Genomic DNA, 55,357 nt, shown 5'->3' on the forward strand with positions numbered 1-55,357 from the left:
CCGCGCGCCGCACGACCATCGACGCGCTCCGCCGGCTTGCCGAGCCATTCGCCCACCTGCGCGTCGAGCGCGCGGGCCGGATCGAGCACGGCGTCCACGGCGCCCATCTTCACGAGGTTGTCGAGCCCCGGCGCGAACACCGGCGTCGAGCGCGCCATCTCCTTCAGCACGTCGATCGGCAGCTTCGTCACGCGCGACATCGACGGCAGGTCCATCACTTCCGGTTCCGCACCCGGCACCGCGAGCAGCGTGCGCGTCGCGAGCGCGGTCGCGATGAATGCGCCCGCGGCCGTATGGCCGTACAGCAGGCCGATCGTCCGGTGCCCGGCGAACTCCGCGTGCATCAGGCATTTCGCGAGATGCGCCAGGCATTCGTTCAGCCCGAGCAGCTCGTCACGCTTGCTCATCCGCTGGCTGTCGCTGTCGACCAGCACGAGAATCGGCGTGTCGCCGCCGCGCTCGATCGTGTCGAGCACGTGCGATGCGAGCGTCACGGCTTCGTCGATGCCGAACTGCAAACGGTCGGCGACGCCGATCACGTCGACGCGCGTGCCGGCCAGTTCCGCGTGGCCCGTGAGCAGGCTGCCGGTTCGCCCAATCGAATGGCCTTTAGGGAACAGCGAGGTCAGTACTTCATCGAGCGTCATGCTTCGGCTCCTGTAACTGGTCGGCGAGCTTCGCGAATTCGTCGTCGGGCATGCCCGGAATCGCTTCCGCCTTGTCCGCGCCGAGCGCGCGCCACACGTCGAGCGCATCCTTGCATTCGCCGAACCGTTCGATGCGCGCTTCGAGACGCGCCTGCTCCGCGCGCAGCATCGCCGCATCGAACGTCGGCGCACGGCCGAGCAGTTCGAGCGCAGCCGCGCGAAACGCGTCGGGCGTGTCCGCGACGTAGCGATCCGCGCCGCCGATCAGGCGGCGGTGCTTGCCGCCCATCGTGCGCCAGATCAGCGCACGGTCCTTCGCATCGAATTCCTCGACGCCGCGATTGGTCTCGATCACTTCAGGCCCCGACACGCTGATGCGCCCTTGCTCGGACACCGCGAGCGCCGAACAGCACGCAGCGAGCAGGCCGCCGCCGCCGTAGCAGCCCGCGCGCCCGCCGATCAGCCCGATCACCGGCACGCCGGCCGCGCGCGCTTCGACAAGCGCGCGCATGATCTCGGCGATCGCCAGCTCGCCCGCGTTCGCTTCCTGCAACCGCACGCCGCCCGTATCGAACAGGATCAGCACGGGCATGCCGAGTTCGCGCGCCGCGCGCAGCAGCCCCGTGAGCTTCGCGCCGTGCACTTCGCCGAACGCGCCGCCCATGAAGCGGCCTTCCTGCGCGGCGACGAACACGGGCCGGCCGTCGAGCCGGCCGCGGCCGACCACCATCCCGTCGTCGAACTGCTGCGGCAGGCCGAACAGCGGCAGGTGCGGGCTCGTCACGCGTTCGCCCGGCCCGAGAAATTCGGTGAAGCTGCCCGCATCGAGCAGCCCGTCGACGCGCTGGCGCGCCGACGCTTCGTACCAGCTCGCGCCGTTCGCGACGAACGCCGGTGCATCGTGAATCACGTCGGTCATCATGCGTCCCCCTCGATCGCGCGCACAGCCTGCGCGAGCCGCAGCGACACCATGTCGGGCCGCGCGCCGCCGTCGTTGATCGACAGCTTCAGGCCGCCCGGTGTGCGCCGTTCGACGAAGTCCGACACGACGGCCTGCCATACCGCGCCGAAGCCGACCGCCGCGGTGCGGATGTCGATCTCGCATTCGTTGCCCGGCAGCACGCGCTCGACGAGCACTTCGAGATTGCCCGACGCGACCACGCCGACGAGCGCCGTGGCCAGTTCGCCCTTCGCGCGTTCGCGCGCGGTGAAGCGGTAGTTCAACTGTTCCATGCCCTCTTCCTCACCAGTTGCGGAACCGGGCCGGCGGCGCATACAGGCCGCCCGACCAGTGCACGAGATCCTTGATCGAGCGCGCGGCGAGCCAGCGGCGGTCGGCGTCGAGCGGATCGATGCCGAGATCCTCCGGACGGCGAATCACGCCGCGCTCGCGCAGGCGCTCGACCATCTTCCTGTCGCGGCCGCGGCCGACTTCCGTATAGCCGGCCACGCCGCGAATCGCATGCTCGCGCTCGTCCTTGTCGCGGCACATCAGCAGGTTCGCGATCCCTTCCTCGGTGACGATGTGCGTGACGTCGTCGCCGTAGACCATGATCGGCGCGAGATCGAGCTGCAGCTTGTCGGCGAGCTTCAGCGCGTCGAGCTTCTCGACGAACATCGGCACGTTCTTGTCGCCAAACGTCTCGCCGATCTGCACGACCAGCTTGCGGCCGCGCCGCAGCGCCGCCGGCGTGTCGGGGTCGGCTTGCGCGCCGGCCTTCAGCCACGGCTCGCTCGGATGGCGCCGGCCGCGCGCGTCGCTGCCCATGTTCGGCGCGCCGCCGAAGCCGGCGATCCGCTCGGCCGTGACCGTCGACGAATGACCGGACAGATCGATCTGCAGCGTCGAGCCGATGAACATGTCGCATGCATAGAGGCCGGCGGTCTGGCAGAACGCGCGGTTCGAGCGCAGCGACCCGTCGGGGCCGGTGAACCACACGTCGGAGCGTGCGCGGATGTAGTCGTCCATCCCGACTTCCGAGCCGAAGCAGTGGATCTGCTCGACCCAGCCCGATTCGATCGCGGGAATCAGCGTCGGATGCGGATTGAGCGCCCAGTGCGTGCAGACCTTGCCTTTCAGCCCCAGCTTCGCGCCGTAGGTCGGCAGCAGCAGCTCGATCGCGGCCGTGTTGAAGCCGATCCCGTGGTTCAGGCGCTTGATGCCGTACGGTTCGTAGATGCCCTTGATCGCGAGCATCGCGGTCAGGATCTGCGTCTCGGTGATCGCGGCCGGGTCGCGCGTGAACAGCGGCTCGACGTAGAACGGCCTGCCGGCCTCGACGACGAAATGCACGCGGTCGCCGGGAATGTCGACGCGCGGCACCTTGTCGACGATGCGGTCGACCTGCGCGATCACGATGCCGTCCTTGAACGCGGTGGCTTCGACGACGGTCGGCGTGTCCTCGGTGTTCGGGCCGGTGTACAGGTTGCCGTCGGCGTCGGCGCTGACCGCCGCGATCAGCGCAACCTGCGGCGTGAGGTCGATGAAGTAGCGCGCGAACAGCTCGAGATACGTGTGCACCGCGCCGAGCGCGATCTTGCCGCCGAACAGCAGCTTCGCGATCCGCTGCGACTGCGGGCCGGAATACGCGAAATCGAGCCGCTTCGCGATCCCGCGCTCGAACACGTCGAGATGCTCGGGCAGCACGACGCCCGACTGCACCATGTGCAAATCGTGCACCTTCGCGCTGTCGACGTCGGCAAGCGCGGTTGCGAGCAGGTCGGCCTGTTTCTGGTTGTCGCCTTCGAGGCAAACGCGGTCGCCGGGCCGCAGCACCGCTTCGAGCAGCGCGACGGTGTCGCGCGCATCGACCCGCTTGCCCTGCGCGTACGCCGCGCCGGCCGCGAGGCGTGCATCGCGCGCCTGCCGCGCGTGATTCCATCCCGTCATGAACAGTTCTCCCGCTTCGATGGTTCAGCGGCATTCTAAGCCTGGCGCCGCCGCCGATTGATGATGTTGACGAATGCGACTCAGAGGACGCCGCGATGGATGCGGTCCGCTACGGGCCGCGCCTGCCGGCTGCACGCGCGGGCCGCCCGAACCGGACGCGGACGGCTACGCGCCGACCAGCGCGCGCGTCGTGAAGAACAGCACCGACGGCCCGAGCAGGCAGCCGACGCCGGTATGGAACGTCGCGACCAGCGCGCCGTACGGCACGAGCCGGCGATCGGTCGCGGCAAGCCCGGCGCTCACGCCGCTCACGGTGCCGGCCAGGCCGCCGAAGATCATCGCGGAGCGCGGCGTCTTCAGGCCCATGAAGTTGGCTGCAACCGGCGTGCCCACCATCACGATGATCGCCTTGACGAGCCCCGTCGCGATGCTGAGCGCGATCACGTCGGAACTCGCGCCGATCGCCGCGCCCGTAACGGGCCCGACGATGTAGGTGACGGCGCCCGCGCCGATGGTCGTCATGCTGACCGCGTCGGTGTAGCCGAACGCGCGCGCGATGCACGCACCGACGATGAACGGCAGCACGGTGCCGAGCAGCAGCGACACGACGCCGACGAGGCCGGCCTTGCGCGCCTCGGTCGGCTGCACTTCGAACGCGGTCGCGACGATCGCGAAATCGCGCAGCATCGCGCCGCCCATCAGGCCGACGCCCGCGAACAGCGGCACGTCGGCCAACCCCTTCTCGCCGCCGGTGAATGCGCCGCCGACGTACGCCAGCGCGAGACCGATCACGATCGCGATCGCGGAGCCGTGCACGCGGCCGAACGTGAGCTTGCGCGACACGATCGACGACAGCCACATGATCAGGCCGACCAGCGCGAACGACGCGACGAGCCCGTTGTGGGCGACGGTTTTTTCGAGCATCTGCAGCATTGCGGCCTCCGTCACTGTTCTTCGAATTGCGGCACGCCCGCGAAGGCCGTATCGTCGCGCCCCGTGCGCACGAGTACCGCGATGCAGCATGCGCAGATCGCGACCGCGCCGACGGCGGCCAGCAGCGCGACGGGGCCACCCTTCAGCGCGGCGACGACGTTCTGGTTCGCGGCCATCGCGACGACGACCGGGATGTACATCGCGCCCCAGAAGCCGACGCCGGCCTCGGTTTCCTTCGGCAGCCAGCCGCGCCGGTGCAGCCACAAACGCAGGCAGATCAGCAGCAGCATCGCGATGCCGACGCCGCCGACATTGGTCTTCACGCCGATCGCGGTGCCCAGCAGGTCGCCGAGGAATAGTCCGGCCAGATGGCAGAACGCCAGCAGCGCGGTTCCGTAGATGATCATGAGTCGTCTCCAGTCTCTTCGTGACGGGCGCCTGACACCTGCGGGAGACGGGGCCCGCCGCGCCGATCCCGAGCGCGGACACTCTGTCTCCTGCGGCGGTGCGCCGCGGCCCGGCGGCTCGTCGTGCGAGCGCGTTCTCGGGCGGTCGATGGGATGATGCGGTTTCGAGCCGGACGCCGGATGCCTTAGACTGACCGATGCAGCCGGCGGCGCGACACGCGCTACGCGTCCGCTGCGCCCCGTCTGCACGAGCCGCATCGGGGCGTATCCGATACTAGCCCCGCAAAATCCGGCCATTTATGAAGTTGTCGAAACCGATTCAGTGGATTTAGCAATGCGTCCATTACCGCCCGAGCTGCTGCGCAGCTTCGTCGCCGTCGCCCAGTCCGGCAGTTTCACTGCCGCGTCCGAGCGCGTGAGCCTGTCGCAGTCGACCGTCAGCCAGCACATCCGCCGTCTCGAAGAACTGCTCGACCGGCCGCTGTTCGAGCGCGACACGCGCAACGTGCGCTTGTCGCAGCACGGCGACGCGCTGTTCCGCTACGCAGTGCGCATCCTCGAGCTGATGGACGAGGCCGTCACGTCGGTGTGCGGGCCGCCGCTGTCAGGCAAGGTGCGGCTCGCGATGTCGGAGGATTTCGCGTCCGCGCACCTGACGGCCGCGCTCGCGAGCTTCGTGCAGCGCAATCCGGAAGTCGAGCTCGCGATCTCGACCGGGTTGTCGGGCGACCTGTTCGACGCGCTCGACGAAGGCCGTCACGATCTCGTGTTCGCGAAGCGGGTCGCGGGCAGCCGGCGCGGCCGCGTGATCCGCAGCGAACCGCTTTACTGGTGCACCGGCCCCGATTCACGCATTACCGGCCACGAGGCCGTGCTGCCGCTCGCGATGCATCCCGAGCCGAGCGTGTCGCGCCGTCGCGTGCTGGAATCGCTCGAGGCGGTCGGCCGCCCTTACCGGATCGCGGTCGTGAGCAGCAGCATCGCAGTGCTGCGCGCGGCCGCGAGCGCGGGGCTCGGCGTCAGCGCATTCGCCGGCTACGTGATTCCGGCCGGGCTCGCGCGGCTCGACGCGGGGCTGCCCGAGCTCGGCGAACTCGAATACGTGATCGATCGTCCGGCGGCCGCATCACGCTCGACGCTCGCGCTCGAAGCCACGCTGATCGCCGCGGCGGCCGAGCTGTAGCGGCACCGGTCGCGCTCGCCAACGCAGCAACCTCGGCGACGCCCCGCTGCGGCGTCACGCGCAACTGACCATCTTGCCCGGAACGCGTCAGCGTCTGCGCAGTGCCCGCTCGCGAGAATGGGGCCCATCGGAATGCACGGCAGCGTGCCGTGCGTCCGCTGTCCCGTCCCCATGATCGGAGCACACCATGAACGCCATGCGATTCGCCGTCGCGACCGCCGCAGCCGCGCTGTTATCCCCCGCCTTTGCACAAACCGGCGCGCCCGCCCCCGAGCAGGGCCTCACGCGTGCGGAAGTCGTCGCCCAGTTGAAGCAGGCCTATCTCGACGGCGAGCTGCCGACGAACGACGGCAACTATCCGCCGGACGCCGCGGCGCGCGCGCGCAATCGTGAACTGGTGCAGGCCGCACGACCCGCATGGCTCGCACAGACACCGCAGGCGCCGCAAACGAGCGCTCAGCAATAGTCGCCCGCGCAGCGCGGCGACAGGCTCAGGGCAGGAAGCTGCGACGCCGCGCGTCGATCAGCTCGACGAGCAGCCGGTCGCGCTCGGCGGCGAGCTCCTGCATCGAGCGCTCGCCCTGGATCGCGCGCAGTTCGTCGTTCAGCTTGCGATCGACGTCAGGGTCGAACGACGGCGTGCCGAGATCGTCCCACCACGTCGTGATCGGCCCCGACAGATGTTCGAGGAAGTGCGCGATCCCGCCCGCGCCGCCGCCGAGGTGATAGGTCAGGCACTGCCCCATCAGCCCCCAGCGCAAGCCCGGACCCCATGCGACCGCCTTGTCCGCATCCGCGACGCTCACCACGCCTTCGCCGACGAGGTGATACACCTCGCGGAACAACGCCGCCGCGAGCCGGTTCGCGACGTGGCCCGTCATTTCCTTGTTGAGCACGATCGTCTGCTTGCCGAGCGCGTCGTAAAACGCCTTCACGCGCGCGATCACGCCGGCATCGGTCGCGTCGCCGCCCACCAGCTCGACGAGCGGAATCAGGTGCGGCGGGTTGAACGGATGCGCGATCAGGCAGCGCTCCGGATGCTTGTCGCACGCGGTCTGGATCTCGGACATCTTCAGGCCCGACGAGCTCGATGCGATCGGTACGTGAGCCGGCAGCACGTCGTCCATCCGGCGATAGAGCGCGCGCTTCAGGTCGAGCCGCTCGGGGCCGTTTTCCTGCACGAAATCGGCACCGTCGAGTGCGCGCGAGAGATCGGCGTCGAACGACAGCCGTGCGCAGAGTTCGGCGGCCCGTTCGCCGAGAAACGCGGCGAGCGCGTCGCGCAGCCGTGTGTCGGCCTGCGGCGCGGGATCGGTCGCGACGACGTCGAAGCCCTTCGACAGATAGAAAGCCGCCCAGCTCGCGCCGATCACGCCGGCCCCGACGATCGCGATGCGTTGAATGTCCATGTCCTTCCCGTCTCCGTGGTCTGTGGATAGCGCGACGATTGTCGCATCGATTCGCATCGTCACGCGTTGACGCAAATTGCAATTTCCCTCTTGAAAACCGCTGCGGCGGCCTCTAATTACCGGTTACCCGGCAGTGCCCGTCACGCGGGCTGCCCCCGTTTCGACTCGGCGGCAAGCCGCCCGTCGCACTCACCATCGGCGACGCGTCGTCGCGTCTTTCGCGTTTCATGTTCCGGAGGAATTTCATGAGCGGCATTCATAACGGCCACGACCTGTTCGACGAATTCGCCCGCGTGCAGCGGCAAATGGCGAGCCTGTTCGGCGAGCTGCCGACCGGCATCCGCGCGGTGCGTCCCGGCGCGTTTCCCGCGCTGAACGTCGGCACCACCGACGACGCGATCGAGATCGTCGCATTCGCGCCCGGCATGAGCGCGGCCGACTTCGACGTATCGATCGACAAAGACCTGCTGACGATCAGCGGCGAGCGCAAGCCCGCGCCGCGCGACGCCGGCGACGAAGTGCGCACCTATGCGCAGGAACGCTTTCATGGCACGTTCCGCCGCGTGGTCGAGCTGCCGCAGAATGCCGATGCCGACAACGTCAGCGCCCGCTACGAAAACGGCTGCCTGCTGATTCGCGTCGGCCGGCGCGAGGCATCGAAGCCGCGCGCGATAACCGTCCAGTAAAACTCAGGAGAACGACATGAATACGAGCCAGACCCTGACCGAACGCCAGACCGGTGCCGCGCCTGCTGTTGCCGCTGCCGACGCCGCACGCCGCCCCGCGATTACGCCGGCCGTCGATATCGTCGAGGACAAGCAGCGCGTCACGCTGCGCGCCGACCTGCCCGGCGTGCCGCGCGAAAACCTCGACGTGAAGGTGCACGACAACACGCTGACGATCGAAGCCGACACACGCATCGACACGCCGGCCGAGCAGCGCATCCGGCATGCCGAAGTGCGCGCGCCGCGCTATGCGCGCACCTTCGTGCTGAGCCCCGATCTCGACACGTCGAGGATCGACGCCAACCTGCGCGACGGCGTGCTCACGCTGACGATTCCGCGTCGCGAGGAAACGCGCCCGCGCCGCATCGACGTGACGTCCGGCAACGCGTAAACGCCGACATACATCGTCGCGCGACGCGTATGTAAAAGCCCCGCCAGGCACGCTGCCTGACGGGGCTTTTTGCAACATGCGTGCAACGTGCGGCGCGGTGCATGCGCACCGCAGCGATCAATCGAAGTCGAACAGGTCGAACATCGATTTCTTGCGGCGCTGGCCGTCGTGCCGATAACGATCGTCGTGCGAACGGCCGTCGCGGCCCCAGCCATCTTCGCGCGTGCGCGGTGGCTGCGGATCGTGCCGCATCGCCGCATCGCCGGTTTCGCGCGCAATCAGCTTGTCGAGTTCGCCGCGATCGAGCCACACGCCGCGGCACGTCGGACAGTAGTCGATTTCGATCGACTGGCGCTCGGCCATCAGCAGGTCGGGCGTCTTGCAGACCGGACATTTCATCGCGCTTCTCCCAGGGTTGCAAATTCCGCGTCGCGGGCAAGCCGGCCGAGGCCGGCCTCCCGCTCGCCGGCTCAGTGACTCAGCGACCTTCGACTCGCGCAGCGCGCTTCGCCTTCGCGCGCCGCGCCAGCATGTTCATGCCCTCGACGAACGCCGAGAACGCCATCGCCGCGTAGATATAGCCCTTCGGCACGTGCGAGCCGAAACCTTCCGCGATCAGCGTCATGCCGATCACGACGAGGAACGACAGCGCAAGCATCACGACGGTCGGGTTGCGGTCGATGAAGCGTGCGAGCGGCTGGGCGGCGAACAGCATCACGGCCACCGCGACGATCACCGCGACGAACATGATCGGGATGTGCTCGGTCATGCCGATCGCGGTCACGATGCTGTCGATCGAGAACACGATATCGAGCATCACGATCTGGCCGATCGCCGCCCACATCGTCAGGCTGGCCGCGCCGCCGGACGCGCCATCCGCGTCGCCGTCGCGCGACACGTGGTGATGGATCTCGGTCGTCGCCTTCCAGACGAGGAACAGGCCACCCGACAGCAGGATCAGGTCGCGCCACGAGAATGCATGATCGAACAGCGTGAACACGGGCGTGGTGAGGCTCGCGATCCATGCGACGCTGCCGAGCAGCGCGAGACGCATCACGAGCGCGAGCGCGATGCCGACGCGCTGCGTGCGGGCGCGCTGCGCTTCGGGCAGCTTGTTGCTGAGGATCGAGATGAAGATCAGGTTGTCGATGCCGAGCACGACTTCCATCACGACGAGCGTCAGGAGCGCCGCCCAGACGGCGGGATCGGCAGCAAGCGTCAGCAGGTAGTCCATGAAAAGGGCCGAGACGAAAGTGGAAAGCCCGATGATAGACAACCCACGACCTCGAGAAAATCAGAGAAAATGTGATCTTTGGTTCGGTTTTTACGAAATAACGATCCGATGCTGAATTTTCGACATCTGTACTATTTCTGGGTCGTCGTGAAGGAAGGCGGCTTCGCGCGTGCCGCCGAGCGGCTCGACATGGCCGTGCAGACGATCAGCGCGCAGGTGCGCGAGCTCGAGAAGTCGCTCGGCCACCAGCTGCTGCGCCCGGCCGGGCGCGGCGTCGCGATGACCGACGCCGGGCAGGCCGCGTATGCGCGCGCGGAAGTCATCTTCGAGATGGGGCGGCTGATTCCCGACGAAGTCCGCGCGGCGGCGAGCCAGCCGACCGTGCGGCTCGCAGTCGGTCTCGCGGACGGGATCTCGAAGCTGGCGGCCCATGCGATCCTCGCGCCGGTGCTCGATACGCCCACGCTGCGGCTGCTGTGCCACGAAGGCGAACACGATGCGCTGCTCGCGGAGCTGGCGCTGCACCATCTCGATCTCGTGCTGGCCGGCCAGGGTGCGCCGTCGGGGTCGAACCTGCGCGTGACGAGCGAGCGGCTCGTCGCATCGCCGGTCGACTGGTACGGGCCGGCGGCGCTCGTCACGCCGGCCGCCCGACAGCGCTTTCCGCAGTGCCTCGCCGAATTGCCGGTGCTGCTGCCCACCGCCCATTCGGCGCTGCGCGCGCGTCTGGACCTGTGGCTGGAGCGCGAACGGATCGTCCCGCGCGTGGCCGGGGAATTCGAGGACAGCGCGCTGATGGCCGTGTTCGCCGCGCGCGGCCTCGGCGTATTTCCGCTCAGCGAACTCGGCGCGAACGATGCATCGCTGCTGCGCGGGCTGCGCCGGCTCGGCCGCGCGGGCGACGTGACCGAGGAAATCCACGCGATCCGCTCGCGGCGCGGCGAACATCATCCGCTGGCATCGCAACTGCTCGCCGCCGCGCGGCCCGTGGCGGCCGGCTGAAGCGAACGCGACATCAAACGAAACTATAATGACGCCCCGGCCATACGAGATTGCCCGCGGAAATCGCCCGCGCGCCGCGCAGGCACCGCCGTTACGCGGCTTGCGCGCACTGCGCCCGCAGCCGCCGCACGGCATCTCGCCGAGCCTTTTGAAAGACGCCATGCACAACCGATTTCGCCTGTTTTCCGTTTCGTGCGCGCTCGCGGCCGCGGCCGTGCTGGCGGCGTGCTCGTCGCCGCCCAAGCCGATCTACCAGCAGGAACAGTTCGACGCGACCAGCAGCCCGTACTCGCACACGTTCCACTCGAAATCCGATGCAACCTGCGAAGCCGCGCGGCGCGCGCTGCTGAGCCAGGGCTATGTCGTGTCGTCGTCGCGCAACGACGCGGTCGACGGCAGCAAGAATTTCCAGCCCAGCAACGACATGCACGTCGTGATCGAGTTTCACGTCGTGTGCGCGGACGCGAACACGGATGGCTCGTCGAGCATCGCGTACGTGAACGCGGTGCAGGATCGCTACACGCTGAAGAAGTCGAATACGTCGGCGAGCGTCGGGCTCAGCGTGTTCGGCTCGCTATCGCTGCCGATCGGGTCGAGCGACGATGCGCTCGTGAAGACCGCGAGCGAGACGATTCCGGCCGGCGTGTTCTATGAGCGCTTCTTCAATCTCGTCGAGCACTTCCTGAAGGTCGATCCGGCCCGCCGCGATCGCGCGGCCGTGAGGGCGGCCGAGAAGGAACCGGTCACGCCCCTGCCCGAGCCCGCGCCGACGCCGCAGGGCGAGCCGATGAAGATGACGACGCCGGTCGTGCCGACGCCGCCCGCCGCGCCGGTGCCGCTTTCGGTGCCGAGCGTCGCGCCGGCGACGGGGACATCGGTGGTGCCGGCCGCGCCCGGCGTCACTCCGGCCGTGGTCGCACCGGGAACAATGCGGGCTGGTGTACCGGGGGCGGTTTCGGTGCCTGCTTCGGCTTCGGCCCCCGCTTCGGCTTCGATCCCCGCTTCGGCTTCGATCCCCGCTTCGGCCTCGATCCCCGCTTCGGCTTCGATCCCCGCTTCGGCTTCGGTTCCCGCTTCGGCTTCGATCCCCGCTTCGGCCTCGATCCCCGCTTCGGCTTCGATCCCCGCTTCGGCTTCGGTTCCCGCTTCGGCTTCGGCGCCTGCTGCGGCCTCGGTTCACGCTTCGGCCCCGACGCCCGCTTCGGCTTCGGCCCCCGCTTCCAGCCCGGTATCGACGCCTGCCGCTGCAACGCCGGCATCGGCCGCATCTGCGCCGGTGCCCGCGTCCACGACATCCGCCCCCGCGTCCTCGAACACCACGCCTGCCGCCGCCGATCCGGTCGCATCATCGGCACCGACCGGTGCAAGCGCACCAGTTGCCAACTAACGCGCGTTCCGTCTCCCCGCGCCGTGCCTCTCGAGGCGCGGCGCGATCCCCCTTCTCCGCCCCCGCCAACGACATGTCCGGCCGCACGCCGGCCGCCCGTCACGCACCTTCGATTCGAAGCGACTGACGACCGAGGTCAACGCACCACGACGGCCCCGCGCGCCCTACGTGCAAGACCAGCCGGAATCTCCTACCGCCCTGCCTTTCCGCTTTACCTCAACGTCGCATTCAGCGTGTGCAGTGACTCGACCGTCGCCGTCACGCCGCCGCAGACGATCACCGCGATATTCGACGCCGACTCGAGCACCGGCACCGACGCGTCGAGCGCGGCCAGCGCAGCACCGCATGCGGGTTCGACGACGATCCGGTGCTCGTCCAGCAACCGCAGCGACGCAGCCACCGCTTGCGCATCCGACACGACGACCGGATGAATCGCGTGCCGTGTCGCCCATTCGACCGCCGCGTCGCATGGCCGCTTCGCGCCGAGCGACGTCGCAATGCTCGTGATCGCCGGCAATTCGACCGGATGCCCCTGCTCGACCGAACGCGCATAGCAGTCGGCACCTTCCGTCTCGACCGCGACGACCGGCACGTCGCGCCAGCCGTTGCGCGCGAGCCCTTCGAGCACGCCGCACAACAACCCGCCGCCGCCGACCGCCAGCACGACCGCATCGGGCTTCGGGCCGCTCGCCGCCATCTCGTCGATCATCGTCGCGTGCCCCTGCCACAGCACGGGGTCGTCGAACGGATGCACGAAAGCGTCGTGCGGGCCGACGGCCGCCAGCGCGAACGCGTTCGCCTCGGCCCAGCTCGCGCCGTGCACGACGACCTCCGCGCCCTCGACGCGAATCAATTCGCGCGCGCGGGCCGACGCGCTTTCCGGCACGACGACGAGCACCGGCACACCGAGCTCGCGGCCACAGTACGCGACCGCGATGCCCGCATTACCGCCCGACGACGACACGAACCGCCGTGCGCCAGTCGCATGCCGCGCTTCGCAGACGGCACCGATCCCGCGCAACTTGAACGAACCGGACGGCTGCAGCGCATCGAGCTTGAACAGAACGTTCATGCCGAGCCGACGCGAGGCGATTTGCGAACGGATATACGGAGTCTGGATATGAAGCGGCATGGTGCGGGACACGATGAGAATGGGTGACGGAAGGAGCGCGCCGACGGCGAGCCGGTGCGGCAACGGAAACCATCGTACGGCACGCACGCCATGCTTTCCAATACCATCGAATGGCATTTGCTATGCTCTGCAGGCATACCGCATCAATCGGAATCGGAGCCCGCACCGCATGCGCCAGATCGAACTGCGTCACCTGCGTTATTTCGTGGCGGTCGCGCAAGCCGGCAGCGTGATGGCCGGCGCCCGCGCGGCCGGAATCGTCCAGCCGGCGCTGTCGCGTCAGATCCGCGAACTCGAGGAAGCGATCGGCACGCCGCTGCTGATCCGCCGCGCAACCGGCGTCACGCTCACGGCGGCCGGCGCGAGCTTCCTGCAGGACGCAACCGCCCTGCTCGCGACGTTGCAGGACAGCCGCGAGCGCGCGTTGCGCAGCGCGGCCGGCCAGTTCGGCGAGCTGCGGCTCGGCGCGCTGCCGAACTGCCTGCCGCTGCCGATCGTCGCGGATGTGCTGAAGGCGTTTCGCGACGCATGTCCGGACGTGAAACTGTCGATCGCGCCGATGCTGTCAGCCGAGCAGGCGGCGGCGCTGACGCGCGGCCAGCTCGACGGCGGCATCATGGCGTGGCGTCGCGACGAAGCGCCGCACCTGTCAGGCGTGCGGCTGCTGAGCGACCGCTTCGTGCTCGCGATGCCCGCGCGGCCCGGCGGCCCCTTTCATGCGCCGCGCGCGCTGGCCGACGTCGCGCATGCGCCGTTCGTATGGTTCGACGCACAACGCTCCGCCGCGCACCACCGGTTCCTGATGGCGCAATGCGAGCGGGCCGGCTTCACGCCGCGCATCGCACAGGTCGGCAGCGACATTCCGACGCTGATCGGCCTCGTTGCGGCCGGCATGGGCTGCGCGTTCGTGCCGGAAAGCGCGGCGCCGACGTGTCCGCACACGGTCCGGCTCGTCGCGCTCGACGAACTCGCGAGCCGCTTCGACATCGAGTTCGTGTTCGACGGCGCACCGGCGTCGGCGTCACCGGTCGTCGCGCGGTTCGTCGAAGCCGTGCGCGAAGCGACCGGTTACGCGGACTGAGCGGCGAAACCGCAGGAGCGGCAGCCGGACCATCCGCGGCGGATCCACCCGCCGCATTCGCCATCGCGGCGCCCTAAACTACGGCGCAAATTCGCGAAAATCCTTTCATATCGATGACAAATCATGTCGACGCGTCAGTATTTTTAAATTGACACCAAAAACGGCCGTTTAATGACATTTCGAATTGTTATGGACCGAAATATACTTCGCGCGCATCCAACCCTCGTGCCAAAGAGAGGATGCTTTTCCACCCCGGTCACGGTCCCCCTGTGACCGGGGTTTTTTTGCTCCTGAGCCACGCCGGCAACGGGTTCGCGACGACGATGCAGCACGTCCGCGCGCGAAATGACGGTCGTGCGCGCGTGTCGGCCGATCGCTTCGTCGCGGCCGCTGAGCGCCGCCCGCATCGCTTCGGAACGCAGTCGTAGACCCGGCCGGCCGTGCACGTCGAACCCGGGCGTTCCGCTGCACCCGGCAGCCTCGTTGCTCCGGCGACGGACTCCATTCGCACGGCACGGGCCCACTCGCGCGCCCAGCCGTCGATCGCGTGCGAATCGCCGGAAGCCCCGTCCTGCGGGCCGGGTGTGCACACCGGCCGAGTCTGCATTGTTGACATGAAATCAAGATAATTTCGCCTGCATGCGGCTTTTTCCGCAAAAGTAGTGCAGGCACACTTCAGCCTGTCCACAACGGCGCGATGCCGTTGCCCAACGCTTACAGGAGCACTTCGCGTGAACACCACGACTTCTTCTCCTTCCCGCCCGGGCGGCAGCGCCACGCTGCCGCTGCTGGCGCTCGCCGCCGGTGCGTTCGGCATCGGCACGACCGAGTTCTCGCCGATGGGCCTGCTGCCCGTGATCGCCGACGGTGTGTACGTGTCGATTCCGAAGGCCGGCATGCTGATCAGCGCATATGCGATCGGCGTGATGGTCGGCGCGCCGCTGATGACGCTGCTGCTCGCGCGCTGGTCACGCCGCTCGGCGCTGATCGCGCTGATGTCGATCTTCACGATCGGCAACCTGCTGTCGGCCATCGCACCGGACTACACGACGCTGCTGCTCGCCCGACTCGTCACGAGTCTGAACCACGGCGCGTTCTTCGGGCTCGGCTCGGTGGTCGCGGCAAGCATCGTGCCGCGCGAGAAGCAGGCCAGCGCCGTCGCGACGATGTTCATGGGCCTCACGATCGCGAACGTCGGCGGCGTGCCGGCCGCGACGTGGCTCGGCCAGATCATCGGCTGGCGCATGTCGTTCGCGGCAACCGCGGGCCTCGGCATCGTCGCGATCGCCGGCCTGTTCGCCGCGCTGCCGAAGGGCGAAGCCGGCAAGATGCCGAACCTGCGTGCCGAGCTGTCGGTGCTGACGCGCCCCGTCGTGCTCGGCGCGCTCGCCACGACGGTGCTGGGCGCCGGCGCGATGTTCACGCTGTATACATACGTCGCCCCGACCCTCGAACACCTGACGGGCGCCACGCCCGGCTTCGTGACCGCGATGCTCGTGCTGATCGGTGTCGGCTTCTCGATCGGCAATATCGCCGGCGGCCGTCTGGCCGACCGCTCGCTCGACGGCACGCTGGCCGGGTTTCTGGTGCTGCTGATCGCGACGATGGCCGCGTTTCCGCTGCTCGCCAGCACGCATGCCGGTGCCGCGATCACGCTGCTGGTCTGGGGTATCGCGACGTTCGCGGTGGTCCCGCCGCTGCAAATGCGCGTGATGCGTGCCGCACACGAAGCACCGGGCCTTGCATCGGCCGTGAACATCGGTGCGTTCAACCTCGGCAACGCGCTCGGCGCGGCGGCCGGCGGTGCGGCAATCTCGGCCGGCTTCGGCTACGCGGCGGTGCCGGCCGTCGGCGGGCTGATCGCCGCGGCAGGGCTCGCTGTCGTCGCGCTGCAGGTCGCTCAGCGCCGCCGCGCACCGGCCGCCGCGAATTCCTGAACGCGACCTTGCCGGCCCGGCGAATCGCGCGGGCACACCGGACTCGAAACATGCATTTCGATGGCCGCGCAATGCGGCCATTTTTTCGTCATTGAAAAACGCCATCGTTTCCACGACGTGGCCGCGCGCACTGTCGATCGGCCTTTCGTCTCCCGGCGCGGATGCGGCCACCTGTTCGAACTGCATCGCGGCCGCACGGCGAACGCGGCCTGGCACGCATTCTCGACAGAGTGATGTAACCGCGCGAACACGCGAACGCGGAAGAAGCAGGCGCCGACCTGCAACGCCCGGCGCCCGATGCGGCACCGGTCAGAACCGATGCACGATGCCGAGCTGCACACCACGCGCATTCGCGCCCGGATAGGCAAGCGGCAGCCCCGGATTCGCCGCGCCGGCAAGCGTGTACCCTGCCTGGTTCCGGTTGCGCAGGTACGACAGCGCGCCATAAAAGCTCGTGCGCTTCGACAGGTCGTATTCGTACATCAGCCCGAACTGGTCCGCATTGTCGCCCTGCGACGTCTGGTCGTGCAGGTATGCATAGCCGAGCGCAACGTAGTTCGCCGGGTTGAGCTGATACTTGACCGACAACCCGTACACGCGCGAATCGATCCCGAGGTCGTCCCACTTCACCGCCGAGAAACCGCCGTACACGGTCGCCTTGCCGATCTCGTACGAGGCACCGGCCATGATCGTGCGATCGGTCGTGGTCGCCGTCGCGCTCTTCAGCCACTGCCCCGCGACGAACGCCGCGAACGGCCCGTGCTCGTAGGTCACGTCGAACTGCTGGCTGGAGCCCGCGGAGCGCACGCCGCCCGCGTCGCCGAAGCCGAAGTACAGCCCGGCCTGGAACCCGGCGATTTCGGGGCTCTGGTACGACAGCGTATTGCTCGTGCGGAACGAGAACACGGTCAGGTTGTCCATGCCGGACGCCTGCGTGACGCCGCCGAACGCATCCTGTCCGCCCTGGTCGTTGAACAGCGGCGAATTCTGGCGGCCCGCGCGCACCTTGCCCCACTGCCCCGCGATGCCGACCCACGCCTGCCGGTTGAACATGCTGCCCGAGCTCGCGAGCGAACCGTCGTTCGGGTTGAAGCCGTTCTCGAGCGCGAACTCGATCTTTTGCCCGCCGCCGATGTCCTCGCCGCCCTTCACGCCGAACCGGCTGCCCCACTGGCCGCCGGAGCCGATCGCCGCCGTGTAGCCGTTGCCGGTGTTCACGTACTGCGCGAATTCGTCGATCACGCCGTACAGTGTGACGCCGTCCTGCGCGCAGGCCGCGCCCGAACCGGCGACGCATGCCGTCGCAACTGCGATGCGAAGGCCGGCGTGCACCGGCCGCGCGCGGGAATGATTTCCTCGTGCGTTCATTTTCTTAGTCCTACTATCCAATTGAAGGAGAATGGAACGATGCCGGGCGCGATGGTCTTGCCATGCCGACATCGCGAGTAATCAAGGAGATACGGCGCGGCCCTTCGCGCAAAGCCCGAGCGAAGGGCCGCTCAGGCCGGCTGCACGCCGGCCCGGCGGGCGACGCGATGCGTCAGTGCTGAACTTCGCCCCGTTCGAGCGGCAGGATCAGGCGCTCGGGGATGCTGCGGCGCGATGCGCGCGCGCCGATGTAATACAGCACGGCCGGCACGATCAGGCCGAGAATCCACGAGATGTCCGTACCGCCGAGCGCATCGACGAGCGGGCCCGTATAGATGTGCGTCGACATGAACGGCAGTTGCACCAGGATGCCGACCACGTAGATCGTGATCGCCATCACGTTCCAGCGGCCATAGCGGCCGTCCGGATCGGACAGCGCCGGCACGTCGTAGCGCGAGCGCGTGAAGCAGTAGTAATCGACCAGGTTGATCGCGCTCCACGGCGTGAAGAACGCGAGCAGGAACAGGATGAACGCGGTGAATTCCTTCAGGAACGAATGGCGGCCGGCGAGCGCGATCAGCGTCGACACGCAGATCATCCCGACGATGTACACGAGACGGCTGCGCGACGACACCGCGCCCTTGCCGCGAAAACCGCTGACGATCGTCGCCATCGACATGAAGCTGCCGTACGCGTTGAGCGCAGTCACCGTCACCTTGCCGAATGCGATGCTGAAGTACAGCAGCGCGGCCACGGCGCCCGTCGAGCCGAGGCCGACGATATACGACACTTCGTGGTGCGCGAACTGGCTGCCGGCGAGCGCGGCCGCGAACACACCGAACACCATCGCGGCCTGCGCGCCGATCACCGAGCCGAGGCCGACCGCGCAAAATGTGGCGACCGACGACGTCGAGCGCGGCAGGTAGCGCGAATAGTCGGCGACGTACGGGCCGAACGCGATCTGCCACGATGCGGACAGCGACATCGACAGCAGGAAGCTCGCAAGCGAGAAGTGCTTGTTCGCGAGCAGCGCGCCGACGTCGTGATTCGCGAACAGCTGCGCGAACATGTAGACGAACGCGACGATGCCGATCACGCTCGCGATCCGGCCGACGAAGTGAATCGCACGGTAGCCGAACACGGTCAGCACGACGATCACGGCGGCGAACAGCAGGATGCCGAGCGCGTCGTCGACGTGCAGCAGCTGCGCGACGGCCTGCCCTGCGAGCACCGAGCCGCTGGCGGAAAAGCCGATGTACATCAGGCACACGAGCACGATCGGGATCATCGCGCCGTACACGCCGAACTGCACGCGGCTCGAGATCATCTGCGGCAGCCCGAGCTGCGGACCTTGCGCACCGTGCAGCGCCATCACGGCGCCGCCGACGAACTGGCCGAGCAGCAGCGCGACCAGCGACCAGAACACGTCACCGCCGAGCACGACCGCCAGTGCGCCCGTGACGATGGCCGTGATCTGCATATTCGCCGACAGCCACAGCGTGAACTGGCTCAGCAGGCCGCCGTGGCGTTCGGTGTCGGGGATGAAATCGATCGAGCGGACCTCGATCAGGCCGCCGGCTTTTCCACTGGAATTCGTTGACACGGGTAAATCTCCAAGATACTGAGGATCACAAATGGTTTGGACGAGACTGGAACGTGCCGAGCCGCCCTTTCGGCTCTTCGCATGCGGTGCGCCGTGGATCGCCGGCATGCGCCACGCACGCTCGGTCTGCACGCTGGCGCGCAACCGGCACGACGTGTGCCGACATTGCCAGCGGATGATCTTGTATATACAACTTGCGTGATATCGGTGATTACCCGATATCGATGAATTTTCAAAAGCGTCCGAATAATCAGGACTTGTCCGACCTTCGCAGCCGTAAGCAGAGCGTTTTAAAAATGAAAGGTCAGGCGCCGGAAAGTGGTTTCGGACTTGAAGCGCGCGATGGACGCGGCGTAGCGGGAGGAGACCGGAATGAAGCGGCCTTGCGAATGCGCGGCGCGTGCAGCCGGTGCGTCATGGGATCGAATCGCGTGTGCACTGCGCGATCCACAGCGTCAGGATTGCATCGCCGGCATCGTCCGGTTGCCCCGGCGGCGTCCAGCCGGGATCTCGGCCGCATCGTCGGGAACGGCATGGCGATGGACCGGATCGTTCATCGTTCGATGCAAGTGCTCGCCGTCACCGCGCGCCGCGGCGGCGCGACGCATGCAGACAGATCAGTTCCAGCGCGATCGTCGCGCCTGCCAGCGACGTGATTTCCGCGTGATCGTACGGCGGCGACACTTCGACCACGTCCATCCCGACCAGATCGATGCCGTTCAGATGGCGCAGGATCTCGAGCGCCTGATGGCTCGACAGCCCGCCCGAAACCGGCGTACCGGTGCCCGGCGCGAACGCCGGATCGAGACAGTCGATGTCGAACGTCAGGTAGACGGGATGATCGCCCACGCGCTCGCGAATGCGCGCGGCGACCGCCGCCGGCGTCGTCGCATGCACGCTGCGCGCATCCTGGATGTCGAATCCCATGGGATCGTCGTTGGTCGTGCGAATGCCGATCTGCGCCGAGCGCTCGGGCGCGACCCATCCTTCGCGCGCCGCGTGATAGAACATCGTGCCGTGATCGATGCGCTTGACGTCGCGATCCGGCCACGTGTCGGTGTGCGCATCGAAGTGCACGAGCGATAGCGGGCCGTGCACCTTCGCATGTGCCTTCAGCAGCGGATACGTGATGAAGTGATCGCCGCCGAGCGTCAGCATCGCGCAGCCGCGCGACAGGATCGCATCCGCGTGCCGCTCGATCGCGTCCGGCACCGACTCGGGCTGTCCCAGATCGAACGCGCAGTCGCCATAGTCGACCGCGGCCAGCACGTCGAACGGATCGAAGTCCCACGGCCACGGACGCTCCCACGCAATCCCGGTCGATGCGATCCGCAGCCCGCGCGGACCGAAGCGCGTGCCGGGCCGGTGCGACGCGGCCGAATCGAACGGCACGCCGGTGATCGCGAGATCGACACCGTCGAGATCGCGGCTGAAGCGCCGGCGCATGAAGCTGGTCGCCCCGGCGAAGCTGGGTTCGGCCTGCGTGCCGTAGAGGCTGTCGCGCGTGAACGCGAGATCGTTCCGGTTCATCGTCGGATTCCTGTCTGGTGGAGATGTCGGCCGCACGAGCGGCGACCCGATGCCGATTCTGCCGCGATCGCTTTCAACGAAAAATATGAACTAACATAAGCTGACTTCATAAAATGCGATGTATCGCCATGCTGACCCGCTTGAGAGACATGGATGTGCAGTTGCTGCGGCTCTTCGTCACGATCGTCGAGAGCGGCGGCTTCAGTGCGGCGCAAGGCACGCTCGGGATGGCGCCGTCCACCATCAGCACGCAGATGGCCAAGCTCGAGACGCGCGTCGGCTTCCGACTGTGCGAGCGCGGCAAGAGCGGCTTCCGGCTGACGCCGAAGGGTGAACGCGTGCTGCAATCGACGCGGCGCCTGCTGCAGGCGATGGACGTATTCACGCGCGATACGCAGCACGTGTCGGGCACGTTGCTCGGCGAGCTGCGCATCGGGCTGTCCGAACGGCTCGCACCGGACATCGTCGAATCGGTCGCAACGGCCGTCGGCCGCTTTCGCGAACGTGCGCCGGACGTGCTCATCGAGATGCTCGCGGTGGCGCCCGACGAACTGGAGCGCAAGCTGCTGAAGGGCGAGTTGCAGCTGGCGGTCGGCTACTTCTCCGGGCACCAGGCCGGCCTGCACTACGCGCCGCTGTTCGTCGAACCGCAATCGCTTTATTGCGGCGCCCGGCATCCGCTCGCCGCGAAAAGAACCGTATCGATGAACGATGTCGCGCAGGCAAGCAACGTCGCCCGGCTCTACAAGACGAACACGGCCGGTGCGGCGCTGCGCAACGCGCAGCCGACCGCGTTCTCCGAAAACGTCGATGCCGACGTGATCTTCATCCTGTCCGGCGCGCACGTCGGCTTCCTGCCGGACCATGTCGCGGCGCCGTGGGTCGCGGCCGGCAAGATGCGCAAGCTGCTCGCGAGCAGGCTGAGCCACACGGTCGAATTCCAGCTCGCGACGCCGAGGAACAGCGACGGCGGCGAAGCACTGGATGCATTCGCCGAAGCGCTTGCCGAACAGTTCGGGCTGCTCGACGGTTTCGCGCACGGATAGCCGGCGCGGCAACGTCAGCCGTGCGATGCCGGCCGCGGGACTCAGACGAGCCGGTCGGACGCGATGACGTGTACGCCCGGCCGCGCATCGAGCGCGGCGTCGAGCAATGCGCGGGCGATCCGCGATGCGGGATTCACGCGCCATTTCATCGGCAGCACGGGCCCGGCGATGCTCAACGCAAGGACGAACAACCGTTCGCCCAACCTGAATTCGTCGCGGCTGCCGCCGATCAGGCCGGGCCGCACGCAGGTGAGCGATGCGAATCCGACGTCCGCGAGCGCACGCTCGACTTCGCCCTTCACGCGGTTGTAGAAGATGCGCGACGCCGGGTCCGCGCCGAGCGCGGAATTCAGCACGTAGGTCGGCGTGCCGTGCCGGTGTGCGAGACGCGCCACCGCGAGCGGGTAGTCGTGATCGACACGCCGGAACGCAGCCTGCGAACCCGCGGTGCGCATCGTGGTGCCGAGCGTGCAGATCACCGCGTCGGCCTGCCACCAGTCGGCCGCCTCGGGCAGATCCTCGAAATCGACTTCCAGCGCCTGCATCTTTGGATGCGGCGACAACGGCCGGCGTGCGGCGACGACGACATGGTCCACCCGTTCATCGGCGAGCGCGACTTCGAGGACGTGGCGCCCGACGAGGCCGGTCGCGCCGACGAGCAACAGTTTCATGTCAGGTTTTCCGTATGAGGCTTGCGCGAGTTCGCCGTGAGCGACAACCGCGCGCCCGGCAGTCCGCTGCCGCGTTGCGATGACCCCGCCCGTTTGCGGGCGACGAATCAGACTGGATATCGACACGATGAACGGTTCGCGCGGGAGGGTCAACACCGGCCTGCGGCATCCGCTATGCGTCGGTTCCCGCCTGCCGCGACACGCCCGGCGCAATGCCCGCCCAGCGCGTGTACGCCCGCGCGTTCGGCGAAAAGGCGCTGCAGCGGCGCGGACAGTTCCGGCGCCGCGTCAAACGCGATCGATACATTCTATCGGGATGTGACGGCACGGCCCGCCGACGCGCGGGCGCTTTCGTGAACGGCAAACCTGCATCGATGCATCGGTCGCAGCGTTCGCGTCATCCTTCGCGGAGCCGACTTTCCCTGGTGAGGTTCGGCCAGCTAATCGGGTACATCGCCTGAAGGACGTCGAGCGCCGTATATGCGCGCCGATCCTCCGGTTGCCGGGTCAGGAAGCCAGCTTGCCCGGCATCGCCATCGATCATTTGCAATCCGAAGATCCCGCTGTCGAAACGCCCCGAGCCACGCCCCTTTCCGGCACCAACAAGAAAGCCCCGCCGCAGCGGGGCTTCGTACTGCCATGCCTGCCGGTGCGAAATCGCGTCACACGTGCAAAGCATGCCCGAGCGCACGCAGCGCAGCCTCCTGCATCGCTTCGCCGAGCGTCGGATGCGCGTGGATCGTGCCGCCGATGTCTTCGAGCCGCGCTCCCATCTCGATCGACTGCGAGAACGCCGCAGCCAGCTCCGACACGCCGCGCCCGACCGCCTGCCAGCCGACGATCAGGTGATCGTCGCGCCGCGCGACGACGCGCACGAAACCTTCGGTCGCCTGCAGCGTCATCGCGCGCCCGTTCGCCGCGAACGGGAACGATGCGCTGATGCAGTCGACGCCTGCCACCTTCGCGTCGTCGGGCGACCAGCCGGACGTGACAACCTCAGGATCGGTGAAGCACACGGCCGGGATCGACGCGGGCACGAACCTGCGGCGGCGCCCCGCGATCAGTTCGGCCACCATCTCGCCCTGCGCCATCGCACGATGCGCGAGCATCGGCTCGCCCGCGACGTCGCCGATCGCCCATACGTTGCGCATCGACGTCCTGCATTCGTCGTCGATACGCAGCGCGCGGCCGTTGCGATCGAGCGGCAACGATTCGAGCCCGAAGCCGTCGACGCGCGGGCGGCGCCCGACCGCGACCAGCACGCGATCGGCCGGCAGCGTCTTCTCCGTGCCGTCGGGCGCCTGCACGCGGACCGCGCCGTCGTTCGCGAGACCCAGCACCTTGTGGCCCAGCCATAGTCCGACGCCGAGCCGCGCGAGCGAATCGGCGACCGGCTTCGCGAGTTCCGCGTCATACGCGGGCAACACGCGCTCCGCGGCTTCGACGATGCTCACCTCGACGCCGAGCTTGCGATAGACGATCCCGAGTTCGAGCCCGATGTAGCCCGCGCCGACGACGACCAGCCGCCTCGGCAGCGACGCGGGCGACAGCGCTTCGGTCGACGACACGACATGTCCGCCAAACGGCATCGACGGCAGCGCAACCGGTTCCGAGCCCGTCGCGAGCAACAGGTGCTCGCAGGCGACCCGCATCGTATCGCCGCCGGTGACTACGTCGACCGTCTTGCCGTCGATCACGCGCGCGTGGCCGTGCAGCACGCGCACGCCGTGTTTCTTCAGCAACGCGCCGACGCCGCGGGTGAGCCGCTCGACGATGCCGTCTTTCCATGCAACGCTTTTCGCGATGTCGATCTCCGGTGTGCGCACGCGAATCCCGAGCGCTCCTTCACCGGCCTGCCCGCACGCCTGCTCGAACGCGTCGGCGACGTGGATCAGCGCCTTCGACGGAATGCAGCCGATGTTCAGACACGTGCCGCCGAGCCGTTCCCGCTCGACGAGCACCGTCGGAATGCCGAGCTGCCCCGCGCGAATCGCGGCGACGTAACCGCCCGGACCGCCGCCGATCACGAGCAACGTGGTGTGTTCGTTCTTCATCGCGCTCACTCCACGAACAGCAGCGCCGGGCGCTCGAGCAACCCGCGCACGGCCTGGATGAATTCGGCCGCATCCGCGCCGTCGACAACGCGATGGTCGAACGACGACGACAGGTTCATCATCTTGCGCGCGACGATCGCGCCGTCGCGGATCATCGGCCGCTCGACCATCCGGTTCACGCCGACGATGCCGACTTCGGGATGGTTGATGACCGGTGTCGAGACGATGCCGCCGAGTGCGCCGAGGCTCGAGATCGTGATCGTCGACCCGCCGAGCTCGTCGCGCTGCGCGCGGTTCGTGCGGACCGCGTCGGCCAGCCGCGCGATTTCGGCCGAGATCGACCACACGTCGCGTGCTTCCGCATGACGCAGCACCGGCACCGTAAGGCCGCCGTCCGTCTGGGTCGCGACGCCCATGTGCACCGCGCCATAACGCGTGACGACGCCGGCTTCGTCGTCGTAGCGCGCGTTGATCTGCGGGAAATCGCGCAACGCGACCACCATCGCGCGGATCAGCAGCGGTAGCGGCGTGAGCCGGCCGCGCGTGTCGCCGTAGCGGCGGTTCAACTCCGTGCGCAGCGATTCGAGCTCGGTGACGTCGATCTCCTCGACGTAGCTGAAGTGCGGGATGCGGCGCTTCGCTTCCTGCATCTTGCGCGCGATCGCGCGCCGCAGGCCGATCACCGGCACGTCGGTTTCGTCATTGCGTTCGTCGTAGCCGTGCGCCTGCGACGCACGCACCGTACCGCCGCCCGTGCGCGCATACGCATCGAGATCCGCATGCAGGATCCGCCCGGCTTCGCCGGTGCCGCGCACGTAGCGCAGCTCGATGCCCATGTCCCACGCGCGCTGGCGTACCGCCGGCGAAGCGAGCGGCCGCTCGCCAGGCGCGAGTGCGGCACGCGGCGACGCGGCGTGTTCGGCGCGACGCGGCTCGGCCGACGTGCGGTTCGCGGCGTGATGCGTTGCGTCCGATGACGCCGGTGCGCCGGAGGCCGCAGATGCCGCCGATGCTTCGGATGACTTGGCGTGCGCATCGGCCGCTTCGGTCACGGCCGGACGCGGCGTCGCATCCGTGCCGGCGTCGCGCCCCTTCGCGCCCGGCTTCAGGTTGCCGTCGCCTTCGACCTCGAGACGAATCAGCTCGCTGCCGACCGCCATCATCTCGCCGATCCGGCCGCCGAGTTCCAGCACCTTGCCCGCGACCGGCGACGGAATTTCCACCGCCGCCTTGTCGGTCATCACGTCGGCGAGCGGCTGGTCTTCCGCGATCGTCTGTCCCGGTTGTACATGCCAGGCCACCAGCTCGACCTCGGCAATCCCTTCGCCGATATCCGGCATCTTGATGACATGAATCCCCATCTCAGGCCTCCATCACGCGTCGCAACGCTTCGCCAACCCGGGCCGGGCCGGGGAAATACGCCCATTCCTGCGCGTGCGGATACGGCGTATCCCACCCCGTGGTGCGCTCGACCGGCGCCTCAAGGTGGTAAAAACAGTGCTCCTGCACGAGCGACACCAGCTCCGCGCCGTAGCCGCACGTGCGCGTCGCCTCGTGCACCACCACGCAGCGGCCGGTCTTGCGCACCGATGCGACGATCGCGTCGAGATCGACCGGCCACAGCGTGCGCAGGTCGATCACTTCCGCATCGATACCGGTCTCCTCGGCGGCGGCGAGCGACACGTGAACGGTCGTGCCGTACGTCAGCACCGTCACGTCGTTGCCGGGCCGCGCCACGGCCGCCGTATCGAGCGGCACCGTGTAATAGCCTTCCGGCACCTCGCTGCCCGGATGCTTGAGCCACGACGTGACCGGACGCTCGTGATGACCGTCGAACGGTCCGTTGTACAGCCGTTTCGGCTCGAGGAAGATCACCGGATCGTCGTTCTCGATCGATGCGATCAGGAGCCCCTTCGCGTCGTACGGATTCGACGGCATCACCGTGCGCAATCCGCAGACCTGCGTGAACATCGCCTCCGGACTCTGGCTGTGCGTCTGGCCGCCGTAGATGCCGCCGCCGCACGGCATCCGGATCGTCATCGGCGCGATGAACTGGCCGGCCGAGCGATAGCGCAGTCGCGCGCCTTCCGACACGATCTGGTCGGACGCCGGGTAGAAGTAGTCCGCGAACTGGATCTCGCAGACCGGGCGCAAGCCGTACGCCCCCATCCCGACCGCCGCGCCGACGATCCCGCCTTCCGAGATCGGCGTGTCGAACACCCGCGACTTGCCGTATTTCGCCTGCAATCCTTCGGTGCAGCGGAACACGCCGCCGAAATAGCCGACGTCCTGCCCGAATACGACCACGTCGTCGTCGCGCCCGAGCATCACGTCCATCGCGGAGCGCAGCGCCTGGATCATCGTCATCGGCTGTGCGGCCGTCGTCGTTTCATGTTGCGCCATGATCACGCTCCCAGTTCCTGGCGCTGGCGGCGCAGGTGCGCGGGCAGCTCCTTGTACACGTCGTCGAACATCGACGCCGGCGACGGAATCCGGTCGTCGGCCAGCGTCCCGAATTTCTCCGCTTCCTTCTGCGCGGCGATCACTTCCGCTTCGAGTTCGGCCGTGAGCGCGTCGTGCGCGCTGTCCGACCAGATGCCCTTCGCGATCAGATGCTGCTTGAAACGTGCGATCGGATCGCCGAGCGGGAAATGGGTCCAGTCGTCGGCCGGCCGGTATTTGGTCGGATCGTCGGACGTCGAGTGCGCGCCCGCGCGGTAGGTCACCCATTCGATCAGGGTCGGCCCGAGATTGCGGCGCGCGCGTTCGGCCGCCCAGGCCGATGCCGCGTAGATCGCGAGGAAGTCGTTGCCGTCGACGCGCAGCGAAGCGATTCCGCAGCCGACGCCGCGCCCGGCGAAGGTGGTGCCCTCACCGCCCGCGATCGCCTGGAACGTCGAAATCGCCCACTGGTTGTTGACGACGTTCAGCACGACCGGCGCGCGATACACGTGCGCGAACGTCAGCGCGGTGTGAAAGTCGGCCTCGGCCGTCGCGCCGTCGCCGATCCATGCCGACGCGATCTTCGTGTCGCCCTTGATCGCCGACGCCATCGCCCAGCCGACCGCCTGGATGAACTGCGTCGCGAGGTTGCCGGAAATCGAGAAGAAGCCGGCCTCGCGGTCCGAGTACATCACCGGAAGCTGACGCCCTTTGAGCGGGTCGCCTTCGTTCGACATCAGCTGGCAGATCATCCGTTCGAGCGGCACGTCGCGCGCGATCAGGATGCTTTGCTGACGGTAGGTCGGGAAGCACATGTCGCCGTGACGCAGCGCCATCGCATGCGCGGCGCCGATCGCCTCTTCGCCGAGGCTCAACATGTAGAACGAGATTTTCTTCTGACGCTGCGCGATCATCATGCGCGCGTCGAAGATGCGGGTTTTCAGCATCGCGCGCATCCCGGCGATCAGGCGCGCATCGTCGAGATCGGGGGCCCACGGACCGAGGGCCTGGCCGTGGTCGTCGAGCACGCGCACAAGGCTCCGTGCGAGATGGGCGGTATCCGCCGCGGCAACGTCGATCGGCGGGCGGCGAACCGCGCCGGCCGGCGATAGATGCAGATAGGAAAAATCCGTCTTGCAGCCCGGACGCCCGGTAGGCTCCGGCACATGCAGACGCAATGGCTCTGACAGGCTCATCGTGTCGTCTCCACGCTCGATTGTGTCTCACGCTGATAAAAACGCGCGGCCGGTTGCCGGCTCACGCGCGGGCTGGCGCGCGGATAAGCGCGCCAACCTTGGAAATCTATGCGCTCGCGCGCCGGACGTCGATGACCAAGCCGCTCGTTCGTGGTGAGCAGATTTGCCATGGCACGGCGACAGATCGGCCGCCGCGCATCGCCGCGCTCCGCCCCGCCAGCCCCTCAAATGCACTAATCGCTCCGGTGCATTTGGACATCACGCGCAACCCGCGGCCTCCCTATACTGACTCGCGGGATATCGGCGTATGTCGCGAACGCGATCCGGCCGTGTCCCGACGATCCGACAACCCCCTTGAACGACGAGGTCGATCATGTTCGAAAAAACGGAAGGCACGGTGCAGAAACTGGCCGGCAAGGCGCAGGAAGCAGTGGGCGACGTCGCGGGCGACACCGACATGCAGCTCGAGGGAAAGGCGCGTCAAGTGGCCGGCAAGGTTCAGCAGTCGTATGGCGAGGCGCTCGATCAGGTCCGGGACGTGACCGCGAGCAACCCGCTTGCGACGCTGGCAACCGTCGCGGCGGTAAGCTTTCTCGTCGGCGCCCTGTGGTCGAAGCGCTGATCGGCGGCCGAAAGCCGGCCGGCGCACGTTGAAGTCAGCACGGGAGCATGCCATGACGTTGCTTTCACAAGTCAGGAAATGGCAAAACGTCGCGCAATTCTCGGCGTCGCGCCTGACCGATTACGCCAGCCTGGCGGCAGTCGAGTTCGATCTCGCGAAGCAGTCCTTTCTGCGCGATCTGATCCTGTATGCACTGCTCGGTCTGAGCGTGACGTTCGGTCTGGCCTTCGTGTGCGTGGCGGCGATCGTCAGCGCCGCGCAAACGCCGTATCTGATCGAAACCGCGTGGGCGATCGCCGGCTTCTGGGTGCTCGTGTCCGTCGGCGCCTTCGTCGCGGCGCACAGGCGCGACGAGCGCGGCACCTTCGCCACGCTGGTCGGCGAGTTGCAGCGCGACATCCAGGCCGTCAAAGAGAGTCTGTAATGAAACGACGCACGCCCGACGGCTCGCCGGAATCGCAACGCAGCATTCTGCTGGCCCGCATGGCGGCCACGCGCGCCGAATTGTCCGCGTCGAACCATGTGCTCGAATTGACACGGCAGCCGTCTGCACGCGATCGCGGCGGCCATCCGGTCGTGAAACTGCCCGCGCTCGGCGGGTCGACCGGCGTCGCGATCGCGGTGGCGGTGGCGCTGGCCGGTCTGGCGGTTCTCGGGCCGCGACGGCTCGTGACGACCGCCGTTCGCGCCGGCCTGGTGGCGATGATCGGGCGCATGACGCGAGACGTCGCGCAGAAGTAAGACGGACGCCCCGGCGAAACGCCGCATGGATGCGCGGGCGCCCGTCTTGCTGCCGTCACTGCGAGGCGGCCGCTGCCGCGCTCGCCTCTTTCGCCTTCTTCGCCGCGTGGTGATGGCCGATCGCGCATCCCGCCGCCGCGCCGACCACGCCATGATGGCCTGCGACATGCCCCGCCACGCCGCCGACCGCCGCGCCCTTCAGGCATCCTGCCGCCCGGGCCGAAGCGGAAACGACCGACAGCGCGATGCAAGTCACCATGATCGAGAGGAACTTCATACGACTTCTCCTTGAAAAAGCGAATCGCCCGCGCCGGCCGATCCCGCGCGACGGCACATCCGCCAGATACGCGAAAAACATCGATGCCCACGCAGCGCATGCCGGGGCGGCATTCGGGCGATTCAGGCGGGCGGCGTTCCTGTCGCCTCGCTCCCCGCCGAATGCGCGACGAGCGACGGCTCGGCGTCCGTCGCATCGGCCCCCGCGGCCACGACATCGTGCACGAAGCGCAACTTCGCGACGACGGCCGGCGCGAGCACGAACGGATAGGCGTCCGGCATCCCCATGCTGCGGTTCAGGCTGTTCAGCGCATAGGTGAGCGGAAACCAGCGCCGCATCAGGTTGCCGAAGCTCGCTTCGTCGACCGACGTCTGGTCGGACAGCGTCGGCAGGCTCGCGTTGTCGGGAGCGAGCACGAGTCCGCAGGCGGTCGCGGTATCGAGCGTATCGACGATATGCAGGTAGTGCGCCCACGTCTCCGCCCAGTCTTCCCACGGATGCATCGTCGCGTACTCGCTGACGTACGCGCTCTCCCAGCCCGCCGGTTCGCCGTTCGCGTAGTGCGCGTCGAGCGCGGCCTGATAGTCGGCCCGCTCGTCGCCGAAGCAGGCGCGAAACGGTTCGATCCAGTGCGTGCCGCTCACGAGGCGATCGAAGTAGTAGTGGCCGATTTCATGCCGGAAATGACCGAGCAACGTGCGATAGGGCTCGCGCATCTCGGTGCGGATCTGCTCCCGCCTCGCGTCGTCCGCTTCGGCGAGATTCACCGTGACGAGGCCGTTCGCATGGCCGGTCATGACCGGCTCGGCATCCGTCGACGCCTTGAACGCGAACCGCATGCCGCACGCCGGCTGCTGCGCGTGCGATTCGACCGGCAGGCCCAGCACGAGCAGCGTATAGAGGAGCCGCCGCTTCGCGGCCTCGAGCCGGTACCACATCAGCCGGTTCTCGGGCAACGACAGGTCCGGAATCGTCTCGGTGAGCACGCACGCGCGGCACAGCGCATCGCCGCTTTCCGCCGGAATCATCCAGTTGCAGACTTGCTCGATCGCGTAATTGCCGCATTGCCGATAGGATTTCCCCGGCGCAGCCGGATGCAGGCTGCGCCACGTTCCATCGCCCGCGGGCTCGAACGCGCCGACTTCGCCGACGTCCGGCAGATAGCCGAGCAGCGCGTCGCAGCGCTCGCATTTCACGTTCTCGAAGAACACCAGTTGCGAACATTGTCCGCAGTGGAAGGTTTTCACGATGTGCCGTCCCCCTTCATGGCTGTCCTTCGTCGCTCGGCTCGGGCGCTATTCATCCGCGAGCCGCGCATGCATCCGCCGGTAATCGTTCCGGTATCGCTTCGCGAGCGCCGACTTGTCCGAATCGCGCAGGATCTTGCCTGAAATCTGGAAGAAGATCTTCTCCTCCTCCTTCAGATGATCGTGCAGTTCCGCGGAGAGCTTGCGCACCGTCGCCAGCCAGCCGCGCGAGTTCGGCTCGCGGCCGCGCAGGTCGTCGACAATCTCGTCCATCTTGTGATGATCGGCCAGCGCATCGCGCGACGGATGAAGTCCGCGGTCGTCCATCAGGATCGGCACATAGAGAAAGCGCTCCTCGGCCGCCTCGTGCGCGCCGAGCTCGATACGCAGCTGTTCGAACAGCATGCCGCGATCCGGGCCGGGTTTCGAGCGCAACAGCCGGCGCATCAATGAACGCTGAATCTCGTGACTTTCGCGCAATGCATCGAAGATCGTTTCGGCCATTCAAAGGCTCCCGGGTAGTTGGCATCCAACACGTCGCTCCGCAGCTTCGATATGGTCACAAACCTCGGCGTCGCGCGACAGTTGCAAATGCACTAGGACATCTCGGCCCCGCGGGGTGCGTCGATTTTCCCGGCATCGCAGCGCGGCCATGCCCTGGTGCAACTAGTGTAGTGCGTCACAAATAATGCAACTTAATCGCGGTTTACGAGTCTCCTTGATACGGAGGGAGAACTCATGCGAATCGCGGCGAAAGTTGAGCTAAGTGAAGCACAGCGCAAACAGTTAAAGACGTGGGCTACTGGCCGGACGATTCCGGTTCGACTGGCTGAGCGCGCCAAGATGATTTTGCTCGCAGCGCAGGGAAAGACAGATAAAGAGATCAGTGCGGACCTGGCTATCTGGCGAGGCACGGTCGCACGCTGGCGCGCTCGCTTTATAGCTGACGGTGTGACGGGGATCGAGCGGGATGAGACGCGACCCGGGCGCAAGCCGAAGATCTCCGCGCGCAAGGTCAAGACCGTTGTGGCACTGACGACGCAGCAACGTCCGGATAACGCGACGCATTGGAGCACACGCAGCATGGCAGCGGTGGCCGGCATAAGTGAGGCGAGCGTGCGGCGCATCTGGCAGGCGCATGGCCTCAAGCCGCATCGGTTAGAGAGCTTCAAGGTATCGAACGACAAGCACTTTGCCGAGAAACTCGAGGACATCGTCGGGCTGTATCTCGATCCCCCGGAGCACGCCTTGGTCCTGTGCTGCGATGAGAAGTCCCAGATCCAGGCACTTGATCGGACCCAGCCGGGCTTGCCGCTCAAGCGAGGTCGCGCTCAAACGATGACGCACGATTACAAGCGCCATGGTGTGACGACGCTGTTTGCCGCGATGAACACGCTCGATGGCAGTGTCATTGGCCAGTGCCAGACTAAACATCGTCACCAGGAGTGGTTGAGCTTCTTGCGCAAGATCGATCGCAACACGCCCAAGGACAAGGAGCTGCATTTGATCGCTGACAACTATGCAACCCATAAGCACCCCGAGGTACAGGCATGGCTTGCCAAGCACCCGCGATTCCACATGCATTTCACGCCCACCAGTGCCTCTTGGCTCAACATGGTCGAACGCTTCTTTCGTGACTTATCAGTGAACCAGTTGCGACGTGCGGCGTTCCGCTCGGTACCCGAATTGGTCAGCACAATCGAACAGTACGTGCAGAAGCACAATCGTCATCCGAAACCATTCATCTGGACAGCAAAAGCCTCCGACATCCTCGCGAAAGTCACGCGTGCCAGGGCCAAACTGAATAAGATGCAATCTGTTTGACGCAGACCACTAGTGCAATTGCGTCGTTGTGCCGATCTCGCGATTGGGTTCATATTGGCGGCGCCGGATCGATCGCCAATTCTTTCGGATTCCTTCACGATTTCGAAACGCTTTGCGCGGGTCGAAGCCAGCCGGTTTCCGTTTGCGCCGACGCACATGCCGTCCGCATTCCGCGGAAACGAAGCCGCCATCGCAACAGCACGGCTCGCCGACCGGCGCGGATTGCCGATCGATATCGGACTGACCGCTCGATTGCCGACACGGCATCGACAACCCTCGACCAAGGAGGCTTCATGAGATCCATTCTTTTGTGGATGCTGGGCGTACCGATTCCGATCATCATCCTGATCGCGCTGTTCTGGCATTGACGTGCCCACCCACGAACATTTTCGACACAGACAGTCTCGACCGGACAACAGGAGATGACATGCAGAATGCTCGCCCCGGTTTCACCCCCTCCTACGACAGCGTCGGCGCCGAATCGCCGGCTTCGGCCGTGTCGTGGGGAGCCATCTTCGCGGGAGCCGTCGTCGCCGTGGCGATATCCGTCGCATTGCTGACGGGCGGCACCGGCCTCGGATTCCTTTCCGTCTCTCCGTGGCGCAATGAAGGCGCGTCGGGCTCGGCGCTCGCGGTCGGATCGATCGTCTGGCTTTTCGTGACCCAGATCATCGCCTACGGGATCGCGGGCTACGTCGCCGGCCGACTTCGCACGAAATGGACGGACGCCGCCGGCGATGAAATCTATTTCAGGGATACCGCCCATGGGCTGGTCGTCTGGGCCGTGAGCGCGCTGGTCGGCGTGGTGCTGCTGGGGTCCACGATCGCGTCCGTCGCATCGGGCACGGCGAAAGCGGGGGCGACGCTGGCTGGGGCCGGAGCCGGTGCCGCGGCCGGGGTCGTCGGGCACATCGCACCGGCAGGCGCCGATCACGGCTCGCTGGACTATTTCACCGATACGTTGCTGCGCCCGAACGACCCCGCCGCCGTCGGCAGCCCGGCCGACGTGCATCAGGAAATTTCGCGCATCCTCGCGCGCAGCCTCGTGAACGGCAATCTGGACGATGCCGACCAGACCTACCTCGTCAAACTGATCGCCCAGCGGGCGGGGATCGACGAAGCGGCCGCGCAACAACGGCTGAGCGAGGTGGAGGCACAAGCCACACGGATCGCGCGCGACACCGAACAGAAAGCGCGCGAAGCCGCCGATGCGGCCCGCAAGGCCGTCGCGGTCTTCTCGCTCTGGGCATTTGCGTCGATGCTTGTCGGCGCCTTCGTCGCGAGCTTCGGCGCGACGATTGGCGGGCGGGCGCGTGACTGTTGACGCCACGCGCCGCGGAGCGGATCGGAGCCGGCGCGCGGCACGCGACGCATCACGCGTCGGGGCGCGCGATGTCGAACCGGCTGTCGGGCTTCACGTGCACATAGGCCGACGGGCCGCCCGCGCGCAGAATGATGCCCGCGCCGAACGTGTCGAAGATGCCGTCCTTCAGCAGGCTCTGGCGGATATGCACGGCGACGACCTCACCGAGCACCAGCGTGGCCGGCGTGTCGACGCCGTGATGATTGCGCAGCCGGATCACCTCGGTCACCTTGCATTCGAAGTTGACGCCGCTTTCGGCCACGCGCGGCACGTTGACGAGGCGCGACGGAATCGCGGTCAGGCCGCCGAGGTCGAATTCGTTCACGTCGTACGGCACCGCCGCGCAGGTCTGATTCATCTTTTCGGCGAGGTCGCGCGTCGCGAGGTTCCAGACGAATTCGCCGGTCTCCTGCACGTTGCGCAGGCTGTCCTTCGCCGCCGTGCTCGAAAAGCCGATGATCGGCGGACGATAGTTGAACGCGTTGAAGAAGCTGTACGGTGCGAGGTTCAGCGTGCCGTCGCTGCCGCGCGACGAGATCCAGCCGATCGGGCGCGGGCCCACGATCGCGTTCAAAGGATCGTGCGGCAGGCCGTGGCCTTGCGACGGTTCGTAATAGTGGTAGCTCGAGTCGGTCATGGCGGATGGTGTGGCAGGAAGCAAACTGCGTTGAAGACGATGGAGGTTCCCTCGGTTTTTCCCCTTCCAACGGTCCCGAGTTATGCAGCCGCATCCTTGGTCTGCCGAGCCTTGATCCAGTCCCGAAGGAACTGCTCTGGAGAAACCGGGCCGAGAGACGAATGGCGACGACTGCGGTTGTAAAACACTTCGATGTATTCGAACAAATCGGCCTTCGCGTCCGGGCCTGTCCGATTTTAGTGTGTCGGGGTCACGGGTCGATAACGGAAATAACATCCCATGACCGAAGCAACCGGGACCAAGAAGAGCAAGAATCCGAAGGCGCCGACGCTGTTTCCCAATGAACTGATCGATCTAGTACAGTCTGCCATCTATGACCTTCGGCGCACTCAAAGGTGTATTGCGCAATTACGCCGTCATAGCGATCGGCCCGGCATCGCCCGCCGCGTGTCTGCGCAGCAGCATGCAACCGTGCCAGCCCATCTGACGAACGACGGCGATCGTATGCGCAACGACGGCACCAACTCCCACTATAAAGCAGCGCCCCAGCCGTGGCCTCCCATCGATGGCCGTTCGCACATTCAAATTGGTGCTTCACCGCAGCGCCCCCGAACGACTGTGACAAACATCGCCCACCGCGCTGCGCTGCCAGCACCCGCAATCGCTCGAGCCCGTCCGGCAAGAAGTACTTCCTGTCGCGAGCACATCGCGCGCACCACGAATGATGATAGAGAACCGTCGCCCCTTTGGTCTGCCACGTATGCCATTGAGCACAGCGAAACTTATAGTCGGCCTGCACGCCCTGGTATCGCCTCGACAGACAAACGCCTCCATACTGCGCAGCGGCGTCTTGCAATCGCTTCAGGCCATTCAGGAGCGGTGCCCCCATCAACTGACCATTCAGCGCAGCACAGACCGTACACCCTGCCCCGCGCAGGAGAGACTGACCGAGGCACGACCAACTATGTCCGGCATTGCAGCGGAAACGGTATTGCGCAGCCGTGCCTCGCCACTTTGCGTTCAGGCAGATCGAATCGGCTTTCTTCGCGAGATGGTGCATGCGTTCCGTCGCCGCAATCTGCGTACACTCCCGGCAACCGAGTTCTCGCTGACGGATCAAGTTGCGCAGGCTGATACGGGTTACGTGACCATATTCGCACGCGAATCGATGTTTTTCCCTCAGTCCTCGATAGGTCAAATCCAGGCAAATCAGGCCATGCTTTTCGGCTGCATTTCGCAAAGCGCGACTACGGCCCAATACCGGATGCGATTCGTCTTGCTGAACTGGCATGTGCGACAAAGATACGTTGTGGGCGGTACAAGACGCTCCGGTCCCGCTGATCGCAGAATCCAGCGGGCCTCCGAGACGATCGACGTACAGGCCCACCCAGTTAAGCGGTTATCATAGCAACGTCAAACGTTGGCGTGCCCGACACATTCAGCGCAACCGCGCCAGAGGAAGACTTGGCGTTTTACTGTCCGGCCGATTCATTATTTCACGCAATGGATCATCTGCTTCCGCACTACGAACGAGAACTTTCACTGCTGCGCCGGTCAGTTGCGATCTTTGCGACACGCTATCCCAAAATTGCTGTTCGCCTGGGGATTTCCGGCGACCGCTCCGAAGATCCCCACGTCGAACGGATGCTGCAGTCGTTCGCGCTCCTCGCTGCTGATATAGGAAGCCGGCTCGACGACAACTATCCGGAATTCGCCGAGGCCCTCCTCGGCATGCTGTATCCCCAGTATCTCCGAACGGTTCCTGCGTGTGCAATCGCCCAGTTCGATGTCTCAGACATGTTCGAAAAGCTCACTGAGCCATCGCTCATTGCCCGCGGCACGGAACTGGCGAGCAAAACGGAAGACTGCCTTTTCCGAACCGTATATGACGTAACGCTAGCTCCAGTGCGGATTTCGACTGCACGCTACGCTCCGGCAACTGCCGTTCCCGCCGACGTCGTCCTGCCCGCCGGCACAACCGGTCTGCTTTCCATCACTTTTACGGTTGCCCGCCCAGACTTTCGCATCGAAACCGTCCCCAGCCCGTTGCGCATCCATGTCAGCGGCCCTCGCGAAGTCGTCGGCGCAGCAATGGACACGATGACGATGCATACGGCAGCCGCCTTCGTCGAAAACGCCGAACGTCGCTGGTCAACGCTGACCACACCGCCACTCGCCGCCGCCGGCTACGATGAGGCCGAGAAGCTTCTCGACGAAGACGACGGTCCACCAGCCCTGCGGCTACTGAGCGAATATTTTGCGTTCCCCAAGAAATTCGATTTCGTCGACGTCGATCTCGCCGCGCTCGCGCATACGGCAGGCTCCAGCCAGCAACTTACCTTGCATCTCGCCATTTGCGGCGTTCATCCAGATTCGTGGACGGCACAACGACTAAAAAATCTGTCAGCGGACAATCTGAGGCTTTTCTGCACGCCAATCGTCAACCTGTTCCGGCTTACGTCGCTGCCACTCAAGCGGAGTCCGATCACGAATACGTACCCCGTGCAATCCCAGAATACGGGTGTTGCGGGTGTCGAAGTTTGGTCTGTCGAGTCGGTCCGTGCCACGACAGGCAGTTCCAGAGCGAACATCATCCATCCGTTCGTGTCGCTCATGCACGGCAGTTCCGGCAAACCCACGGGCCCCTATTGGGTCCTCATGCACCATAACGCGGCCTCGCCATCCGGAAAGAAGGAAACCGCGCTCAACCTGGTGGACCTCGACGGCCGACCGACAACCGGCACCGTAATCGAACAGATAACGGCAGACGTCATCTGCTCGAATGGCAATTTCCCTCCAACGATGCGGGCCGGCGCCGAGGATGGCGATCTGGTCAACGAGCAGGGAACGATGGTTTCGCGCATCGTGATGCTGGACGCGCCAACAGAAGTCGTGCGATTGTCGAGTGAAGGCGACGCAGCTTGGCGACTCATCACGCGGTTTGCCCCGCACTCGATCGAATTGACCCGCACCGGGCTTACGGAGCTGAAACGCCTGTTCCGCCAGTTCACCGCTCAATCCACTGGACACGCGAAACTCCTCGACGGGTAATCCCCCCGAGAAACCGGTGTGATCAGAAGTAGAATTTTCTTGTTGAGGGAGTTCTACGGAATGAAGAAATCGAGATTCACGGACAGCCAGATCATGGACGCGCTCAAGCGCGTGGAATCGGGGCTGTCGGTGCCGGACCTGTGCCGGGAGTTGGGCATCAGCACGGCGACGTTCTACAAATGGCGTTCGAAGTACGGCGGCATGGACGTTTCGCTGATCGCGCGGATGAAGGAACTGGAGGCCGAGAACGCCCGGCTGCGCAAGATGTACGTCGAGGAGAAGATCAAGGCCGAGATCGTAGCGGAGGCGCTCGCAAAAAAAGATTGAGGCCATCTTGCCGGCGTGAGATGGCCATGCATGCGGTGTGCAGCCGGGGCGTATCGATCCGGCTGGCATGTGAGGCATTTGGGATCAGCCAGGCCTGTTATCGGTACGTCGGTCGGCGCAGCGCCGAGAACGACGAGATTGCGAACTGGCTGCTGCGCCTGACGGACAACCACCGGAACTGGGGCTTCGGACTGTGCTTCCTGTACCTGCGCAACGTGAAAGGCTTCGGCTGGAATCACAAGCGCGTGTACCGGATCTATTGCGAACTGGAGTTGAACCTGCGAATCAAGCCGCGCAAGCGACTGGTCAGGCAGGTCCCGGAACCGCTGGCGGTGCCGTCTGCCGTCAATCAGGTCTGGTCGATGGACTTCATGCACGACCAACTTGCCGACGGACGTAGCATCCGGCTGTTTAACGTGATCGACGACTTCAACCGCGAGGCACTCGGCATCGAGATCGACTTCTCATTGCCGTCCGAACGCGTGATCCGTGCGCTGCGGCAGATCATTGGTTGGCGCGGCAGGCCAAAAGCGATTCGGTGCGATAACGGGCCCGAGTACCTGAGCGCGGCGATCATCGAATGGGCCCGACAGTACGGCATCAGGCTCGACTACATCCAACCGGGCAAGCCGCAGCAGAATGCGTATGTCGAACGATTCAACCGGACCGTACGGTACGAATGGCTGTCGCAGTACCACTGGGAAGACTTGGACCACGTGCAGCGCTTCGCGACCGATTGGATGTGGACTTACAATCATGACCGCCCGAACATGGCCCTGGGCGGATTTACGCCAAAGCAGCGGTTGGCCGTGGCCGCTTAGTTTCTATTTCTGAACCCCGTGCAAAACGGGGGGATTGCCTAACCAGTCGACGCCAAGCGGCGTGTCGAGTTTGACAAGACGATTGTATTGCGCGTCCCCCAGACGCAGCGTCTTATAAAGCGCGGTGTGGCCCATGCAGCTTTCCCTTGGTTGGTATTCAGGTGGGGTTTCTGCCGAGGGCTGATTATAAATTCCTTTCGGAACAAGGCGGCAGTACGCTCGCATACCGCCTTATCTCAAATAAATTGGTAGCCTGACGTTCGTGCGCGAAATTACCGGAATTTCACCATCTTCCAGGGAAAAATTTCCGATTTCTTCGTGAGCCAGATTTTTTAATCATAGATTACGTCCACGAACACGGCTCACTACCGCCGCTCCACCGATGCACCTCCGCATCGGCGTACTTCGCTCGGGCGACTTCGTGAATTCCACTCTCTACATTGCCATGCTGGTCGGCCTGGCCATCGTCCTCATCGCCAGGTTCCCGTTCGGGTGCTACTGGCTCGCGACCAAAGACCGTCTTCCCAGCCCCAGCGTCGAGATACATGCCGCCGCCATTGGCGATGGCGGAGCGGCTTTTCACGAGGGAGGGCCTTTCGGATAGTGACGTCGGTCAGCGGCATGGCGCACCCTATGGCCCCGAGGAGCATTTTTTGTCGGGGGCATCACCCATCAACCCAAATCCCCCCGAAAGTACCCCCGCATGCCCCCGGATTCACACGGGCCAGACTGGACAAATCAGGAATAAAAAACCCGCGAAGCCTTATGGCTATCGCGGGTTTCTGGATTTCCAAGGATGATCTTGAAAGCGTATTTGGTGCCGGGGACCGGACTTGAACCGGCAAGCCAATTAAGGCGGCGGATTTTCGTCACACTGCTTCTTTCGAAGCCGGCGTCGTCGGAACGACATCGTTCGTGCGCTGGACTATGCCTTCGCCGTCGCGCGCGGGCGTGATCGCCGCCCGTGCGCCTTAGGCGCCCCCCGTCTAGTCTCTACACCTTCCTCGCGGGCGTTGTACCGCGAGGCTTGGCTCGGCGTTGCCTCGATGCGCGCATCAGGGGTTTCACCGAATTTGAAGGGTTCTGCACCGGCCGTTTCCGACCGGGCACTCAATCTTTTAAGTCCGCTATGTTTACCAATTTCATCACCCCGGCAAAAGGGCGGACGCGATTCTACCATTGCTTGCGCGTGCGTTCCCTGATTCGGACACATCGCATCGCGATGCCGCGCGCTTGCGTACGCCGTCCGCACCGGATTCATACGCCGTAATCGATGGCGGCGCGGCACGCGCGCCGATTTCCTCCCGCGCCGCAACATCCGCCGATACAATCGAAGCCCCCCTGCCCGGCGGGCGCCAACCGTCTGATGTTTGTGTCGTGCTTGTTACGAAACAGACGTCATGCGCGTCATCGCGAAGTCACAAACGTTTTCGATAATTTCCCTGCCGAAAACGTTTACATCGCGTAATTCCATGACCCCGACCATCAAGGACGTCGCCGCGCTCGCCGGCTTCTCGATCGCCACCGTCTCGCGTGCGATCAACGCGCCGCATACCGTCAGTCCCGCCACGCTGGCGACGATCCGCTCCGCGATCGACGCGCTGCAGTTCCGCCCGAGCCCGCTCGGCAGGCAGTTGCGCGGCGAACGCACACGGCTCGTCGGCGTCGTCGTGCCGACGCTGTCGAACCCGGTGTTCGCCGACTGCCTGCAAGGCATCGACGAACTCGCGACCGCGGCCGGCTTCAAGCTGATCCTGATGACGACCGAATACGACGCGGCGCGCGAGCGCCACGCGATCGAGACGCTGCGCGAGCAGCGCGTCGAAGGTCTGATCCTCACCGTTGCCGATGCCGATACGCATCCGCTGCTCGACATGCTCGACCGCGACGGTCCGCATTACGTGCTGATGCACAACGACACGCAACGCCGCCCGTCGGTGTCGGTCGACAACCGCCGCGCCGCCTACGACGGCGTGCGGATGCTCACCGCGCGCGGCCATCGTCGCGTGCTGATGCTGGCCGGCTCGCTCGCCGCGTCGGATCGCGCGCGCCAGCGTCATCTCGGCTACGCGCAGGCGCTCGAGGAAAGCGGCGTCGCGACGCTGCCGCCCGTCGAAGTCGACTTCAACGCACCCGAGCTGCCCGATGCGGTGCTCGCGCATCTCACCGCGCAAGCCACACGCCCGACCGCTCTCTTCTGCAGCAACGACCTGCTCGCGATGGTCGTGATGCGCGGCCTGCGCCGAGCGGGCTTCTCGATTCCGGACGACCTGTCGGTACTCGGCTTCGACGGCATCGCGATCGGCGAGCTGCTCGCACCGCCGCTGGCGAGCGTCGCGACGCCGAACCGGGACATCGGCCGCCACGCATGGCGGCGCCTCGTCGAATGCATCGGCGGCGCGACGATCGAGCGCGCATCGCTGATCCTGCCGCACACGGTGCGCGACGGCGCGACGGTCGCGCCGCCGGCCGCCGACCTGCAGTTGCGCCAAGCCTGAACGCCCGAGCCGCGTCACCCGTGCGCGGCCAGACACCCACACCTGCCCGGAGATCCACCGTGTCCTTTCGCCTGACCTCGCTGCTGCGCGTGCTCGCAGCGCCCGTCGCATGCGCCGCGCTCGTCGCGCTCGCCCCCGTCGCCCACGCCGACGAAACAGCGATCTGCTACAACTGCCCACCCGAATGGGCCGACTGGGCCGCGCAAATCGCGGCGATCAAGCAGAAGACCGGCATCCGCGTGCCGTTCGACAACAAGAACTCCGGCCAGGCGATCGCGCAATTGATCGCCGAGCAGAAGAGCCCGGTCGCCGACGTCGTCTATCTGGGAGTGTCGTCGGCATTCCAGGCGAAGGACAAGGGCGTGATCGCGCCGTACAAGCCCGCGCACTGGAACGACATCCCCGCGAACCTGAAGGATCCGCAAGGCTACTGGTTCGCGATCCATTCGGGCACGCTCGGCTTCTTCGTGAACAAGGACGCGCTCGACGGCAAGCCGGTGCCGCGTTCGTGGGCCGATCTGCTGAAACCCGAATACAAGGGCATGGTCGGCTACCTCGATCCGTCGAGCGCGTTCGTCGGCTATGCAGGCGCGGTGGCTGTGAACCAGGCGCTCGGCGGCAGCCTCGACAACTTCAAGCCGGCACTCGACTGGTTCCGCAAACTGAAGGCGAACGCGCCGATCGTGCCGAAGCAGACCGCGTACGCGCGCGTGCTGTCCGGCGAGATTCCGATCCTGCTCGACTACGACTTCGATGCGTATCGCGCGAAGTACAAGGATCACGCCAACGTCGAATTCGTGATTCCGCAGGAAGGCACGATCGCGGTGCCGTACGTGATGAGCCTCGTGAAGGGCGCGCCGCACGATGCGAACGGCAAGAAGGTGCTCGACTTCGTGCTGTCCGACGAAGGCCAGAAGCTGTGGGCGAATGCGTACCTGCGGCCGGTGCGCGCGCAGACGCTCGGCGCGGACGTCGCATCGAAGTTCCTGCCGGCGAGCGACTACGCGCGTGCGAAGCCGGTCGACTTCGGCAAGATGGCCGCCGGTCAGCAGGCGTTCGGCCTGCAGTACCTGCAGGTGATGCAGTAAGCGGCCGGACTCACGCGATGCTCGACCTGACTTTCCCGCTGCGCTGGCGTGTCGCGCTCGTCGCGCCGGCGCTCGCGGTGTTCGCCGCATTCTGGCTGCTGCCGATGGTGTCGCTCGTGCAGGTCTCGGCCGACGGCGCGTTCTTCACGCAATACGCAGCGCTGCTCGGCAACGCGCGCTACATGAAGAGTCTCGCCGAGACGGTGGCGCTGTCCGCGGGCGTCACGCTCGCAACGCTCGCGCTGTCGACGATCTCCGGCCTGCTGCTCGCACGCCGCGAATTCGCGGGCAAGCGCGTGCTGCTCGCGCTGCTCACCTTTCCGCTCGCGTTCCCGGGCGTCGTGGTCGGCTTCATGGTGATCATGCTCGCCGGACGGCAGGGGTTGATCGGGATGCTGTCCGCGAAGCTCACCGGCGACAAGTGGGTGTTCGCGTATTCGGTGACCGGACTGTTCGTCGGCTACCTGTACTTCTCGATTCCGCGCGTGATCGTCACCGTGATCGCGGCCGCGTCGAAACTCGACGCATCGCTCGAGGAAGCCGCGCGCTCGCTCGGCGCGTCGCCGTTGCGCATCTTCATCGACATCGTGCTGCCGGCCCTCGCACCGGGCCTGATCGCGGCCGGCGCGATCTGCTTCGCGACCGCGATGGGCGCGTTCGGCACCGCGTTTACGCTCGCCACCGACCTGAACGTGCTGCCGATGACGATCTACACCGAGTTCACGCTGAATGCGAACATCGCGACAGCGGCCGGCCTGTCGATCGTGCTGGGCGTCGTCACGTGGGTCGTGCTCGCGCTCGCGCGCCGGTTCACCGGCCACACCGCCGCCGCCGCGGCCTGAGGATTCCTCCATGCAATCGCTTTCCGGTTCCTCCGCGCCGTCGCCGGCGCCCGCTCCGTCGCACGCGAACGGCGCCGCCCGACGTGCGCCGCGCGTTACGGGGGCACGTACGATCGCCGCGCTGCAATGGGGCGTCACGCTGCTGCTGTGCGCGTTCCTGATCGTGCCTGTCGTGATGTCGGTGCTCGCGGGCCTCACCGTCAACTATTTCCGCGGACTGTCGAGCGGCCTCACGCTGCGCTGGCTCGCGCAAGTGTGGGAGCAATATCAGGGGTCGGTCGCGCTGTCGCTCGGCGTCGCGTTCGCGACGCTCGCGATCGTGCTCGTCGTCGGCGTGCCGGCCGGCTATGCGCTCGCGCGCAGCAAGAGCCGCATCGCCCGCGTGATCGAGGAGGCGCTGGTGCTGCCGGTCGCGCTGCCGGGCCTTGCGTCGGCGCTCGCGCTGCTGGTCGTGTACGGCGGGTTCACCGCGTTCCGCATGAGCCCGTGGTTCATCGTCGTCGGCCACGTGGTGTTCACGCTGCCGTTCATGGTGCGCGCGGTCGCGGCCGTCGCCGCGGGCGCCGACCTGCGCACGCTCGAGGAAGGCGCGGCGAGCCTCGGCGCATCGTTCGTCACGCGCTTCATCACGATCGTGCTGCCGAACCTGCGTCCCGGCATCGTCGCGGGTGCGCTCGCGGTACTCACGCTGTCGATCGGCGAGTTCAACCTCACGTGGATGCTGCACACGCCCGACACGAAGACGCTGCCGGTCGGACTCGCCGACACCTATGCATCGCTGCGCCTCGAAGTCGGCAGCGCCTACACGATCGTGTTCCTGCTGATGACGCTGCCGCTGCTCGTCGCGATGCAATGGCTCGGCGTCGATCCGTCCGGCACGCGCGCCGTAAAGCGCAGCCCGCGCTGAACCGCGCTGACTCTCCCGCTCTCATGAAACTCGACTCCACTCCCATCACCCTGGCCCGCTGCGCGAAGACGTTCCGCGGCACGCGCGTGCTCGAACCGCTCGACCTGTCGATCGGCGCGGGCGAAACGCTGGTGCTGCTCGGCCCGTCGGGCTGCGGCAAGACGACGACGCTGCGGCTGATCGCGGGCCTCGACACGCCGGATGCCGGCGGCACGATCGCTTTCGGCGCCGACGACGTGACCGCACTGCCGATCGAGCGCCGCCAGGTCGGCATGGTATTCCAGAACTACGCGCTGTTCCCGAACCTGACGGTGCGCGGCAACGTCGGCTATGGACTGAAGATTCGCAAGACCGAGCCGCGCGTGCTGCGCGAACGCGTCGACGAACTGCTCGCGATGATGCGGCTCGACGCGCACGCGGACAAACCGATCGATCAGCTGTCGGGCGGCCAGCGGCAGCGCGTGGCGCTCGCGCGTGCGCTTGCCGTGCGCCCGCGCGTGTTGCTGCTCGACGAGCCGCTGACCGCGCTCGATGCGAAGTTGCGCGACGTGCTGCGTCGCGAGATGAATGCGCTGCTGCGCGAGCTCGGCGTGACGACCGTGTACGTGACGCACGACCAGGCCGAAGCGATGGAGCTCGGCGACCGGATCGTCGTGATGGGCGCGGGCCGCATCGAGCAGATCGGCACGCCGCGCGACATCTACTACCGGCCGGCAAACCGCACGGTCGCGCAGTTCATCGGCACGCTGAACAGGCTTGCGGGACAATGGCGCGACGGCGCGCTCGTGACGACCGGCGGTTCGATCGTCACGCCGCACGCCGCCGACGAATGGTTCTTCCGGCCGGAGGACGCGCAGCTCGCCGATCCCGCGCACGCGCCGCTGCGCGGCGCGATCGGCGCGTGCGCGTTCCTCGGCGAGCGCACGCGGCTCACGATCGAGCACGCGGCACCCGACGCGCTCGTGATCGACGTGCCGGGCCGCATCGAGCTGGCACGCGGCACGGCCGTCGGCATCGCGATCGCGGCGCAAGACCTGATCGCGCTCGCCCCGTGATGCCGCCCAGCGATAACCACCTATTCCGAGGAACGACGATGCTGCTAGCCCAAATCAGCGATCTCCACATCAAGCGTCCGGGGCAGCTCGCGTACCGGCGCGTCGACACGGCGGCCGCGCTCGCGCGCTGCATCGCGAAACTGAACGCGCTCGTGCCGCGCCCCGACGCCGTGCTCGTCACCGGCGACCTGACCGACTTCGGCCACGACGACGAATACCGACACCTGCGCGCGTTGCTCGCGCCGCTCGAGATTCCGTATTACCTGATGATCGGCAATCACGACGACCGTGCGGGGCTGCGCCGCGCGTTCGCCGATCGCCCGGAATTGCAGGGCGGCGAATTCGTGCAGTACGCGCTCGATATCGGCGCGGTGCGCGTGCTCGCGCTCGACTCGCAGGTACCCGGCTCGAGCCGCGGCGACCTGTGCGACGCGCGGCTCGCCTGGCTCGCCGCGCAGCTCGAGGCCGCGCGCGAGCAGCCGGTGATCGTCGCGCTGCACCACCCGCCGTTTGCATCCGGGATCGGCCACATGGACGCGCTGCGCCTCGCGCCCGCAGCCGCCGCGAAGCTCGATGCGTTGCTGCGCGCGCATCCGAACGTCGAGCGCGTGCTGTGCGGCCACGTGCACCGGACGATGTTCACCCGCTTCGGCGGCACGCTTGCGTCGGCCGTGCCGGCGCCCGCGCATCAGGTCGCGTTCGACCTGCGCGCGGACGCGCCGTCCGCGTTCAGGCTCGAGCCGCCGGCGTTCGCGGTGCACCTCCATACGCCGGAAACGGGGGTGACGTCCCATCACGTGTATGTGGACGAAAGCGACGGACCCTATCCGTTCTACGAACCGAGCGGCGAACTGGTCGACTGAGCGCGCGAATCGCACGCGACGGCGCACGGCCGCGGCTAATCAGGCTCCGCATCGGCCGATGGCTGCCCATCGGCACCGGGACGGCCTGAACCGGGCCGTCCCGGGCCCGGCCGGCAGATTTCCCGGTGCTCCGGTATGATCGGCACCCTCGATCGGCACCCGGCTGCCCGCGCAACCGACGCTGCGCCGCGGCCGTGCCACCTCACTCCGTTCCGTTGCGATCATGTCTTCCGCTTCCACCGACCGTCCGACCGACGCCGCCTCGCCCCACTATTCGCGCAGCCTGCTGTTGCTGCTCGCGACGATCGCGGGCGTATCGGTCGCGAACATCTACTACAACCAGCCGCTGCTCGACAGCTTCCGCTCGGCCTTCCCGGACGGCGCGTCGTGGATCGGCGCGGTGCCGACCGCCACGCAGCTCGGTTATGCGGCCGGCATGTTCCTGCTCGCGCCGCTCGGCGACCGTTTCGACCGCCGCGGGCTGATTCTGATGCAGATTGCCGGACTATCGATCGCGCTGATCGTGGCCGCGACCGCGCCGTCGCTGACGGTGCTGGCCGCTGCCAGCCTCGCGATCGGCGTGCTCGCGACGATCGCGCAGCAGGCCGTGCCGTTCGCGGCCGAGATCGCGCCGCCTGCGGAGCGCGGGCACGCGGTCGGCACCGTGATGAGCGGCCTGCTGCTGGGCATCCTGCTCGCGCGGACGGCGGCCGGCTTCGTCGCCGAATATTTCGGCTGGCGGGCGGTGTTCGCCGCATCGGTCGCGGCGCTCGTCGCGCTGGCCGCGGTGATCGTGCTGCGGCTACCGCGCAGCTCGCCGACGTCGACACTGCCGTACGGCAAGCTGCTCGGCTCGATGTGGCACCTGGCGGTCGAATTGCGCGGGTTGCGTGAGGCGTCGCTGACGGGCGCGGCGCTGTTCGCCGCGTTCAGCGCGTTCTGGCCGGTGCTGACGCTGCTGCTCGCAGGCGCGCCGTTCCATCTCGGCCCGCAGGCGGCAGGCCTCTTCGGGATCGTCGGCGCCGCGGGTGCGCTGGCCGCGCCGTACGCGGGCCGCTTCGCGGACAAGCGCGGCCCGCGCGCGATCATCTCGCTCGCGATCGCTCTGCTGGCGGCATCGTTCGTGATCTTCGCGCTGTCGGGCACGAGCCTCGTCGGACTCGTGATCGGCGTGATCGTGCTGGATGTCGGCGTGCAGGCCGCGCAGATTTCGAACCAGTCGCGCATCTACGCGCTGAAGCCCGAAGCGCGCAGTCGCGTGAACACCGTCTACATGGTGTGCTACTTCATCGGCGGCGCGCTCGGCTCGTCGGCCGGCGTGGCCGCGTGGCACGCGTTCGGCTGGACCGGCATGTGCGCGGCCGGGCTGCTGTTCACCGCGCTCGCTGGCTGGTTTCACCATCGCGGCGCACGCCACGGCTGAGCGGCCGGCTGCTCGCCATCACGCGCTGGTGCGCGACTCGGTCGGCACGACGGCGGGCGGCGGCGTGAACGCCTGCGCCGGATCCATGACGACAGCCGGGTCCACGACCGCCCCCGGGGTCGGCACGGCGAGCGTCACGGCCGACGGCGTCAGGATCGGTGCGTCATCCGGCACCACGGCCTGATCGGGTGCGGTTTCGGCCGCGAACGCAGCTACAGGTGCTGACGGCGTGTGCACGGCCGGTGCGGGCGCCCCGGTCGATGCGGCGGCAGCAGCTGCCGCGCGCGCGGCGGGCCGGCGCGCGGGATCGAATGCGAACGACAACCCGACGCTGCCGAGGATCGCGACCGTCGCGATCACGGTCGCCTTCGTCACCGGTTCGCCGAGCATCAACGCGCCGAGCGCGACCGCGACGATCGGGTTCACGTACATGCAGCTGCTCGCAATGATCGGGCTCGTATGGCGAATCAGGTAGCCATACGCGACATACGCCGCCATCGTGCAGAACACCATCAGGTACAGAAACGCGAACACGGGCGCCGCCGCGACTTGCTCGATGCGCTCGCCGACCAGCCATGCGGCGATCGTCGACATCAGCCCGCCCAGCCCGATCTGCAGCGACGTCGACAGGAACAGGTCCGACGGCAGCTTGAGCCGCGTCGCCAGATGCGCGCCGCCTGCCCAGAACAGCGCGCCGGCCAGCACGCAGATCGTGCCGAGCGCCGAGTTCGCGGCAGCCGCGCCACCCGAATTCAGCACGACGATGCCGACCATCCCGAGCGCGACGGCCGCCCATTCGCCCTTCGTCACCGGACGTCCCGCGACCGCCGCGATCACGGTCGCGAACAGCGGCACCGTGGCAACCATCACCGCGGCCGAGCCGCTGCTGACCGTACGCATGCCGAGCGCGATCGTGCCGGACGACAGCGCGACGAGCATCGTGCCGACGATCGCCGAGTTGCGGATCTCCAGCAGCGTCGGCCATTCGGGCTTGCGCCGCAGCGCGAAGATGAACAGGCCGATCCCGCCGAGCAGGTTGCGCAGCCCCGACAGCATCAGCGGCGGGAACGACTGCAGCGCGAAATGCAGGCCGCTGTACGTCGAACCCCAGACGAAATAGATGAATACGAGCGCGAGTGCCACGCGGCCTCCGCGGCTTTGCGGCAGGCGGATGCGGATCGGCAGGCGGGCGAGGAAATCGAGGAGGCGGTCGAGCGGTGTCATCGTTCAGCCTGCCCGCACGACGTGTCGCGTGCTCCGCTGAAAGACGCCGGAGATGCCGGCAAACGGCCCTGACGGGACCGGGAAGGCGGAGACGAACGTGCGGAACGACATGGCAGTGCGAACGGCGACGAATAGGAACCGGCAAGCGGCGGCAGAGGGACAAAAAAACGTGCGCAAACCACTTCGGCTGCGCACGTTCGGCATTATGGCATCAAGGATTCGAAAGCATCGTCGGACCCGTCTGAAAGGATATCGACTGATGTTTCGGCGCGACATTTTCGGGCCGCCGGACGTGCCGGATCCGAAGCCGGATGCGCGCCGCGCGGGCGTGTCGAATGCCCTGCGCGCGCCCTTCCCGCACTTCGCGATCGATACCCCGGCCTGATGGCCAGTCATGCGCTTCGAGGATCGCCGCGCGCTTATCGTGACGGTCGGCATGCCCATGCGGCGCCGACATTCCGTTCATCCGATACGCACACCGTACATACAAAATTTTGTATAATTCCACCATTCTTCCGCCGAAGCCGGTTGTCTTCGTCGGCAGTGCGCTGGACGCGCTGCGCGGCTTTCCGCTGCCGGCGCGCCGCGAAGCCGGCCATCAGATCGATCAGGTGCAGCGCGGCCTGGCGCCCGACGACTGGAAGCCGATGCGCACCGTCGGCCCCGGCGTGCGGGAAATCCGGTTGCGCGATGCGAGCGGCGCATTCCGGATCGTCTACGTCGCGGCCTTCGCCGACGCGATCTACGTGCTGCACTGCTTTCGCAAGCAATCGGCACGCACCTGCAAGGCCGATATCGAACTGACCACCCGGCGCTATCGTGCGCTGACGATGGAGAGGAAACGATGAGCACCGAACGCTATTCGAATGTCTGGGATGCAATCGAGGGCCAGCCGGCCGAGGCCGAGAACATGAAGCTGCGCTCCGAGCTGATGATCGCGCTCAAGCAGCGCATCGCGCAACTCGAACTCAGCCAGGCCCAAGCCGCGACACAGCTCGGCGTCACGCAGCCGCGCGTCTCCGATCTGCTGCGCGGCAAGATCAACCTGTTCGGGCTCGACGCGCTCGTGAACATGGCGGCGGCAGTCGGCCTGCGCGTCGACCTTCAGGTCCGCGAATCCGCGTGACGCCCCGTGACGCACGGCGGCGGGCGCATCCGTGCCCCGCCGATCACGATCCGCCGAACCAGTTGTACCCCTGATCGACCCAGTAGCCGCCCGGGTAAGTGTCGGTCACGAAGATTTCCATGATGTGTTTCGGATTCTTGTAGCCGAGCTTGGTCGGCATCCGCAGCTTCATCGGAAAGCCGAATTCGGGCGGCAGGCGATGGCCGTCGTAGTCGAATGCGAGCAGCGTCTGAGGATGCAGCGCAGTCGGCATGTCGATGCTTTCGTAGTAATCGTCCGCACATTTGAAGCCGACGTATTTCGCGTGCGTGTCGGCGCCGGCGCGTGCCAGAAACGCGCCGAACGGCGTGCCGCCCCAGCGGCCGATCGCGCTCCACCCTTCCACGCAGATGTGCCGCGTGATCTGCTCTGCGTGCGGCAGCGCATACAGCTCGTCGAGCGTCCATACGCGCTTGCCCGTCACGCTGCCCGACAGCACGAGCCGGTACGTCGATGCGTCGACGTGCGGCACGTCGTCGATGCCGTAATACGCATTGAACGGGAACGGCCGCGTGATGTCGGATTCGGCGTAGGTCGGTGCGAGCCGGTCGCCGCTGAACAGCCAGGCCTGCACGCGATCGTTCAGCCGCGATACCCGCTCGAGAAACGTGTTGACCGATGCGTCGTCCTGCAGCGTGCAGCCGGTCAGCATCGTCAGGCCGCCGAGAGTCAGGATGCGGCGATTGAACAGCCGTCGCGACGGCATCTCCAGTTCGCGGCGCACGTCGAGTTCGAGCGACTTGCGGTCGAGCGTCCAGCGCGAACCGTCGCGCCTGTATTCGGATTCCGACATGATGATTTCCTTTACCCGGCGTTGACCGGTCAACGCCCGCGCAGCATCGCGAGCAACGAGCGCGGCACCAGCAGCGCCATCGCGACGTGCACGACGACGAACGCGACGAGCAGCGACATCGCCCAGAAATGCACGACGCGCGCGTTGTCGTAACCGCCAAACAGTTCGCGCAGCAGAGGAAACTGCACCGACTTCCAGATCGTCAGCCCGGACAGCACCAGCACGACCAGGTCGACGATCGCGACCAGGTACGCGGCACGCTGCACCGCGTTGTAGACGCTCAAATCGTCGTGCGCGAGCCGGCCGCGCAACGCGGCGCGCACGTCGCGCCACACGGACGCCGGCGTGACGGGCAGCATCTTGCGCGCAAGGCGGCCGGTCGCGATCGACATCGTCAGATAGAACAACCCGTTGCCGACGAGCAGCCACATCGCCGCGAAATGCCATTGCAGCGCGCCGCCGAGCCAGCCCCCAAGCGTGATGCCGTGCGGAAATACGAACGGCGGATAGATCGGCGACGCATCGTAGATGCGCCAGCCGGACAGCGCCATCAGGATGGCCGCGAGCGCGTTGAGCCAGTGGCTCGCACGCACCCACAGCGGATGAATCGGGCGCGTGGGCGGCGCAGCGGCCGCGCGGCCGGTGGCGGGAACGGTTTGCATGATGAAGACTCCCGGAACGCGTCGACGAGACGAGACAAAACGAAACGCGGGCGGCCGTCGTCCAGCACACGCGCCGGCCGCGCCGCTGCCTGGCTTCGTCAGTTCGACGGCGCCATCTTGTCGCCCGACGACTTGCCCATCGCGTCCTTCTTCATCGCGTCGTGCTTCTTCATGCCGTGCTTCTTCATCGCATCGTGACCCATTGCATCCTTCGCCATCGCGTCGTGGCCCATCGCGTCCTTCGACATCGACGAACCGTTTTGCGACATCGCGTCGTTCTGCGCATATGCGCCCGTTGCAAGCGTGGTGAAAGCAGCGACACAGGCGGCGATCAGTACCTTTTTCATGACATCTCTCCATTGAACATGGGTTTAAGGAGCAGAATAGACGGACGACGTCGCGGGAAATGACAGCCGCTGCGAAATATTTTTGAGGCCGCGCGAAGGCGTGCCATGTTGCACCGCTTCGCCGCTGCCGGTCGAGCCATGGAACCGTGCGGCCACGCACGCTGCCCCTTCGACGGGACATCGCACCACCCGCCATGCTGCAGCCGCACGAGGCGGCCGATCCACTGCCGGTTGAAACCGCCGCCAAGCCGGTGTATCGTGTGCCCTTGCTAACGCGGGGGTCCTGCAATGCGCTCGGTCAAACAACCGGCATTGCGGGTGAGAAATACCCTTTGAACCTGATCTGGATAATGCCAGCGCAGGGAAGCGTACGGATTTCGCCGCCATCCTTCTGACGAAATCCGCCGCCTCACCAAACCTCGTCTCCTGCTTAGCTCGAGCCCCACATTCGTCAAGGGCTCCGGGCAAGCGCCGAAGCGCCTGTCCGGCGCTCACACAGGAGATTGCATGAACGCCAATCCGAAGTTTCTGTCTGCCGACGCCCACGTCGACGCGGCTGCCGTCGCGCCGCTGCCCAACTCGCGCAAGGTTTATGTCACCGGCTCGCAGCCCGACATCCGCGTGCCGATGCGCGAAATCACGCAGGCCGACACACCGACCGGCTTCGGCGGCGAAAAGAATCCGCCGATCTACGTGTACGACACGTCGGGCCCCTACACCGATCCGGACGCGAAGATCGACATCCGCGCGGGCCTGCCCGCGCTGCGCCAGGGCTGGATCGAAGCACGCGGCGACACCGAAGTGCTCTCCGGCCTGTCGAGCCGGTACGGCCTCGAGCGCGCGGCCGACCCGGCCACCGCCGACCTGCGTTTCCCGGGCCTGCACCGCAACCCGCGCCGCGCCCAGCCCGGCAAGAACGTCACGCAGATGCACTATGCGCGCCAGGGCATCATCACGCCGGAAATGGAATACATCGCGATCCGCGAGAACCAGCGCCGCGCCGAGTACATCGAGAGCCTGAAGGCGAGCGGCCCGAACGGCGAGAAGCTTGCCGCGATGATGGGCCGCCAGCATCCGGGCCAGGCGTTCGGCGCCGCGGCCTTCGGCGCGAACGCACTGGCCGAGATCACGCCGGAATTCGTGCGCGACGAAATCGCACGCGGCCGCGCGATCATCCCCGCGAACATCAACCACCCGGAATCCGAGCCGATGATCATCGGCCGCAACTTCCTCGTGAAGATCAACGCGAACATCGGCAACTCGGCCGTCACGTCGTCGATCGGCGAGGAAGTCGACAAGATGACGTGGGCGATCCGCTGGGGCGGCGACACGGTGATGGATCTGTCGACCGGCAAGCACATCCATGAAACGCGCGAGTGGATCATCCGCAACAGCCCGGTGCCGATCGGCACGGTGCCGATCTACCAGGCGCTGGAAAAGGTCAACGGCAAGGCCGAGGATCTCACCTGGGAAATCTTCCGCGACACGCTGATCGAGCAGGCCGAGCAAGGCGTCGACTACTTCACGATCCACGCTGGCGTGCGCCTGCAGTACGTACCGCTCACCGCGAACCGGATGACGGGCATCGTGTCGCGCGGCGGCTCGATCATGGCAAAGTGGTGCCTCGCGCATCACAAGGAAAGCTTCCTGTACGAACACTTCGAAGAGATCTGCGAGATCATGAAGGCGTACGACGTGAGCTTCTCGCTCGGCGACGGCCTGCGCCCCGGCTCGATCTACGACGCGAACGACGAAGCGCAGCTCGGCGAGCTGAAGACGCTCGGCGAACTCACGCAGATCGCGTGGAAGCACGACGTGCAGGTGATGATCGAAGGCCCCGGCCACGTGCCGATGCAACTGATCAAGGAGAACATGGATCTCCAGCTCGACTGGTGCAAGGAAGCGCCGTTCTACACGCTCGGGCCGCTGACCACCGACATCGCACCAGGCTACGACCACATCACGTCGGGCATCGGCGCCGCGATGATCGGCTGGTTCGGCACCGCGATGCTCTGCTACGTGACGCCGAAGGAACACCTCGGGCTGCCGAACAAGGACGACGTGAAGGAAGGGATCATCACGTACAAGCTCGCCGCGCACGCCGCCGACCTCGCCAAGGGCCACCCGGGCGCGCAAGTGCGCGACAACGCACTGTCGAAGGCGCGCTTCGAGTTCCGCTGGGAAGACCAGTTCAACATCGGTCTGGACCCGGACAAGGCACGCGAATTCCACGACGAGACGCTGCCGAAGGATTCGGCGAAGGTCGCCCACTTCTGCTCGATGTGCGGCCCGCACTTCTGCTCGATGAAGATCACGCAGGACGTGCGCGAGTTCGCAGCGCAGCAAGGCGTGTCGGAAACCGAAGCGCTGAAGAAGGGGATGGAAGTCAAGGCGGTCGAGTTCGTGAAGACCGGCTCCGAGATCTATCACCGTCAATAAGCGTTCGCGGCGGTCCGCACGGACCGCATCGCACCGCGCGAAGCCCGCTTTCGAGCGGGCTTTTTTGCGTCCCGGCAACGCATGCCGCGTGCCTGCCGCCCCAAACGAAACAAATGATTACGAAACCGCCGGAGCCTTAACAAGTCCTTACAGCGCCGTCGGGGAACGACGGGTAGATTGGGTTCATGCGCGGCCGCCAGCCGGTCGCGCGCCCTCCGTTCACTACCACAAGGACAACGATCATGAATACGATTCGGCGTTTTGGGGTATGCGCGTTGCTCGTCGCGACGGTGGCCAGCCTGTCGGCCTGCGATTCGATGTCACGGCGTCAGCGCGATACGGCTATCGGCGCGGGCGTCGGCGGCGTGGCCGGCGCGGCGATCGGCGGCAGTGCGCTGTCGACGCTGGGCGGCGCGGCGGCCGGCGGCATCATCGGCAACCAGGTCGGCAAGTAACGGCCCCGGTATCCCGCCCCTCGCCGCGCGACACGCGGCGCTGTTCCGGCAGACGGCGTTTCCGCGGTGCAGAAGCGCCGTTTTTTGCATGTGGCGCCCGGATTGCCGTGCGGCGGCCGCCGGCGCCTACGGAAATGATCCGTTACCGTTTTGCGCCCCGTGTCATCGCCGCGCGGCCTAAGCTTAAGCATCTGCCGATTGCCGGCGCCGCCGGAGAGATATCATGACCAGGACCTTCGTCGCCGCAGCACTCGCGTGCGCGACACTCGCCGGCTGCTACTACCCGTATGGCTACTATCCGCCCGGCTATTACGCGGCGGCGCCCGTCCAGCCGGCGCCCGTGTATGTCGATCCCGGCCCCGCGTACTACTATCCGGCGCCCGCCTATGCGCCGGCATGGGGCGGCTATTGGGGCCCG

Annotated in this window: 57 protein-coding genes, 2 pseudogenes and 1 riboswitch (1 of these 60 cut by a window edge); of the genes and pseudogenes, 32 read left to right on the forward strand and 27 right to left on the reverse strand. The window is 66.5% G+C overall.

Annotated elements, in window-relative coordinates:
- The 6 genes from mdcE to madL form a co-directional block, all read right to left on the reverse strand.
- On the reverse strand, positions 1–647 hold a 647-nt coding region (mdcE, locus tag J7024_RS21505), incomplete at its 3' end, for a biotin-independent malonate decarboxylase subunit gamma (protein WP_234745470.1).
- A complete protein-coding gene (locus tag J7024_RS21510; RefSeq protein ID WP_175761928.1) occupies positions 634–1,569 on the reverse strand; it encodes a biotin-independent malonate decarboxylase subunit beta in 936 nt (311 codons plus the stop codon). The genes mdcE and J7024_RS21510, both read right to left, overlap by 14 nt.
- Positions 1,566–1,880 carry a malonate decarboxylase acyl carrier protein gene (gene mdcC, locus J7024_RS21515; RefSeq protein ID WP_124829594.1) on the reverse strand — a complete coding sequence of 105 codons (315 nt, stop codon included), beginning with the start codon at positions 1,878–1,880 and terminating at the stop codon, positions 1,566–1,568. Before mdcC ends, J7024_RS21510 begins: the two co-directional genes overlap by 4 nt.
- 10 nt (positions 1,881–1,890) lie before the next feature.
- Entirely contained in the window at positions 1,891–3,537 is a 1,647-nt protein-coding gene (gene mdcA, locus J7024_RS21520; RefSeq protein WP_124829595.1) for a malonate decarboxylase subunit alpha, read from the reverse strand.
- A 165-nt stretch (positions 3,538–3,702) separates the two neighbouring features.
- Positions 3,703–4,470: a malonate transporter subunit MadM gene (madM, locus tag J7024_RS21525; protein WP_096502806.1), complete on the reverse strand. Its 768-nt coding sequence runs from the start codon at positions 4,468–4,470 to the stop codon at positions 3,703–3,705.
- An 11-nt stretch (positions 4,471–4,481) separates the two neighbouring features.
- Positions 4,482–4,877 (reverse strand): malonate transporter subunit MadL, encoded by a 396-nt coding sequence (madL, locus tag J7024_RS21530; protein WP_048242453.1) that lies wholly within the window; start codon positions 4,875–4,877, stop codon positions 4,482–4,484.
- A gap of 334 nt (positions 4,878–5,211) precedes the next feature.
- Between madL and J7024_RS21535 the strand changes: the two genes are divergently transcribed.
- Both J7024_RS21535 and J7024_RS21540 read left to right on the forward strand, forming a co-directional pair.
- Complete coding sequence (locus J7024_RS21535) at positions 5,212–6,060, forward strand: LysR substrate-binding domain-containing protein (RefSeq protein WP_124829596.1); 849 nt, start codon at positions 5,212–5,214, stop codon at positions 6,058–6,060.
- A gap of 187 nt (positions 6,061–6,247) precedes the next feature.
- Complete coding sequence (locus J7024_RS21540) at positions 6,248–6,526, forward strand: DUF4148 domain-containing protein (RefSeq protein WP_124829597.1); 279 nt, start codon at positions 6,248–6,250, stop codon at positions 6,524–6,526.
- 25 nt (positions 6,527–6,551) lie between these two features.
- Here the strand turns inward: J7024_RS21540 and J7024_RS21545 are convergent, their stop codons facing one another.
- The gene (locus J7024_RS21545; RefSeq protein ID WP_124829598.1) at positions 6,552–7,469 is read right to left on the reverse strand and encodes a 3-hydroxyacyl-CoA dehydrogenase NAD-binding domain-containing protein; all 918 of its coding nucleotides are present in this window, start codon (positions 7,467–7,469) and stop codon (positions 6,552–6,554) included.
- 245 nt (positions 7,470–7,714) lie between these two features.
- Here J7024_RS21545 and J7024_RS21550 point away from each other — a divergent pair, with 245 nt between their 5' ends.
- Positions 7,715–8,155 carry an Hsp20/alpha crystallin family protein gene (locus J7024_RS21550; RefSeq protein ID WP_124829599.1) on the forward strand — a complete coding sequence of 147 codons (441 nt, stop codon included), beginning with the start codon at positions 7,715–7,717 and terminating at the stop codon, positions 8,153–8,155.
- A gap of 16 nt (positions 8,156–8,171) precedes the next feature.
- Positions 8,172–8,585 (forward strand): Hsp20/alpha crystallin family protein, encoded by a 414-nt coding sequence (locus J7024_RS21555; RefSeq protein ID WP_124829600.1) that lies wholly within the window; start codon positions 8,172–8,174, stop codon positions 8,583–8,585.
- A gap of 117 nt (positions 8,586–8,702) precedes the next feature.
- On the opposite strand, the gene J7024_RS21560 is transcribed toward J7024_RS21555, so the two are convergent.
- Both J7024_RS21560 and J7024_RS21565 read right to left on the reverse strand, forming a co-directional pair.
- Positions 8,703–8,984: a TFIIB-type zinc ribbon-containing protein gene (locus tag J7024_RS21560; protein WP_234745471.1), complete on the reverse strand. Its 282-nt coding sequence runs from the start codon at positions 8,982–8,984 to the stop codon at positions 8,703–8,705.
- Positions 8,985–9,063: 79 nt separating this feature from the next.
- Complete coding sequence (locus J7024_RS21565; RefSeq protein ID WP_124829602.1) at positions 9,064–9,819, reverse strand: TerC family protein; 756 nt, start codon at positions 9,817–9,819, stop codon at positions 9,064–9,066.
- A 108-nt stretch (positions 9,820–9,927) separates the two neighbouring features.
- On the opposite strand from J7024_RS21565, the gene J7024_RS21570 reads away from it, so the two are divergent.
- Both J7024_RS21570 and J7024_RS21575 read left to right on the forward strand, forming a co-directional pair.
- Positions 9,928–10,821: a LysR family transcriptional regulator gene (locus J7024_RS21570; protein ID WP_175751988.1), complete on the forward strand. Its 894-nt coding sequence runs from the start codon at positions 9,928–9,930 to the stop codon at positions 10,819–10,821.
- A gap of 160 nt (positions 10,822–10,981) precedes the next feature.
- Positions 10,982–12,208, forward strand: coding sequence for a DUF2242 domain-containing protein (locus J7024_RS21575; protein ID WP_175761930.1), 1,227 nt, complete (start codon positions 10,982–10,984; stop codon positions 12,206–12,208).
- 211 nt (positions 12,209–12,419) lie between these two features.
- Here J7024_RS21575 and J7024_RS21580 read toward each other — a convergent pair whose 3' ends face one another.
- The gene (locus tag J7024_RS21580) at positions 12,420–13,340 is read right to left on the reverse strand and encodes a pyridoxal-phosphate dependent enzyme (RefSeq protein WP_124829605.1); all 921 of its coding nucleotides are present in this window, start codon (positions 13,338–13,340) and stop codon (positions 12,420–12,422) included.
- A 169-nt stretch (positions 13,341–13,509) separates the two neighbouring features.
- On the opposite strand from J7024_RS21580, the gene J7024_RS21585 reads away from it, so the two are divergent.
- The 3 genes from J7024_RS21585 (at position 13,510) to J7024_RS21595 (ending at position 16,592) form a co-directional block, all read left to right on the forward strand.
- Positions 13,510–14,421, forward strand: coding sequence for a LysR family transcriptional regulator (locus tag J7024_RS21585; RefSeq protein WP_124829606.1), 912 nt, complete (start codon positions 13,510–13,512; stop codon positions 14,419–14,421).
- A gap of 731 nt (positions 14,422–15,152) precedes the next feature.
- Positions 15,153–16,358 carry an MFS transporter gene (locus tag J7024_RS21590; protein WP_234745472.1) on the forward strand — a complete coding sequence of 402 codons (1,206 nt, stop codon included), beginning with the start codon at positions 15,153–15,155 and terminating at the stop codon, positions 16,356–16,358.
- Positions 16,359–16,418: 60 nt separating this feature from the next.
- Complete coding sequence (locus J7024_RS21595; RefSeq protein ID WP_175751983.1) at positions 16,419–16,592, forward strand: hypothetical protein; 174 nt, start codon at positions 16,419–16,421, stop codon at positions 16,590–16,592.
- 75 nt (positions 16,593–16,667) lie between these two features.
- Here J7024_RS21595 and J7024_RS21600 read toward each other — a convergent pair whose 3' ends face one another.
- The 3 genes from J7024_RS21600 to speB form a co-directional block, all read right to left on the reverse strand.
- On the reverse strand, positions 16,668–17,726 hold the full coding sequence (locus J7024_RS21600) for a porin (RefSeq protein ID WP_124829608.1): 1,059 nt from the start codon (positions 17,724–17,726) through the stop codon (positions 16,668–16,670).
- Positions 17,727–17,898: 172 nt separating this feature from the next.
- The gene (locus J7024_RS21605; protein WP_124829609.1) at positions 17,899–19,329 is read right to left on the reverse strand and encodes a purine-cytosine permease family protein; all 1,431 of its coding nucleotides are present in this window, start codon (positions 19,327–19,329) and stop codon (positions 17,899–17,901) included.
- Between the two features lie 579 nt (positions 19,330–19,908).
- The gene (gene speB, locus J7024_RS21610) at positions 19,909–20,859 is read right to left on the reverse strand and encodes an agmatinase (protein WP_124829610.1); all 951 of its coding nucleotides are present in this window, start codon (positions 20,857–20,859) and stop codon (positions 19,909–19,911) included.
- Between the two features lie 128 nt (positions 20,860–20,987).
- On the opposite strand from speB, the gene J7024_RS21615 reads away from it, so the two are divergent.
- A complete protein-coding gene (locus J7024_RS21615; protein WP_124829611.1) occupies positions 20,988–21,905 on the forward strand; it encodes a LysR family transcriptional regulator in 918 nt (305 codons plus the stop codon).
- A gap of 41 nt (positions 21,906–21,946) precedes the next feature.
- Here the strand turns inward: J7024_RS21615 and J7024_RS21620 are convergent, their stop codons facing one another.
- From J7024_RS21620 to J7024_RS21640, 5 genes are all read right to left on the reverse strand, one after another.
- Positions 21,947–22,576, reverse strand: coding sequence for an NAD(P)H-binding protein (locus tag J7024_RS21620; RefSeq protein ID WP_234745473.1), 630 nt, complete (start codon positions 22,574–22,576; stop codon positions 21,947–21,949).
- 662 nt (positions 22,577–23,238) lie between these two features.
- Positions 23,239–24,630 (reverse strand): dihydrolipoyl dehydrogenase, encoded by a 1,392-nt coding sequence (gene lpdA / locus J7024_RS21625; protein WP_124829613.1) that lies wholly within the window; start codon positions 24,628–24,630, stop codon positions 23,239–23,241.
- Between the two features lie 5 nt (positions 24,631–24,635).
- Positions 24,636–25,991: a dihydrolipoamide acetyltransferase family protein gene (locus J7024_RS21630; RefSeq protein ID WP_124829614.1), complete on the reverse strand. Its 1,356-nt coding sequence runs from the start codon at positions 25,989–25,991 to the stop codon at positions 24,636–24,638.
- A gap of 1 nt (position 25,992) precedes the next feature.
- On the reverse strand, positions 25,993–27,033 hold the full coding sequence (locus J7024_RS21635) for an alpha-ketoacid dehydrogenase subunit beta (protein ID WP_124829615.1): 1,041 nt from the start codon (positions 27,031–27,033) through the stop codon (positions 25,993–25,995).
- Between the two features lie 2 nt (positions 27,034–27,035).
- Entirely contained in the window at positions 27,036–28,268 is a 1,233-nt protein-coding gene (locus J7024_RS21640; RefSeq protein ID WP_124829616.1) for a 3-methyl-2-oxobutanoate dehydrogenase (2-methylpropanoyl-transferring) subunit alpha, read from the reverse strand.
- A gap of 373 nt (positions 28,269–28,641) precedes the next feature.
- Between J7024_RS21640 and J7024_RS21645 the strand changes: the two genes are divergently transcribed.
- Genes J7024_RS21645 through J7024_RS21655 form a run of 3 tightly spaced genes read left to right on the forward strand, consistent with a single transcriptional unit; the run spans position 28,642 to position 29,631 of the window.
- The gene (locus J7024_RS21645; RefSeq protein WP_175751976.1) at positions 28,642–28,890 is read left to right on the forward strand and encodes a CsbD family protein; all 249 of its coding nucleotides are present in this window, start codon (positions 28,642–28,644) and stop codon (positions 28,888–28,890) included.
- 52 nt (positions 28,891–28,942) lie between these two features.
- Positions 28,943–29,314 (forward strand): hypothetical protein, encoded by a 372-nt coding sequence (locus tag J7024_RS21650; RefSeq protein ID WP_175751974.1) that lies wholly within the window; start codon positions 28,943–28,945, stop codon positions 29,312–29,314.
- Complete coding sequence (locus tag J7024_RS21655; RefSeq protein WP_175761938.1) at positions 29,314–29,631, forward strand: hypothetical protein; 318 nt, start codon at positions 29,314–29,316, stop codon at positions 29,629–29,631. The genes J7024_RS21650 and J7024_RS21655 overlap by 1 nt, the downstream gene beginning before the upstream one ends.
- A 55-nt stretch (positions 29,632–29,686) precedes the next feature.
- Here the strand turns inward: J7024_RS21655 and J7024_RS21660 are convergent, their stop codons facing one another.
- From J7024_RS21660 to J7024_RS21670, 3 genes are all read right to left on the reverse strand, one after another.
- Complete coding sequence (locus tag J7024_RS21660; protein WP_234745474.1) at positions 29,687–29,908, reverse strand: hypothetical protein; 222 nt, start codon at positions 29,906–29,908, stop codon at positions 29,687–29,689.
- 122 nt (positions 29,909–30,030) lie between these two features.
- Positions 30,031–31,155 (reverse strand): zinc-binding metallopeptidase family protein, encoded by a 1,125-nt coding sequence (locus J7024_RS21665; RefSeq protein ID WP_124829621.1) that lies wholly within the window; start codon positions 31,153–31,155, stop codon positions 30,031–30,033.
- 48 nt (positions 31,156–31,203) lie between these two features.
- On the reverse strand, positions 31,204–31,659 hold the full coding sequence (locus J7024_RS21670) for a hemerythrin domain-containing protein (protein WP_124829622.1): 456 nt from the start codon (positions 31,657–31,659) through the stop codon (positions 31,204–31,206).
- 234 nt (positions 31,660–31,893) lie between these two features.
- On the opposite strand from J7024_RS21670, the gene J7024_RS21675 reads away from it, so the two are divergent.
- Genes J7024_RS21675 through J7024_RS21685 form a run of 3 tightly spaced genes read left to right on the forward strand, consistent with a single transcriptional unit; the run spans position 31,894 to position 34,303 of the window.
- Positions 31,894–32,979 carry an IS630-like element ISBmu8 family transposase gene (locus J7024_RS21675; RefSeq protein WP_007180368.1) on the forward strand — a complete coding sequence of 362 codons (1,086 nt, stop codon included), beginning with the start codon at positions 31,894–31,896 and terminating at the stop codon, positions 32,977–32,979.
- The gene (locus J7024_RS21680; protein WP_234745476.1) at positions 32,976–33,347 is read left to right on the forward strand and encodes a hypothetical protein; all 372 of its coding nucleotides are present in this window, start codon (positions 32,976–32,978) and stop codon (positions 33,345–33,347) included. The genes J7024_RS21675 and J7024_RS21680 overlap by 4 nt, the downstream gene beginning before the upstream one ends.
- A 59-nt stretch (positions 33,348–33,406) precedes the next feature.
- On the forward strand, positions 33,407–34,303 hold the full coding sequence (locus J7024_RS21685; RefSeq protein ID WP_124829624.1) for a hypothetical protein: 897 nt from the start codon (positions 33,407–33,409) through the stop codon (positions 34,301–34,303).
- Between the two features lie 49 nt (positions 34,304–34,352).
- Here J7024_RS21685 and J7024_RS21690 read toward each other — a convergent pair whose 3' ends face one another.
- Positions 34,353–34,979 (reverse strand): flavin reductase family protein, encoded by a 627-nt coding sequence (locus tag J7024_RS21690; RefSeq protein ID WP_175751968.1) that lies wholly within the window; start codon positions 34,977–34,979, stop codon positions 34,353–34,355.
- Between the two features lie 80 nt (positions 34,980–35,059).
- A pseudogene (locus tag J7024_RS21695) lies at positions 35,060–35,200 on the reverse strand (IS3 family transposase); the annotation flags it as partial.
- A 58-nt stretch (positions 35,201–35,258) separates the two neighbouring features.
- On the opposite strand from J7024_RS21695, the pseudogene J7024_RS37555 reads away from it, so the two are divergent.
- From J7024_RS37555 to J7024_RS21740, 10 genes and pseudogenes are all read left to right on the forward strand, one after another.
- Positions 35,259–35,333, forward strand: a pseudogene (locus tag J7024_RS37555) (transposase); the annotation flags it as partial.
- 1,071 nt (positions 35,334–36,404) lie between these two features.
- Entirely contained in the window at positions 36,405–38,030 is a 1,626-nt protein-coding gene (gene tssF / locus J7024_RS21700) for a type VI secretion system baseplate subunit TssF (protein WP_234745478.1), read from the forward strand.
- A 60-nt stretch (positions 38,031–38,090) separates the two neighbouring features.
- A protein-coding gene (locus tag J7024_RS21705) for an IS3 family transposase (protein ID WP_175954597.1) occupies positions 38,091–39,178 on the forward strand; the annotation gives its coding sequence in 2 pieces (ribosomal slippage) (positions 38,091–38,352 and positions 38,352–39,178; 1,089 coding nt in all).
- A 1,472-nt stretch (positions 39,179–40,650) separates the two neighbouring features.
- Entirely contained in the window at positions 40,651–41,676 is a 1,026-nt protein-coding gene (locus tag J7024_RS21710) for a LacI family DNA-binding transcriptional regulator (RefSeq protein WP_175751092.1), read from the forward strand.
- 59 nt (positions 41,677–41,735) lie between these two features.
- Positions 41,736–42,764, forward strand: a complete 1,029-nt coding sequence (locus tag J7024_RS21715; protein ID WP_124829629.1) for an ABC transporter substrate-binding protein — start codon at positions 41,736–41,738, stop codon at positions 42,762–42,764.
- A gap of 17 nt (positions 42,765–42,781) precedes the next feature.
- A complete protein-coding gene (locus J7024_RS21720; protein WP_175751091.1) occupies positions 42,782–43,606 on the forward strand; it encodes an ABC transporter permease in 825 nt (274 codons plus the stop codon).
- A 10-nt stretch (positions 43,607–43,616) separates the two neighbouring features.
- Positions 43,617–44,513, forward strand: a complete 897-nt coding sequence (locus J7024_RS21725; protein WP_175751090.1) for an ABC transporter permease — start codon at positions 43,617–43,619, stop codon at positions 44,511–44,513.
- Positions 44,514–44,536: 23 nt separating this feature from the next.
- On the forward strand, positions 44,537–45,568 hold the full coding sequence (locus J7024_RS21730) for an ABC transporter ATP-binding protein (RefSeq protein ID WP_234745480.1): 1,032 nt from the start codon (positions 44,537–44,539) through the stop codon (positions 45,566–45,568).
- Positions 45,569–45,606: 38 nt separating this feature from the next.
- Positions 45,607–46,431, forward strand: a complete 825-nt coding sequence (locus tag J7024_RS21735; RefSeq protein ID WP_175761295.1) for a phosphodiesterase — start codon at positions 45,607–45,609, stop codon at positions 46,429–46,431.
- Positions 46,432–46,654: 223 nt separating this feature from the next.
- Positions 46,655–47,854 carry an MFS transporter gene (locus tag J7024_RS21740; protein ID WP_175751088.1) on the forward strand — a complete coding sequence of 400 codons (1,200 nt, stop codon included), beginning with the start codon at positions 46,655–46,657 and terminating at the stop codon, positions 47,852–47,854.
- An 18-nt stretch (positions 47,855–47,872) separates the two neighbouring features.
- On the opposite strand, the gene J7024_RS21745 is transcribed toward J7024_RS21740, so the two are convergent.
- Positions 47,873–49,078: an EamA family transporter gene (locus J7024_RS21745; RefSeq protein ID WP_124829635.1), complete on the reverse strand. Its 1,206-nt coding sequence runs from the start codon at positions 49,076–49,078 to the stop codon at positions 47,873–47,875.
- A 97-nt stretch (positions 49,079–49,175) separates the two neighbouring features.
- Between J7024_RS21745 and J7024_RS21750 the strand changes: the two genes are divergently transcribed.
- The 3 genes from J7024_RS21750 (at position 49,176) to J7024_RS21760 (ending at position 50,204) form a co-directional block, all read left to right on the forward strand.
- Positions 49,176–49,463 carry a hypothetical protein gene (locus J7024_RS21750; protein WP_175751063.1) on the forward strand — a complete coding sequence of 96 codons (288 nt, stop codon included), beginning with the start codon at positions 49,176–49,178 and terminating at the stop codon, positions 49,461–49,463.
- Between the two features lie 109 nt (positions 49,464–49,572).
- Positions 49,573–49,926, forward strand: a complete 354-nt coding sequence (locus J7024_RS21755; protein WP_199568643.1) for a type II toxin-antitoxin system RelE/ParE family toxin — start codon at positions 49,573–49,575, stop codon at positions 49,924–49,926.
- Positions 49,923–50,204, forward strand: a complete 282-nt coding sequence (locus J7024_RS21760; protein WP_124829637.1) for a helix-turn-helix domain-containing protein — start codon at positions 49,923–49,925, stop codon at positions 50,202–50,204. Before J7024_RS21755 ends, J7024_RS21760 begins: the two co-directional genes overlap by 4 nt.
- 43 nt (positions 50,205–50,247) lie before the next feature.
- Here the strand turns inward: J7024_RS21760 and J7024_RS21765 are convergent, their stop codons facing one another.
- The 3 genes from J7024_RS21765 to J7024_RS21775 all read right to left on the reverse strand — a co-directional run bounded on the left by J7024_RS21765 (position 50,248) and on the right by J7024_RS21775 (position 52,045).
- A complete protein-coding gene (locus J7024_RS21765) occupies positions 50,248–51,036 on the reverse strand; it encodes a molybdopterin-dependent oxidoreductase (RefSeq protein WP_124829638.1) in 789 nt (262 codons plus the stop codon).
- A gap of 29 nt (positions 51,037–51,065) precedes the next feature.
- Entirely contained in the window at positions 51,066–51,698 is a 633-nt protein-coding gene (locus J7024_RS21770; RefSeq protein ID WP_124829639.1) for a cytochrome b/b6 domain-containing protein, read from the reverse strand.
- A gap of 98 nt (positions 51,699–51,796) precedes the next feature.
- On the reverse strand, positions 51,797–52,045 hold the full coding sequence (locus tag J7024_RS21775) for a pentapeptide MXKDX repeat protein (RefSeq protein WP_175761291.1): 249 nt from the start codon (positions 52,043–52,045) through the stop codon (positions 51,797–51,799).
- Between the two features lie 266 nt (positions 52,046–52,311).
- Positions 52,312–52,428: riboswitch (TPP riboswitch) on the forward strand.
- Positions 52,429–52,552: 124 nt separating this feature from the next.
- Between J7024_RS21775 and thiC the strand changes: the two genes are divergently transcribed.
- From thiC to J7024_RS21790, 3 genes are all read left to right on the forward strand, one after another.
- Complete coding sequence (gene thiC, locus J7024_RS21780; protein WP_124829641.1) at positions 52,553–54,484, forward strand: phosphomethylpyrimidine synthase ThiC; 1,932 nt, start codon at positions 52,553–52,555, stop codon at positions 54,482–54,484.
- A 242-nt stretch (positions 54,485–54,726) separates the two neighbouring features.
- Complete coding sequence (locus J7024_RS21785) at positions 54,727–54,939, forward strand: glycine zipper 2TM domain-containing protein (RefSeq protein WP_096502922.1); 213 nt, start codon at positions 54,727–54,729, stop codon at positions 54,937–54,939.
- Between the two features lie 223 nt (positions 54,940–55,162).
- Positions 55,163–55,357, forward strand: the 5' portion of a protein-coding gene (locus tag J7024_RS21790) for a hypothetical protein (RefSeq protein WP_124829642.1). 54 nt of this gene lie beyond the right edge of the window; 195 of the gene's 249 nt are visible here — the first part of the coding sequence; the start codon lies at positions 55,163–55,165; its stop codon lies beyond the right edge, outside the window.

Origin of the sequence: Burkholderia sp. WTPI3 (assembly GCF_021483755.1) — a bacterium.
In the GTDB taxonomy this organism is placed as follows: Bacteria; Pseudomonadota; Gammaproteobacteria; order Burkholderiales; family Burkholderiaceae; genus Burkholderia.

What these genes read in the sequence shown, in the direction of transcription:
- J7024_RS21510 (WP_175761928.1), bottom strand. Translation starts at nt 1,569, where the DNA reads ATGATGACCGACGTGATTCACGATGCACCGGCGTTCGTCGCGAACGGC.
- mdcC (WP_124829594.1), bottom strand. Translation starts at nt 1,880, where the DNA reads ATGGAACAGTTGAACTACCGCTTCACCGCGCGCGAACGCGCGAAGGGC.
- mdcA (WP_124829595.1), bottom strand. Translation starts at nt 3,537, where the DNA reads ATGACGGGATGGAATCACGCGCGGCAGGCGCGCGATGCACGCCTCGCG.
- madM (WP_096502806.1), bottom strand. Translation starts at nt 4,470, where the DNA reads ATGCTGCAGATGCTCGAAAAAACCGTCGCCCACAACGGGCTCGTCGCG.
- madL (WP_048242453.1), bottom strand. Translation starts at nt 4,877, where the DNA reads ATGATCATCTACGGAACCGCGCTGCTGGCGTTCTGCCATCTGGCCGGA.
- J7024_RS21535 (WP_124829596.1), top strand. Translation starts at nt 5,212, where the DNA reads ATGCGTCCATTACCGCCCGAGCTGCTGCGCAGCTTCGTCGCCGTCGCC.
- J7024_RS21540 (WP_124829597.1), top strand. Translation starts at nt 6,248, where the DNA reads ATGAACGCCATGCGATTCGCCGTCGCGACCGCCGCAGCCGCGCTGTTA.
- J7024_RS21545 (WP_124829598.1), bottom strand. Translation starts at nt 7,469, where the DNA reads ATGGACATTCAACGCATCGCGATCGTCGGGGCCGGCGTGATCGGCGCG.
- J7024_RS21550 (WP_124829599.1), top strand. Translation starts at nt 7,715, where the DNA reads ATGAGCGGCATTCATAACGGCCACGACCTGTTCGACGAATTCGCCCGC.
- J7024_RS21555 (WP_124829600.1), top strand. Translation starts at nt 8,172, where the DNA reads ATGAATACGAGCCAGACCCTGACCGAACGCCAGACCGGTGCCGCGCCT.
- J7024_RS21560 (WP_234745471.1), bottom strand. Translation starts at nt 8,984, where the DNA reads ATGAAATGTCCGGTCTGCAAGACGCCCGACCTGCTGATGGCCGAGCGC.
- J7024_RS21565 (WP_124829602.1), bottom strand. Translation starts at nt 9,819, where the DNA reads ATGGACTACCTGCTGACGCTTGCTGCCGATCCCGCCGTCTGGGCGGCG.
- J7024_RS21570 (WP_175751988.1), top strand. Translation starts at nt 9,928, where the DNA reads ATGCTGAATTTTCGACATCTGTACTATTTCTGGGTCGTCGTGAAGGAA.
- J7024_RS21575 (WP_175761930.1), top strand. Translation starts at nt 10,982, where the DNA reads ATGCACAACCGATTTCGCCTGTTTTCCGTTTCGTGCGCGCTCGCGGCC.
- J7024_RS21580 (WP_124829605.1), bottom strand. Translation starts at nt 13,340, where the DNA reads ATGCCGCTTCATATCCAGACTCCGTATATCCGTTCGCAAATCGCCTCG.
- J7024_RS21585 (WP_124829606.1), top strand. Translation starts at nt 13,510, where the DNA reads ATGCGCCAGATCGAACTGCGTCACCTGCGTTATTTCGTGGCGGTCGCG.
- J7024_RS21595 (WP_175751983.1), top strand. Translation starts at nt 16,419, where the DNA reads ATGGCCGCGCAATGCGGCCATTTTTTCGTCATTGAAAAACGCCATCGT.
- J7024_RS21600 (WP_124829608.1), bottom strand. Translation starts at nt 17,726, where the DNA reads ATGAACGCACGAGGAAATCATTCCCGCGCGCGGCCGGTGCACGCCGGC.
- speB (WP_124829610.1), bottom strand. Translation starts at nt 20,859, where the DNA reads ATGAACCGGAACGATCTCGCGTTCACGCGCGACAGCCTCTACGGCACG.
- J7024_RS21615 (WP_124829611.1), top strand. Translation starts at nt 20,988, where the DNA reads ATGCTGACCCGCTTGAGAGACATGGATGTGCAGTTGCTGCGGCTCTTC.
- J7024_RS21620 (WP_234745473.1), bottom strand. Translation starts at nt 22,576, where the DNA reads ATGAAACTGTTGCTCGTCGGCGCGACCGGCCTCGTCGGGCGCCACGTC.
- lpdA (WP_124829613.1), bottom strand. Translation starts at nt 24,630, where the DNA reads ATGAAGAACGAACACACCACGTTGCTCGTGATCGGCGGCGGTCCGGGC.
- J7024_RS21630 (WP_124829614.1), bottom strand. Translation starts at nt 25,991, where the DNA reads ATGGGGATTCATGTCATCAAGATGCCGGATATCGGCGAAGGGATTGCC.
- J7024_RS21635 (WP_124829615.1), bottom strand. Translation starts at nt 27,033, where the DNA reads ATGGCGCAACATGAAACGACGACGGCCGCACAGCCGATGACGATGATC.
- J7024_RS21640 (WP_124829616.1), bottom strand. Translation starts at nt 28,268, where the DNA reads ATGAGCCTGTCAGAGCCATTGCGTCTGCATGTGCCGGAGCCTACCGGG.
- J7024_RS21645 (WP_175751976.1), top strand. Translation starts at nt 28,642, where the DNA reads ATGTTCGAAAAAACGGAAGGCACGGTGCAGAAACTGGCCGGCAAGGCG.
- J7024_RS21650 (WP_175751974.1), top strand. Translation starts at nt 28,943, where the DNA reads ATGACGTTGCTTTCACAAGTCAGGAAATGGCAAAACGTCGCGCAATTC.
- J7024_RS21655 (WP_175761938.1), top strand. Translation starts at nt 29,314, where the DNA reads ATGAAACGACGCACGCCCGACGGCTCGCCGGAATCGCAACGCAGCATT.
- J7024_RS21660 (WP_234745474.1), bottom strand. Translation starts at nt 29,908, where the DNA reads ATGAAGTTCCTCTCGATCATGGTGACTTGCATCGCGCTGTCGGTCGTT.
- J7024_RS21670 (WP_124829622.1), bottom strand. Translation starts at nt 31,659, where the DNA reads ATGGCCGAAACGATCTTCGATGCATTGCGCGAAAGTCACGAGATTCAG.
- J7024_RS21675 (WP_007180368.1), top strand. Translation starts at nt 31,894, where the DNA reads ATGCGAATCGCGGCGAAAGTTGAGCTAAGTGAAGCACAGCGCAAACAG.
- J7024_RS21685 (WP_124829624.1), top strand. Translation starts at nt 33,407, where the DNA reads ATGCAGAATGCTCGCCCCGGTTTCACCCCCTCCTACGACAGCGTCGGC.
- J7024_RS21690 (WP_175751968.1), bottom strand. Translation starts at nt 34,979, where the DNA reads ATGACCGACTCGAGCTACCACTATTACGAACCGTCGCAAGGCCACGGC.
- J7024_RS21710 (WP_175751092.1), top strand. Translation starts at nt 40,651, where the DNA reads ATGACCCCGACCATCAAGGACGTCGCCGCGCTCGCCGGCTTCTCGATC.
- J7024_RS21720 (WP_175751091.1), top strand. Translation starts at nt 42,782, where the DNA reads ATGCTCGACCTGACTTTCCCGCTGCGCTGGCGTGTCGCGCTCGTCGCG.
- J7024_RS21725 (WP_175751090.1), top strand. Translation starts at nt 43,617, where the DNA reads ATGCAATCGCTTTCCGGTTCCTCCGCGCCGTCGCCGGCGCCCGCTCCG.
- J7024_RS21730 (WP_234745480.1), top strand. Translation starts at nt 44,537, where the DNA reads ATGAAACTCGACTCCACTCCCATCACCCTGGCCCGCTGCGCGAAGACG.
- J7024_RS21735 (WP_175761295.1), top strand. Translation starts at nt 45,607, where the DNA reads ATGCTGCTAGCCCAAATCAGCGATCTCCACATCAAGCGTCCGGGGCAG.
- J7024_RS21740 (WP_175751088.1), top strand. Translation starts at nt 46,655, where the DNA reads ATGTCTTCCGCTTCCACCGACCGTCCGACCGACGCCGCCTCGCCCCAC.
- J7024_RS21745 (WP_124829635.1), bottom strand. Translation starts at nt 49,078, where the DNA reads ATGACACCGCTCGACCGCCTCCTCGATTTCCTCGCCCGCCTGCCGATC.
- J7024_RS21760 (WP_124829637.1), top strand. Translation starts at nt 49,923, where the DNA reads ATGAGCACCGAACGCTATTCGAATGTCTGGGATGCAATCGAGGGCCAG.
- J7024_RS21765 (WP_124829638.1), bottom strand. Translation starts at nt 51,036, where the DNA reads ATGTCGGAATCCGAATACAGGCGCGACGGTTCGCGCTGGACGCTCGAC.
- J7024_RS21770 (WP_124829639.1), bottom strand. Translation starts at nt 51,698, where the DNA reads ATGCAAACCGTTCCCGCCACCGGCCGCGCGGCCGCTGCGCCGCCCACG.
- J7024_RS21775 (WP_175761291.1), bottom strand. Translation starts at nt 52,045, where the DNA reads ATGAAAAAGGTACTGATCGCCGCCTGTGTCGCTGCTTTCACCACGCTT.
- thiC (WP_124829641.1), top strand. Translation starts at nt 52,553, where the DNA reads ATGAACGCCAATCCGAAGTTTCTGTCTGCCGACGCCCACGTCGACGCG.
- J7024_RS21785 (WP_096502922.1), top strand. Translation starts at nt 54,727, where the DNA reads ATGAATACGATTCGGCGTTTTGGGGTATGCGCGTTGCTCGTCGCGACG.